This is a genomic window from Nocardioides halotolerans DSM 19273 (assembly GCF_000422805.1).
Taxonomy (GTDB): Bacteria; Actinomycetota; Actinomycetes; order Propionibacteriales; family Nocardioidaceae; genus Nocardioides; species Nocardioides halotolerans.
This window is the reverse complement of sequence record NZ_AUGT01000009.1, coordinates 529,395-583,101: the sequence shown is the minus strand read 5'-3', so window position 1 is coordinate 583,101 and position 53,707 is coordinate 529,395. Positions and strand designations below refer to the sequence as shown.

At 71.8% G+C, this 53,707-nt stretch carries 68 protein-coding genes (2 of these 68 only partly in view); 19 read left to right on the top strand and 49 right to left on the bottom strand.

The features are described 5' to 3' along the window. Both G514_RS0102725 and truA read right to left on the bottom strand, forming a co-directional pair. Positions 1-584, bottom strand: partial view of a class I SAM-dependent methyltransferase gene (locus tag G514_RS0102725; protein ID WP_028650512.1) — the 5' portion only. It extends 28 nt beyond the left edge of the window; 584 of the gene's 612 nt are visible here — the first part of the coding sequence; it begins with the start codon at positions 582-584; its stop codon lies off the left edge, out of view. Further along, positions 577-1,380: a tRNA pseudouridine(38-40) synthase TruA gene (gene truA, locus G514_RS0102720; RefSeq protein WP_028650511.1), complete on the bottom strand. Its 804-nt coding sequence runs from the start codon at positions 1,378-1,380 to the stop codon at positions 577-579. The genes G514_RS0102725 and truA overlap by 8 nt, the downstream gene beginning before the upstream one ends. 67 nt (positions 1,381-1,447) lie before the next feature. On the opposite strand from truA, the gene G514_RS0102715 reads away from it, so the two are divergent. Further along, positions 1,448-3,154 (top strand): NAD(P)/FAD-dependent oxidoreductase, encoded by a 1,707-nt coding sequence (locus tag G514_RS0102715; RefSeq protein WP_028650510.1) that lies wholly within the window; start codon positions 1,448-1,450, stop codon positions 3,152-3,154. Positions 3,155-3,171: 17 nt separating this feature from the next. Here the strand turns inward: G514_RS0102715 and G514_RS0102710 are convergent, their stop codons facing one another. Beyond that, on the bottom strand, positions 3,172-4,080 hold the full coding sequence (locus G514_RS0102710) for a carbohydrate kinase family protein (protein WP_028650509.1): 909 nt from the start codon (positions 4,078-4,080) through the stop codon (positions 3,172-3,174). Between the two features lie 35 nt (positions 4,081-4,115). Between G514_RS0102710 and G514_RS30580 the strand changes: the two genes are divergently transcribed. Together G514_RS30580 and G514_RS24475 are read left to right on the top strand one after the other, a co-directional pair. Then, positions 4,116-4,325 carry a hypothetical protein gene (locus G514_RS30580; protein WP_028650508.1) on the top strand — a complete coding sequence of 70 codons (210 nt, stop codon included), beginning with the start codon at positions 4,116-4,118 and terminating at the stop codon, positions 4,323-4,325. Further along, entirely contained in the window at positions 4,322-5,212 is an 891-nt protein-coding gene (locus G514_RS24475) for a ketopantoate reductase family protein (protein WP_051246542.1), read from the top strand. Before G514_RS30580 ends, G514_RS24475 begins: the two co-directional genes overlap by 4 nt. Before the next feature lie 48 nt (positions 5,213-5,260). Here the strand turns inward: G514_RS24475 and rplQ are convergent, their stop codons facing one another. The 33 genes from rplQ to rpsJ all read right to left on the bottom strand — a co-directional run bounded on the left by rplQ (position 5,261) and on the right by rpsJ (position 25,311). Next, positions 5,261-5,902 carry a 50S ribosomal protein L17 gene (rplQ, locus tag G514_RS0102695; RefSeq protein ID WP_028650507.1) on the bottom strand — a complete coding sequence of 214 codons (642 nt, stop codon included), beginning with the start codon at positions 5,900-5,902 and terminating at the stop codon, positions 5,261-5,263. Positions 5,903-6,035: 133 nt separating this feature from the next. Next, complete coding sequence (locus G514_RS0102690) at positions 6,036-7,055, bottom strand: DNA-directed RNA polymerase subunit alpha (protein WP_028650506.1); 1,020 nt, start codon at positions 7,053-7,055, stop codon at positions 6,036-6,038. Positions 7,056-7,140: 85 nt separating this feature from the next. Continuing rightward, entirely contained in the window at positions 7,141-7,749 is a 609-nt protein-coding gene (gene rpsD, locus G514_RS0102685; protein WP_028650505.1) for a 30S ribosomal protein S4, read from the bottom strand. A 24-nt stretch (positions 7,750-7,773) separates the two neighbouring features. After that, a complete protein-coding gene (gene rpsK, locus G514_RS0102680) occupies positions 7,774-8,175 on the bottom strand; it encodes a 30S ribosomal protein S11 (protein ID WP_028650504.1) in 402 nt (133 codons plus the stop codon). A gap of 7 nt (positions 8,176-8,182) precedes the next feature. Next, positions 8,183-8,557, bottom strand: a complete 375-nt coding sequence (gene rpsM / locus G514_RS0102675) for a 30S ribosomal protein S13 (RefSeq protein WP_028650503.1) — start codon at positions 8,555-8,557, stop codon at positions 8,183-8,185. 266 nt (positions 8,558-8,823) lie between these two features. Further along, complete coding sequence (rpmJ, locus tag G514_RS0102670) at positions 8,824-8,937, bottom strand: 50S ribosomal protein L36 (protein WP_004008316.1); 114 nt, start codon at positions 8,935-8,937, stop codon at positions 8,824-8,826. 29 nt (positions 8,938-8,966) lie between these two features. Further along, positions 8,967-9,188, bottom strand: coding sequence for a translation initiation factor IF-1 (infA, locus tag G514_RS0102665; RefSeq protein WP_011757309.1), 222 nt, complete (start codon positions 9,186-9,188; stop codon positions 8,967-8,969). 244 nt (positions 9,189-9,432) lie between these two features. Next, positions 9,433-10,473, bottom strand: coding sequence for an LLM class flavin-dependent oxidoreductase (locus tag G514_RS0102660; protein WP_028650502.1), 1,041 nt, complete (start codon positions 10,471-10,473; stop codon positions 9,433-9,435). Between the two features lie 33 nt (positions 10,474-10,506). Continuing rightward, complete coding sequence (locus G514_RS0102655) at positions 10,507-11,496, bottom strand: TerC family protein (protein WP_028650501.1); 990 nt, start codon at positions 11,494-11,496, stop codon at positions 10,507-10,509. A gap of 775 nt (positions 11,497-12,271) precedes the next feature. Further along, positions 12,272-13,087 (bottom strand): type I methionyl aminopeptidase, encoded by an 816-nt coding sequence (gene map / locus G514_RS0102645; protein ID WP_028650500.1) that lies wholly within the window; start codon positions 13,085-13,087, stop codon positions 12,272-12,274. A gap of 19 nt (positions 13,088-13,106) precedes the next feature. Beyond that, positions 13,107-13,682: an adenylate kinase gene (locus G514_RS0102640; RefSeq protein ID WP_028650499.1), complete on the bottom strand. Its 576-nt coding sequence runs from the start codon at positions 13,680-13,682 to the stop codon at positions 13,107-13,109. A gap of 16 nt (positions 13,683-13,698) precedes the next feature. Next, positions 13,699-14,994, bottom strand: a complete 1,296-nt coding sequence (secY, locus tag G514_RS0102635) for a preprotein translocase subunit SecY (protein WP_028650498.1) — start codon at positions 14,992-14,994, stop codon at positions 13,699-13,701. Positions 14,995-15,267: 273 nt separating this feature from the next. Continuing rightward, complete coding sequence (rplO, locus tag G514_RS0102630; RefSeq protein ID WP_028650497.1) at positions 15,268-15,708, bottom strand: 50S ribosomal protein L15; 441 nt, start codon at positions 15,706-15,708, stop codon at positions 15,268-15,270. A gap of 1 nt (position 15,709) precedes the next feature. Further along, positions 15,710-15,892 (bottom strand): 50S ribosomal protein L30, encoded by a 183-nt coding sequence (gene rpmD, locus G514_RS0102625; protein WP_028650496.1) that lies wholly within the window; start codon positions 15,890-15,892, stop codon positions 15,710-15,712. Next, positions 15,892-16,515 (bottom strand): 30S ribosomal protein S5, encoded by a 624-nt coding sequence (gene rpsE, locus G514_RS0102620; RefSeq protein ID WP_028650495.1) that lies wholly within the window; start codon positions 16,513-16,515, stop codon positions 15,892-15,894. The genes rpmD and rpsE overlap by 1 nt, the downstream gene beginning before the upstream one ends. A gap of 61 nt (positions 16,516-16,576) precedes the next feature. After that, positions 16,577-16,960 (bottom strand): 50S ribosomal protein L18, encoded by a 384-nt coding sequence (gene rplR / locus G514_RS0102615; RefSeq protein WP_028650494.1) that lies wholly within the window; start codon positions 16,958-16,960, stop codon positions 16,577-16,579. Positions 16,961-16,962: 2 nt separating this feature from the next. Beyond that, entirely contained in the window at positions 16,963-17,505 is a 543-nt protein-coding gene (gene rplF / locus G514_RS0102610; protein ID WP_028650493.1) for a 50S ribosomal protein L6, read from the bottom strand. A gap of 24 nt (positions 17,506-17,529) precedes the next feature. Then, positions 17,530-17,937 (bottom strand): 30S ribosomal protein S8, encoded by a 408-nt coding sequence (gene rpsH / locus G514_RS0102605; protein ID WP_028650492.1) that lies wholly within the window; start codon positions 17,935-17,937, stop codon positions 17,530-17,532. 76 nt (positions 17,938-18,013) lie between these two features. Then, entirely contained in the window at positions 18,014-18,199 is a 186-nt protein-coding gene (locus tag G514_RS0102600; RefSeq protein ID WP_011757321.1) for a type Z 30S ribosomal protein S14, read from the bottom strand. Between the two features lie 15 nt (positions 18,200-18,214). Beyond that, a complete protein-coding gene (gene rplE / locus G514_RS0102595) occupies positions 18,215-18,838 on the bottom strand; it encodes a 50S ribosomal protein L5 (RefSeq protein WP_084151712.1) in 624 nt (207 codons plus the stop codon). Further along, positions 18,838-19,239, bottom strand: a complete 402-nt coding sequence (gene rplX / locus G514_RS0102590; RefSeq protein ID WP_051246539.1) for a 50S ribosomal protein L24 — start codon at positions 19,237-19,239, stop codon at positions 18,838-18,840. Before rplX ends, rplE begins: the two co-directional genes overlap by 1 nt. Continuing rightward, positions 19,239-19,607 carry a 50S ribosomal protein L14 gene (rplN, locus tag G514_RS0102585; protein ID WP_028650489.1) on the bottom strand — a complete coding sequence of 123 codons (369 nt, stop codon included), beginning with the start codon at positions 19,605-19,607 and terminating at the stop codon, positions 19,239-19,241. Before rplN ends, rplX begins: the two co-directional genes overlap by 1 nt. Continuing rightward, on the bottom strand, positions 19,607-19,903 hold the full coding sequence (rpsQ, locus tag G514_RS0102580) for a 30S ribosomal protein S17 (protein ID WP_051246536.1): 297 nt from the start codon (positions 19,901-19,903) through the stop codon (positions 19,607-19,609). Before rpsQ ends, rplN begins: the two co-directional genes overlap by 1 nt. Continuing rightward, positions 19,900-20,145, bottom strand: a complete 246-nt coding sequence (rpmC, locus tag G514_RS0102575) for a 50S ribosomal protein L29 (protein ID WP_028650487.1) — start codon at positions 20,143-20,145, stop codon at positions 19,900-19,902. Before rpmC ends, rpsQ begins: the two co-directional genes overlap by 4 nt. Then, on the bottom strand, positions 20,145-20,564 hold the full coding sequence (gene rplP / locus G514_RS0102570; protein ID WP_028650486.1) for a 50S ribosomal protein L16: 420 nt from the start codon (positions 20,562-20,564) through the stop codon (positions 20,145-20,147). Before rplP ends, rpmC begins: the two co-directional genes overlap by 1 nt. Before the next feature lie 3 nt (positions 20,565-20,567). After that, positions 20,568-21,416 carry a 30S ribosomal protein S3 gene (rpsC, locus tag G514_RS0102565; RefSeq protein WP_028650485.1) on the bottom strand — a complete coding sequence of 283 codons (849 nt, stop codon included), beginning with the start codon at positions 21,414-21,416 and terminating at the stop codon, positions 20,568-20,570. Further along, positions 21,416-21,988 carry a 50S ribosomal protein L22 gene (rplV, locus tag G514_RS0102560; protein WP_051246533.1) on the bottom strand — a complete coding sequence of 191 codons (573 nt, stop codon included), beginning with the start codon at positions 21,986-21,988 and terminating at the stop codon, positions 21,416-21,418. The genes rpsC and rplV overlap by 1 nt, the downstream gene beginning before the upstream one ends. Then, a complete protein-coding gene (gene rpsS / locus G514_RS0102555; RefSeq protein WP_028650483.1) occupies positions 21,985-22,266 on the bottom strand; it encodes a 30S ribosomal protein S19 in 282 nt (93 codons plus the stop codon). The genes rplV and rpsS overlap by 4 nt, the downstream gene beginning before the upstream one ends. Positions 22,267-22,271: 5 nt before the next feature. Next, complete coding sequence (rplB, locus tag G514_RS0102550; protein WP_028650482.1) at positions 22,272-23,108, bottom strand: 50S ribosomal protein L2; 837 nt, start codon at positions 23,106-23,108, stop codon at positions 22,272-22,274. A gap of 73 nt (positions 23,109-23,181) precedes the next feature. Further along, entirely contained in the window at positions 23,182-23,487 is a 306-nt protein-coding gene (gene rplW, locus G514_RS0102545; protein WP_028650481.1) for a 50S ribosomal protein L23, read from the bottom strand. Beyond that, complete coding sequence (gene rplD, locus G514_RS24470) at positions 23,484-24,326, bottom strand: 50S ribosomal protein L4 (protein ID WP_084151711.1); 843 nt, start codon at positions 24,324-24,326, stop codon at positions 23,484-23,486. Before rplD ends, rplW begins: the two co-directional genes overlap by 4 nt. A gap of 2 nt (positions 24,327-24,328) precedes the next feature. After that, the gene (gene rplC / locus G514_RS0102535) at positions 24,329-24,991 is read right to left on the bottom strand and encodes a 50S ribosomal protein L3 (protein ID WP_028650480.1); all 663 of its coding nucleotides are present in this window, start codon (positions 24,989-24,991) and stop codon (positions 24,329-24,331) included. A gap of 11 nt (positions 24,992-25,002) precedes the next feature. Continuing rightward, on the bottom strand, positions 25,003-25,311 hold the full coding sequence (gene rpsJ, locus G514_RS0102530; RefSeq protein ID WP_028650479.1) for a 30S ribosomal protein S10: 309 nt from the start codon (positions 25,309-25,311) through the stop codon (positions 25,003-25,005). A 373-nt stretch (positions 25,312-25,684) separates the two neighbouring features. Here rpsJ and G514_RS0102525 point away from each other — a divergent pair, with 373 nt between their 5' ends. From G514_RS0102525 to G514_RS24455, 8 genes are all read left to right on the top strand, one after another. Then, positions 25,685-26,338 carry a hypothetical protein gene (locus G514_RS0102525; RefSeq protein WP_028650478.1) on the top strand — a complete coding sequence of 218 codons (654 nt, stop codon included), beginning with the start codon at positions 25,685-25,687 and terminating at the stop codon, positions 26,336-26,338. A 46-nt stretch (positions 26,339-26,384) separates the two neighbouring features. Then, positions 26,385-26,897 carry a carboxymuconolactone decarboxylase family protein gene (locus G514_RS0102520; RefSeq protein WP_245582075.1) on the top strand — a complete coding sequence of 171 codons (513 nt, stop codon included), beginning with the start codon at positions 26,385-26,387 and terminating at the stop codon, positions 26,895-26,897. 636 nt (positions 26,898-27,533) lie between these two features. After that, entirely contained in the window at positions 27,534-28,652 is a 1,119-nt protein-coding gene (locus tag G514_RS31260; RefSeq protein WP_036563202.1) for a glycerophosphoryl diester phosphodiesterase membrane domain-containing protein, read from the top strand. Further along, positions 28,649-29,278, top strand: a complete 630-nt coding sequence (locus G514_RS28885; RefSeq protein ID WP_051246530.1) for a DUF4129 domain-containing protein — start codon at positions 28,649-28,651, stop codon at positions 29,276-29,278. Before G514_RS31260 ends, G514_RS28885 begins: the two co-directional genes overlap by 4 nt. Beyond that, positions 29,275-30,438, top strand: a complete 1,164-nt coding sequence (locus tag G514_RS24460; RefSeq protein ID WP_051246527.1) for a DUF4350 domain-containing protein — start codon at positions 29,275-29,277, stop codon at positions 30,436-30,438. Before G514_RS28885 ends, G514_RS24460 begins: the two co-directional genes overlap by 4 nt. Then, the gene (locus G514_RS0102500; RefSeq protein ID WP_036563201.1) at positions 30,435-31,418 is read left to right on the top strand and encodes an AAA family ATPase; all 984 of its coding nucleotides are present in this window, start codon (positions 30,435-30,437) and stop codon (positions 31,416-31,418) included. The genes G514_RS24460 and G514_RS0102500 overlap by 4 nt, the downstream gene beginning before the upstream one ends. A 7-nt stretch (positions 31,419-31,425) precedes the next feature. Beyond that, entirely contained in the window at positions 31,426-32,718 is a 1,293-nt protein-coding gene (locus G514_RS0102495) for a DUF58 domain-containing protein (RefSeq protein WP_028650474.1), read from the top strand. A gap of 11 nt (positions 32,719-32,729) precedes the next feature. Next, positions 32,730-33,143, top strand: coding sequence for a hypothetical protein (locus G514_RS24455; protein WP_051246524.1), 414 nt, complete (start codon positions 32,730-32,732; stop codon positions 33,141-33,143). A 1-nt stretch (position 33,144) separates the two neighbouring features. Here the strand turns inward: G514_RS24455 and G514_RS0102485 are convergent, their stop codons facing one another. Beyond that, positions 33,145-35,217 carry a hypothetical protein gene (locus G514_RS0102485; protein ID WP_028650473.1) on the bottom strand — a complete coding sequence of 691 codons (2,073 nt, stop codon included), beginning with the start codon at positions 35,215-35,217 and terminating at the stop codon, positions 33,145-33,147. Positions 35,218-35,289: 72 nt separating this feature from the next. Next, a complete protein-coding gene (locus G514_RS24450) occupies positions 35,290-36,285 on the bottom strand; it encodes a stage II sporulation protein M (RefSeq protein WP_036563200.1) in 996 nt (331 codons plus the stop codon). A 22-nt stretch (positions 36,286-36,307) separates the two neighbouring features. Here G514_RS24450 and G514_RS0102475 point away from each other — a divergent pair, with 22 nt between their 5' ends. From G514_RS0102475 to G514_RS0102460, 4 genes are read left to right on the top strand one after another with little or no spacing between them, the layout of a single operon-like run. After that, positions 36,308-37,138, top strand: a complete 831-nt coding sequence (locus G514_RS0102475; RefSeq protein ID WP_028650472.1) for an alpha/beta fold hydrolase — start codon at positions 36,308-36,310, stop codon at positions 37,136-37,138. Then, the gene (locus G514_RS24445; RefSeq protein ID WP_036563199.1) at positions 37,135-37,941 is read left to right on the top strand and encodes an RDD family protein; all 807 of its coding nucleotides are present in this window, start codon (positions 37,135-37,137) and stop codon (positions 37,939-37,941) included. The genes G514_RS0102475 and G514_RS24445 overlap by 4 nt, the downstream gene beginning before the upstream one ends. Further along, a complete protein-coding gene (locus tag G514_RS0102465; RefSeq protein WP_028650471.1) occupies positions 37,938-38,384 on the top strand; it encodes a helix-turn-helix domain-containing protein in 447 nt (148 codons plus the stop codon). The genes G514_RS24445 and G514_RS0102465 overlap by 4 nt, the downstream gene beginning before the upstream one ends. A 9-nt stretch (positions 38,385-38,393) precedes the next feature. After that, entirely contained in the window at positions 38,394-38,828 is a 435-nt protein-coding gene (locus G514_RS0102460; RefSeq protein WP_028650470.1) for a VOC family protein, read from the top strand. An 8-nt stretch (positions 38,829-38,836) separates the two neighbouring features. Here G514_RS0102460 and G514_RS0102455 read toward each other — a convergent pair whose 3' ends face one another. Continuing rightward, positions 38,837-39,844 (bottom strand): hypothetical protein, encoded by a 1,008-nt coding sequence (locus G514_RS0102455; RefSeq protein ID WP_028650469.1) that lies wholly within the window; start codon positions 39,842-39,844, stop codon positions 38,837-38,839. After that, positions 39,841-40,335, bottom strand: a complete 495-nt coding sequence (locus G514_RS0102450) for a SigE family RNA polymerase sigma factor (RefSeq protein ID WP_028650468.1) — start codon at positions 40,333-40,335, stop codon at positions 39,841-39,843. Before G514_RS0102450 ends, G514_RS0102455 begins: the two co-directional genes overlap by 4 nt. Positions 40,336-40,401: 66 nt before the next feature. On the opposite strand from G514_RS0102450, the gene G514_RS24440 reads away from it, so the two are divergent. The 3 genes from G514_RS24440 to G514_RS24430 all read left to right on the top strand — a co-directional run bounded on the left by G514_RS24440 (position 40,402) and on the right by G514_RS24430 (position 42,954). After that, positions 40,402-41,112, top strand: a complete 711-nt coding sequence (locus tag G514_RS24440; RefSeq protein ID WP_051246519.1) for a tetratricopeptide repeat protein — start codon at positions 40,402-40,404, stop codon at positions 41,110-41,112. A gap of 31 nt (positions 41,113-41,143) precedes the next feature. Next, on the top strand, positions 41,144-41,440 hold the full coding sequence (locus G514_RS24435; protein WP_157544563.1) for a hypothetical protein: 297 nt from the start codon (positions 41,144-41,146) through the stop codon (positions 41,438-41,440). 194 nt (positions 41,441-41,634) lie between these two features. Next, the gene (locus G514_RS24430) at positions 41,635-42,954 is read left to right on the top strand and encodes an HNH endonuclease signature motif containing protein (RefSeq protein ID WP_051246513.1); all 1,320 of its coding nucleotides are present in this window, start codon (positions 41,635-41,637) and stop codon (positions 42,952-42,954) included. 33 nt (positions 42,955-42,987) lie between these two features. Here G514_RS24430 and trmB read toward each other — a convergent pair whose 3' ends face one another. Together trmB and G514_RS0102425 are read right to left on the bottom strand one after the other, a co-directional pair. Beyond that, the gene (trmB, locus tag G514_RS0102430; RefSeq protein WP_245582074.1) at positions 42,988-43,725 is read right to left on the bottom strand and encodes a tRNA (guanine(46)-N(7))-methyltransferase TrmB; all 738 of its coding nucleotides are present in this window, start codon (positions 43,723-43,725) and stop codon (positions 42,988-42,990) included. A 17-nt stretch (positions 43,726-43,742) separates the two neighbouring features. Then, positions 43,743-45,074 carry a transaminase gene (locus tag G514_RS0102425; protein WP_028650466.1) on the bottom strand — a complete coding sequence of 444 codons (1,332 nt, stop codon included), beginning with the start codon at positions 45,072-45,074 and terminating at the stop codon, positions 43,743-43,745. Here G514_RS0102425 and G514_RS24425 point away from each other — a divergent pair. After that, on the top strand, positions 45,024-45,209 hold the full coding sequence (locus tag G514_RS24425; protein ID WP_036563198.1) for a hypothetical protein: 186 nt from the start codon (positions 45,024-45,026) through the stop codon (positions 45,207-45,209). The genes G514_RS0102425 and G514_RS24425 overlap by 51 nt on opposite strands. On the opposite strand, the gene G514_RS24420 is transcribed toward G514_RS24425, so the two are convergent. From G514_RS24420 to G514_RS24410, 7 genes are all read right to left on the bottom strand, one after another. Next, positions 45,181-45,984, bottom strand: a complete 804-nt coding sequence (locus tag G514_RS24420; RefSeq protein WP_051246510.1) for a serine/threonine-protein kinase — start codon at positions 45,982-45,984, stop codon at positions 45,181-45,183. The two genes, G514_RS24425 and G514_RS24420, sit on opposite strands and share 29 nt — an antisense overlap. After that, entirely contained in the window at positions 45,981-47,789 is a 1,809-nt protein-coding gene (locus tag G514_RS24415; protein ID WP_157544562.1) for an ABC transporter ATP-binding protein, read from the bottom strand. The genes G514_RS24420 and G514_RS24415 overlap by 4 nt, the downstream gene beginning before the upstream one ends. Before the next feature lie 624 nt (positions 47,790-48,413). Then, complete coding sequence (tuf, locus tag G514_RS0102405; protein ID WP_028650465.1) at positions 48,414-49,607, bottom strand: elongation factor Tu; 1,194 nt, start codon at positions 49,605-49,607, stop codon at positions 48,414-48,416. A 72-nt stretch (positions 49,608-49,679) separates the two neighbouring features. Next, positions 49,680-51,740 (bottom strand): elongation factor G, encoded by a 2,061-nt coding sequence (gene fusA, locus G514_RS0102400; RefSeq protein WP_425411426.1) that lies wholly within the window; start codon positions 51,738-51,740, stop codon positions 49,680-49,682. Between the two features lie 183 nt (positions 51,741-51,923). Continuing rightward, positions 51,924-52,394 carry a 30S ribosomal protein S7 gene (gene rpsG / locus G514_RS0102395; protein WP_028650463.1) on the bottom strand — a complete coding sequence of 157 codons (471 nt, stop codon included), beginning with the start codon at positions 52,392-52,394 and terminating at the stop codon, positions 51,924-51,926. After that, the gene (gene rpsL / locus G514_RS0102390; protein ID WP_028650462.1) at positions 52,394-52,768 is read right to left on the bottom strand and encodes a 30S ribosomal protein S12; all 375 of its coding nucleotides are present in this window, start codon (positions 52,766-52,768) and stop codon (positions 52,394-52,396) included. Before rpsL ends, rpsG begins: the two co-directional genes overlap by 1 nt. A 168-nt stretch (positions 52,769-52,936) precedes the next feature. Then, positions 52,937-53,707, bottom strand: partial view of an MFS transporter gene (locus G514_RS24410; RefSeq protein WP_036563197.1) — the 3' portion only. It continues 504 nt past the right edge of the window; only the last 771 of its 1,275 coding nucleotides appear in the window; its start codon lies off the right edge, out of view; its stop codon occupies positions 52,937-52,939.

Sequence of the window (53,707 nt, the reverse complement as noted above, 5' to 3'; positions counted from 1 at the left end):
AAGCCCTTCGCACTCGCAATTCGCCGGGTCGGGAACCCCTGCTCGCCGAGCCAGCGCTGCAACGAGTCCGCGCCGAGGTTCTTGCCCACCACCATCGTCGCCGAGCCGCCCGGCACCAGCCGTGGGAGCCACGTGAGCAGGAGGTCGTGCAGCGCCGCCTTGCCGATCCGGATGGGCGGGTTCGACCACAGCTCGTCGTACGCCGCGTCCGCCGCCACCCCGGCGGGGTCCGTGGCCCTGAACCGGTCGGTCACGCCGAGGGAGGCGGCGTTCTCGTTGGCGAGCAGCACCGCCCGCTGGTTGACGTCGATGCCGGTGACGACCGCACCCGGCACGGCGCGGGCGATCGCCAGCCCGATCACGCCGTAGCCGCAGCCGAGGTCGACGATGCGGCCGGGAGCGGGCGGCGCCGTCTCCCGGAACAGCACCGCGGTCCCGGAGTCGAGCCGGCCCTGGGCGAAGACCCCGGAGCCGCTCGTCAGGGCGAGCTCGTGGCCCCACATCGAAGCCGTGACGGGCAGACGCCTGAAGGGCACCGACGGGTCGGCGGAGAAGTAGTGGTCCTCGGAGGTCGGCTCAGCCACGGCGCGCCCTGGTGACCTCGACGCGCGCCGCGAGCTCGGCGACCGGCGGGTAGCCGACCTCCTCGAGCGTGAGCCCGTGCGCGGGTGCGACGGCCACCGCGGAGTCGCGGCGCTCGGCGGCCAGCACCTCGGCGGCCCACTCGGCCGGACGGCGCCCCTCACCGACGGCGAGCAGGCAGCCCACCAGCGAGCGCACCATGCTGTGGCAGAACGCGTCGGCCCGCACGTGCGCCACGAGCAACCCGTCCGGCTCGCGCTCCCAGCGCAGGTCGACCAGCGTGCGGATCGTCGTCGCGCCCTCGCGCTGCTTGCAGAACGCCGCGAAGTCGTGCTCCCCCACCAGCGCCGGCGCCGCGGCGTTCATCGCCACCTCGTCGACCGGGCGCGGCCAGGCCAGCACGTGCGCGCGGCGCAGCGGGTCGACGGCTGCGGGCCGGTCGGCGACGCGATAGGCGTAGCGACGCCACAGCGCCGAGAACCGCGCGTCGAAGCCCGCGGGCGCCTCGCGCGCGCGCAGCACCCGCACGTCGGCGTCGAGGACGCCGTTCAGCCGGCGCGCGAGGCGCTCCATCGAGCCGTCGCCCTCGGGCAGCGAGTCGAGGTCGGCGTGGACGACCTGCCCGCGCGCGTGCACCCCCGCGTCGGTGCGCCCGGCGCACGTGAGCGCGACCTCCGGCACCCGCAGGACCGTGGCCAGCGCCGCGGAGAGCTCGCCCTCGACCGTCCGCAGCCCGGGCTGCGCGGCCCAGCCGTGGAAGGCCGTGCCGTCGTAGGCGACATCGAGGCGGATCCGCACCCGGGCATCCTCTCAGGGCCGGATCTCGCCAGCGGCGCCGTCACCCGCGGAGTCATAGGGTTGGCCCGTGGCAGATCCCGCGATCATCCTCGTCTCCGAGCACCACGCCGACACCCTGCTCGAGGTGTTCTACCGCCGGTACGGACACGACTACACCCTGCGGTCCGCCCGCTCCTGTGCGGAGGCGGAGAAGCTCGCCCAGGAGCTCAAGGACGCCGGCGAGGCCGTGGCCCTGTTCGTGAGCGACTCGCGGCTGCCCGACGTCCAGCAGATGTTCGAGGCGGTGCACCGGTTCCGTCTCGTCGTCCCGACCGCGCGGCGCGTGATCGCCGCGCACTGGGACCACTTCCTCGCCGACGCCGAGGAGCTCCGTCCGGGGCTCGCCCGCGGCAAGTACGACGCCTACCTGCTGATGCCGCGCGGCAACCGTGACGAGGAGTTCCACAACGCGATCACCGAGCTGCTCTCGGACTGGACCTCGACGGTCCCGCAGCCCGAGGTGGTCAGCGCCAAGGTCATCTCCCCCGTCCACGACGGCCTCACCATGGCCATCCGCGACTTCCTCGACCGGATGGGCATGCAGAACGCCGTCTACGACCCGGACGACCCGCACCTGAGCGACTTCATGCCGCAGATGTTCGAGCAGCTCGGCACCGACCGGCCGCGGTACCCGGTGGTGTGGTCGCCCGCGCGTGGCCCGATCCAGGCGACGTCGGTGCGCGACGTGGCTCGCTCCATCTACCCGCGCACCGAGGAGCAGGCCGACGAGGTCGTCGACCTGGCGGTCGTCGGGGCCGGTCCGGCGGGGCTGGCCGCGGCGGTCTACGCCGCCTCGGAGGGCCTGAGCGTCCGCGTGCTCGAGGCCGAGGCCGTGGGCGGCCAGGCCGGCACGAGCTCGATGATCCGCAACTACCTCGGCTTCCCGCGCGGCATCTCCGGGATGCGACTGGCCCTGCGTGCCCGCAACCAGGCCATCCGCTTCGGCACCCGCTTCCTCACCGGCTGGGAGGTCACCGGCCTCGCCCCCGGCGGCGACGGCGACCCGCACGTGCTCCACTGCGACGACGACCGCGTGCGCGCGCGGGCGGTGCTGATCTCCAGCGGCGTCGCCTACCGCAAGCTGGGCGTGCCGGCGCTGGAGGAGCTGGTCGGCAACGGCGTCAACTACGGCGCCGCGATGACCGCGGGCCGCGAGATGGAGGGCTACGACGTCGTCGTGGTCGGCGGTGGCAACTCGGCCGGTCAGGCCGCGCTCCACCTGTGCAGGTTCGCGCGGTCGGTGACGATCGTCGTGCGGCGACCCGGTCTCGAGGAGACCATGTCGGACTACCTCATCCAGGAGATCGGCTACCAGGAGCGGATCGAGGTGCTGCCCTGCACGCGCGTGGTCGACGGCGGCGGCGAGGGCGCCCTCGAGTGGCTGACCCTGGAGGACCTCAACACCGGAGAGCGGACCCGCAAAATCGCCCGGGGGCTCTTCCTGCTGCTCGGCGCCGAGCCGCGCTGCGACTGGCTGCCGCCGGAGCTGGCCCGCGACAAGCACAGCTTCATCCTGACCGGGCGCGACGTCCCGCGCGAGCAGTGGGTCGACGGCCTGCCACCGGCCAACCTGGCCACCACCGTGCCCGGCATCTTCGCGGCCGGCGACATCCGCGCGGGGTCGATGAAGCGGGTGGCGGCGGCCAGCGGCGAGGGCGCGTCCGTCGTACCCCTCGTGCACGCCTACCTCGCGCCCGCCCCCGAGGAGTCGGTGGCGGCCGCCCCGGTGTCGTAGGGCGCACGCCGCGAGCGCTACAGCTCGTGGCGGTACGGCGGGTCCGCGCCCGCCCGCGACACGGTGACGGCCGCCGCGCGGGCGGCGTGCTCGAGGACCGCACGGACCTCGGCCCGCGGCAGCGCCGCGAGGCCGGCCCGGTGCTCGGCGCCGAGCCGGCCCCGCTCCCACAGTGCGTCGAGGAGTGCGGCACCGAAGGTGTCGCCGGCGCCGATCGTGTCAGCGACCACCACGGGGCGGGAGGCGATCTCGACGGTGCCGACCCGGTCCAGCCACAGCGCGCCGTCGCCGCCCCGGGTCACGACGACCGCGGCCGGCCCGAGCCTGAGCAGCCTGGCGACCGCCTCGGCGAGGGTCCGCCCGGGGTAGAGCACCTCGAGGTCCTCGTCGCTCGCCTTGACCAGGTCGGCCACCGCAGCCACGCGCTCGACCCGCGCCACGACCTCGGCACCGGCGCCCGTCACCGAGGGCCGGGCGTTGACGTCGTAGCTGATGGTCGAGCGGTCCCGCAGCCGTGCGAGCAGCGCGACCACCTCGTCCGCTCCCGGCGGGAGCACCGCCCCGAGCGAGCAGGTGTGCGCGACCAGCGGGTCCTCGGACGGGTCGACCGGCGAGAGCCGCCAGTCGAGGTCGAAGGTGTAGTCGGCGGCACCGGACCCGTCGAGCGACGCCCGCGCGGTCGAGGTCCGCGGCACGGCGCCCGGTTCACTCGCCAGGACCACCCCCGCGCGCTCGAGGAACTCGCTGACCAGCCGGCCGTGGCGGTCGTCGGCGAAGCACGTCGCGATGCGCGTCGGGCGGCCCAGCCTGGCCAGCGCCACCGCGACGTTCGCGCCGCTGCCGCCTGCGTGCTCGCGCTCCTCGCCGGTCGGCGTACGCACGATGTCGACCAGCGCCTCGCCGACCACCAGCACGCCGCGCACCATGGAGCGTGTCTACCAGCCGGTGACAGAATCGCCCCGTGACCGCGTCGGAGAGCCTGCCCGCCCAGACCGCCAAGATCCTCGGCCTGACGGCCCTGGTCGACCTGCTCGCGGGCCTCGTGCTCGCGGTCATCGGCCTGGTCCAGGACCAGCAGACCCTCGCCATCGTCGGCGTGGTCCTGCTGCTCTCGGGCGGCGGCCTGCTCGCCTGGGTCACGATGATGCGCAACAAGCCCGAGGTGATGTGAGCTCCTACGTCGTCCACGGCGCCGGCGCCGTCGGTGGGGGCATCGGCGCTCGCCTGCACCTCGCCGGGCACGACGTCACGCTGGTCGCCCGCGGCGAGCACCTCGCCCGGATCCGCGAGGACGGGCTGGTGCTCGACACCGCCGACGGGCGGCACACCGTCCGGGTCGCTGCCACCGACTCGGCGGCGGGCGTGGAGTGGCGTGACGACACCGTGGTCGTCCTCGCCGTGAAGTCCCACCAGACCGAGGCGGCGCTGGCCGACCTCGCCCGGCACGCGCCGGAGGACGTGCCGGTGGTCTGCGCGCAGAACGGCGTCAGCAACGAGCCGGCGACGCTGCGCCGGTTCGCCCGCACCTACGCGATCACCGCGATGCTGCCCGCCCAGCACCTCGAGCCGGGCCTGGTGGTCCAGGAGTGCCACCCGGTGCCGGGGATCCTCGACATCGGCCGCTACCCCTCCGGCACCGACGAGGTCGCCGAGCGGATCTCGGCGGACCTGCGCACGGCCGGCTTCGAGTCGGTGCCCCGGCCCGACATCATGGCGTGGAAGCACCGCAAGCTGGTCACCAACGCCGTGGGTGACGTCCGCACGGTCCTGCCTGAGGAGGGCGACCGGCTCAAGCCGCTGGTCCGCGCCGAGGCCGAGGCCGTCCTCGCCGCCGCCGGCATCCCGGTGGTGAGCCACGAGGACGACCAGGAGCGTCGCGGCGACCTGCTGCAGGCCCGACCCGGCATCGACGGGCCGAACTCGCTGGGCCAGAGCCTGGCCCGCGGCCTCGACACGGAGGTCGACTTCCGGGCCGGCGAGATCGTGCTGCTCGGCCGGCTGCACGGCGTACCGACCCCGGCGAACGAGCGGGTCCAGCGCGCAGCCCGCCGGAAATGACGTCGACCCGGCGCGAAGTTCGCGCCGGGTCAACGATCAGGTGGGAGCTCAGGCCTTGTCGGCGTCCTCGTCGGACTCCTCGGAGCCAGCGGACTCCTCGGCGGGAGTCTCGTCGGCGGCCTCGTCGGCCGCCTCGTCGGCCGGAGCCTCGTCAGCCGCGGTCTCGTCCTCGGCCACCTCGGCCTCGGCGATCACGCTCTCCTCGGGCGAGGCCTCCTCGGCAAGCTCGGTCGGGGCGTCGACGGTCTCGTCGACCTCCTCGGCCGCGGGGGCCGGGGCGGTCTTCGGGGCGGGCTCGGCCTTCTTCTTGCCGCGGGCCGGCTTGGGGTCGTACTTCTCGGTCACCAGCTCGATGACCGCCATCGGGGCGTTGTCGCCCTTGCGCGGACCGATCTTGGTGATCCGGGTGTAGCCCCCGGGACGCTCCTCGAAGGTGGGCGCGATCTCGGTGAACAGCGTGTGCACGACCGACTTGTCGCGGATGGTCTTGAGGACCTCGCGCCGGTTGTGCAGGTCGCCCCGCTTGGCCTTGGTGATCAGCTTCTCCGCGACCGGCCGCAGCACGCGGGCGCGCGCCTCGGTGGTCGTGATCCGGCCGTGCTCGAACAGCGCCGTGGCGAGGTTCGAGACGATCAGCCTCTGGTGCGAGGGGCTGCCGCCGAGGCGGGCACCCTTCTTGGGAGTGGGCATCGTCCTTCTCTCATCTCTCCGGCCGTGTCAGGTACCGGGGTAGACGGCCGACCGTGCGGTCAGCCGATTTCACTTGTGTGACTGGTGCGAGGTGCCGACCACAGCGCTCGGCCGGCACGCTCGCGCAATCCAGTCAGAGCTGCTCGTCCTCGACGTAGGCGTCGTCGTAGTCGTCGTCGCCGTACGCCGCGAGGGCGGCGTGCGGGTCGAAGCCCGGCGCGCTGTCCTTGAGCGAGAGGCCCATCTCGTGCAGCTTCGCCTTGACCTCGTCGATGGACTTGGCGCCGAAGTTGCGGATGTCGAGCAGGTCCTGCTCCGAGCGGCTGATGAGCTCACCCACGGTGTGGATGCCCTCGCGCTTGAGGCAGTTGTAGGACCGGACGGTCAGCTGCAGGTCCTCGACCGGGAGGGCGAGGTCGGCAGCGAGCTGCTCGTCGACCGGCGACGGGCCGATGTCGATGCCCTCCGCCTCGACGTTGAGCTCGCGGGCCAGGCCGAAGAGCTCGACCAGGGTCTTGCCGGCCGAGGCGATCGCGTCGCGGGGACGGATCGACGGCTTGGTCTCGACGTCGATGACGAGCTTGTCGAAGTCGGTGCGCTGCTCGACACGGGTGGCCTCGACCTTGTAGGTCACCTTGAGCACCGGGCTGTAGATCGAGTCGACCGGCATCCGGCCGATCTCGTTGTCGGCGCCCTTGTTCTGGACGGCCGAGACGTAGCCGCGGCCACGCTCGACGACCAGCTCCATCTCCAGCTTGCCCTTGTCGGACAGCGTGGCGATCTTGAGGTCGGGGTTGTGCACCTCGACACCCGCCGGGGGCGTGATGTCGGCGGCGGTGACGTCACCGGCACCCGACTTGCGGAGGTACATGGTGACCGGCTCGTCGTGCTCGGAGGAGACGACGAGACCCTTCAGGTTGAGGATGACCTCGGTGACGTCCTCCTTGACGCCCTCGATGGTCGAGAACTCGTGGAGGACGGAGTCGATCCGGATGCTCGTGACCGAGGCACCCGGGATCGACGAGAGCAGCGTGCGGCGCAGGGAGTTGCCGAGGGTGTACCCGAAGCCGGGCTCCAGCGGCTCGATGACGAACCGCGAGCGGAACTCGTCGACGGACTCCTCCGACAGGGTGGGGCGCTGTGCGATGAGCACTGGTTCTTCCTTCCCGGACCCACCCGCTATATGACGGGCCCGAATGTTGCGGTGGCGGCGATGTGAAGTTGGAAGGCGTCGACTACTACTTCTTGGAGTAGTACTCGACGATGAGCTGCTCCTGGACCGGGATGTCGATCTGGGCGCGGACCGGGACCGAGTGCACGAGGATGCGCATCCGGGCCGGCAGTGCCTCGAGCCACGCCGGGACGTGGCGCTCGCCGTGGGTCTCGCGAGCCACGATGAACGGCGTCATCTCCAGCGACTTCTCGCGGACGTCGATGACGTCGTGCGCGGAGACCTGGTACGACGGGATGTCGACCTTCTTGCCGTTGACCTTGAAGTGGCCGTGCGACACCAGCTGGCGCGCGTGGCGACGGGTGCGGGCGAAGCCCGCGCGGTAGACGACGTTGTCGAGGCGGCACTCGAGCAGCTGCAGCAGGTTGTCGCCGGTCTTGCCGGCACGACGCGACGCCTCGGTGTAGTAGTTGTGGAACTGCTTCTCCAGGACGCCGTAGGTGTAGCGCGCCTTCTGCTTCTCGCGAAGCTGGAGGAGGTACTCGCTCTCCTTGATGCGCCCGCGGCCGTGCTGGCCGGGCGGGTAGGGGCGGCGCTCGTACGCGGCGTCGCCACCGACGAGGTCGACACCGAGACGGCGCGACTTCTTGGTCATGGGTCCGGTGTAACGGGCCATGTCAGTCTCTCCTTCTGTCTCGGGTCAGACGCGCCGGCGCTTGGGCGGGCGGCAACCGTTGTGGGGGGTGGGCGTGACGTCCTGGATGGTGCCGACCTCGAGGCCGATGGCACCCAGCGAGCGGATCGCGGTCTCGCGGCCCGAGCCCGGGCCCTTGACGAAGACGTCGATCTTCTTCATGCCGTGGTCCATCGCCCGGCGCCCGGCGGCCTCGGCGGCCATCTGCGCGGCGAACGGCGTGGACTTGCGCGAGCCCTTGAAGCCGACGGTGCCGGCCGAGGCCCACGAGATCACCGCGCCGGTCGGGTCGGTGATGGTGACGATCGTGTTGTTGAACGTGCTCTTGATGTGGGCCTCGCCCTGAGCGATGTTCTTCTTCTCCTTGCGGCGGACCTTCTTGGCCGTCGCGCGAGTCTTGGGGGGCATCTCTAGATCACTTCGCCTTCTTCTTGCCGGCAACGGTGCGCTTCGGGCCCTTGCGGGTGCGAGCGTTGGTCTTGGTGCGCTGACCGCGGACCGGCAGGCCCTGGCGGTGGCGACGGCCCTGGTAGGAGCCGATCTCGATCTTGCGGCGGATGTCGGCCTGGACCTCGCGACGGAGGTCACCCTCGATCTTGTACTGGGACTCGATCGCGTCGCGGAGGCTGACGAGCTCGGTGTCGCCCAGCTCGTGGACCCGAGCGTTGGGGTCGACGCCGGTCGCGGCGAGGAGCTGCTGGGCGCGGGTACGGCCGATGCCGTAGATGTAGGTGAGTGCGACCTCGATGCGCTTGTCGCGCGGGAGGTCCACACCAACGAGGCGTGCCATGTGTGGTGTTTCCTTACGTGGTTCGCAGCGGTGTCGGTCGTGTCGCGTCCCGGTCGTTGCTGACCCGGGCTCCGGCCGTCTGCTCCGGAGGTGGCTTCATCCGTCGGGAGGACGGACTAGCGATCACGATGTGAGGTGTTCAGTTGTGTGGTGCGGCGTCTTCGATCCTTCTGGATCTCGACGCCCGTTCCGGCCTCGCAGGCTCGGCCGGAGGGCCTTCTCGGTCTGCGGCTGAGACGCCCCGCGCTCCTTCGTCGCGCGTGGCTTCAGCCTTGCCGCTGCTTGTGACGCGGGTTCTCGCAGATCACCATGACGCGGCCGTGGCGACGGATCACCTTGCACTTGTCACAGATCGGCTTGACGCTCGGGTTGACCTTCACGGTCAGTCCTTCTTTCGGCTGGAGAGGCGTTACTTGTACCGGTAGACGATCCGACCGCGGGTCAGGTCGTAGGGAGAGAGCTCCACCACCACGCGGTCCTCGGGGAGGATCCGGATGTAGTGCTGGCGCATCTTGCCGCTGATGTGGGCGAGAACCTTGTGCCCGTTGCTGAGCTCCACGCGGAACATCGCGTTGGGGAGGGCCTCCACGACGGTGCCCTCGATCTCGATCACGCCTTCTTTCTTCGGCATGTCTCCCTTTGGTGGTACGTGGTTGGAATCGTTGTCTACCGTTCGGCCCGGGAACCTCCCGGCGTGCTGCTCGTGCCGGGTGGACCTCATGCAGCCATCCGGAGGGCCTCATCCCCGGACACAGGTCAGAGCCCGCTCGTGCGAGGCTGTGAGCCTGGAGTCCGGGCAGCCGCGAGGCACCACAGGACGGACCCATGTTGGGCCGACTCGTCAGTCTAGTGCGGGCCCGCGTGAAACCCCAACTTCACGTCAGCAGGCGCAGCGTCTCCTCGCGGGCCGGGCTGCGGGCGGGGTCGGTGCCCTCGTGGGCGGCGGCGACCGGGTGCACCATCACCTCGTCGACGGCGTACGTCGCGGCGAGGTCCTCGAGCTGGGCGCGGGCGCTCGCGGGGTCGCCCACCACCCAGCGCGACCGCATGGCCTCCATCGGCGGGCGGTGCGCGTCGGGGACGTCGACCTTCTCGGCCTCCTCCACCAGCAGCTGCGGGCCGAGCGGCGAGCCGGTGCGCAGCGCGACCATCATGAGCAGGTTGGGCAGCGCGCGGCGCTCGGCCTCCTCCGCGGTCTCCGCCACCACGGCGTTGACGGTGAGGAAGGTGCGCGGCTCGGCCAGCGCCTCCGAGGGCCGGAAGCCGGAGCGGTAGAGCTCCAACGCCTCGGCGGTGCCGGAGCCGGAGAAGTGGTGGGCGAAGACGTAGGGCATCCCCTTCTCCGCGGCCAGCCGGGCTGAGTAGTCGGAGGAGCCGAGCAGCCAGATCGTCGGCACCGACCGGGCCTCGGGGGTGGCCCGCAGCGCGTGGGTGCGGCCGGCCACGCTCAGCCCGACGCCCTCGGGCTCCATCATCGCGAGGACGTTGTCGACGTACTCCGGGAACCGCGTGACGGCCTCGTCGCTGACCCCGCCGGCGCCGTGGCGCAGGGCGAACGACGTCACCGGGTCGGTGCCGGGTGCCCGGCCGATCCCGAGGTCGATCCGCCCGGGGTGCGCGGCCTCGAGCAGCGCGAACTGCTCGGCGACCACCAGCGGCGCGTGGTTGGGCAGCATCACGCCGCCGGAACCCACGCGGATCTGGGACGTCGCCGAGGCGACCATGCTGATGAGCACCGGCGGGTTGGTGGCCGCGACCGCCGGCATGTTGTGGTGCTCGGCCAGCCAGTAGCGGTGGTAGCCGAGCTCGTCGGCAGCGCGGGCCAACGACAGCGTCGCCGACAAGGCGTCCGACGTCGACTGGTCGGTGCGGACCGGGACGAGGTCGAGCACGGACAGCTGGAGGCCACTCACCACGACACAACCCCGGCGGGGTCCCGCACTATTCCGTCACTCCGCTGCCGCGGCACGCCGGTCGCGCGCGTCCTTCATCAGGCTCAGGACGGTGGTCACGCCGAGGATCCCGACGATCGCGACCAACGAGAGCCAGATGGGGATCTCGGGCGCCCAGCCGACGTGGTGGCCGCCGTTGATGAAGGGCAGCTCGTTCTCGTGCATCGCGTGCAGGATCAGCTTCACGCCGATGAACGCGAGGAGCACGGCGAGCCCGTAGGACAGGTAGACCAGCCGCTGGAGCAGGTCGCCGATGAGGAAGTAGAGCTGGCGCAACCCCATCAGCGCGAAGATGTTGGCGGTGAAGACCAGGTAGGGCTCCTTGGTGAGCCCGTAGATCGCCGGGATCGAGTCCAGCGCGAACAGCAGGTCGGTCACGCCGAGCGACAGCACGACGACGAACATCGGCGTCGCCAGCCGCTTGCCGTTCTCGTGCAGGAAGAGCTTGACGCCGTTCCACTCGTCGGTGGCCCGCAGGTGCGTGCGGGCGAAGCGGACGATGCGGGGCTCGTCGTACTGGGTCTCGTCGAGGTCGTCGTCCTTGGCGAGCTTGTAGGCCGTCCAGACGAGGAAGAGGCCGAAGATGTAGAAGACCCAGCTGAACTGGTTGATCGCCGCCGCGCCGACCGCGATGAAGATCCCGCGCATGACCAGGGCGATGACGATCCCGATGAGGAGCGCGGTCTGCTGGTACTGCCGCGGCACCTGCAGCTTGGTCATGATGATGATGAAGATGAACAGGTTGTCGATCGAGAGCGAGTACTCCGTCAGCCAGCCCGCGAAGAACTCGCCGCCGTACTGGCCTCCGGCGAGCACCCACACCCCGATGCCGAACACCACCGCGAGCGAGATGAAGAAGATGAGGTGCCGGGTGACCTCCGGCGTGGAGGGCTCGTGCGGGCGCCGCCCGACGATGAACACGTCGACCAGCAGCAGGCCGGTGGTGATCCCGATCGTGAGGATCCAGACGAGGGGTGAGACGTCCAAGGGTCAGCTCCAGGGGTGTCAGGGGACGGCAGACCTTCAGAGGTCTCTTCCGCCACCTGTGGGGTGACCCGCGAGCCCGGAGGCAAGCCCGGGGGCTGGCGCTCGTGCTGACGATCTCGCGGCGAAGGAGTACTCCCCTCTTCGCGCCGACCCTACCGGTCGTGGCCGATGAGGACGTAGTCGCCGTTCGCGGCAGCGAGACACTCACGCGTCGTGAGCGCCCCGAACTCCATGGGAGCGGTGGGAGCGCAGCGACCCGGTAGTTCCGAGCGCAGCGAGGCGCCCCGCGATCGGCCTCCGGGCCGTGGCGCCCGCGCCGCAGCGAGCGCAGCGAGCAAGGCGCCGCGAGCGAAGCGAGCAGTCGCCGCGGATTGGGGGCCGAAGCTCGCGGGGGTATCCAGCATGGGAGCGTGGGAGCGCAGCGACCCGGCCTTTCCGAGCGCAGCGAGGCGCCCCGCGATCGGCCTCCGGGCCGTGGCGCCTGCGCCGCAGCGAGCGCCAGCGAGCCAGGCGCCGCGAAGCTGGCGCCACGGACTGGGGGCCGAAGCTCGCGGGGGTAACAAGTCAGCCAATGGGAGCGTGGGAGCGCAGCGACCCGGCCTTTCCGAGCGCAGCGAGGCGCCCCGCGATCGGCCTCCGGGCCGTGGCGCCTGCGCCGCAGCGAGCGCCAGCGAGCCAGGCGCCGCGAAGCTGGCGCCACGGACTGGGGGCCGAAGCTCGCGGGGGTAACAAGTCAGCCCGCGGATTGGGGGCCGGAGCTCGCGGGGGTATCCAGTCAGCCCCCGAACGGGACCCCGAGGGCGGTCAGCTCGGCCTCGCCGCCGTCCCGGGCCGTGAGCACCCAGGCGCCCCGCTCGGTGAGCGCGAAGGTGTGCTCGGCGTGCGCCGCCCACGAGCCGTCGGTCGTCACGACGGTCCACCCGTCGTCGAGCTCGTCGGTGTCGGGGCCGCCGAGCGTCACCATCGGCTCGACGGCGAGCGCGATGCCCGGCACCAGGCGGGCGCCGCGGCCGGCGCGGCCGGTGTTGGGTACGTCGGGAGGCTGGTGCATCGCGGTGCCGATGCCGTGGCCGGTGTAGTCCTCGACGATGCCGTAGCCGCCCCGGGCGCGGAGCAGCGCCTCGACCGCCGCGGAGATGTCACCGACCCGGCGGCCGGCCCGCGCCGCCGCGATCCCGGCCCACATGGCTGCCTCGGTGTCGGCGACCAGGGCGAGCAGCTCGGGCGCCACCTGCCCGACGGGCACCGTGATCGCCGCGTCGCCGTGCCAGCCGTCGACGATCGCGCCGCAGTCGAGCGAGACCAGGTCGCCCTCCGCCAGGCGCAGGTCGCCCGGGATGCCGTGCACGACCTGCTCGTTGACCGAGGCGCAGATGGAGGCCGGGAAGCCCTGGTAGCCCTTGAACGACGGCGTGGCGCTGGCCGAGCGGATCACGTCGTCGGCGATCGCGTCGAGCTCGGCGGTGCTCACCCCCGGGCGGACCGCGGCCCGCAGCGCCTCGAGGGCGTCACAGACGACCAGCCCGGCACGGCGCATCGAGGCGATCTGCTCAGGGGTCTTGATCTCGACCCCGCGGTCGCGCCAGCTCATCACGGGAGGTGGGGAGCGGTCAGGACTCGGGGAGCCCGTCGAGCGCCTCGAAGATCCGCTGGGTGACCTCGGAGACCTCGCCCATGCCGTCGACCTCGATCAGGATCCCCCGGTCGCGGTAGATCTCGATGAGCGGCTCGGTCTCCTCGGCGTAGACCTCCTGCCGGCGCCGGATGACGTCCTCGGTGTCGTCGGCGCGGCCCTCGACCTCGGCCCGCTGGAGCAGGCGGGTGACGATCTCGTCGCGGTCGGCGGTCAGCACCACCACGGCGTCGAGGCGGTGACCGGTGAAGGCGATCATGCCGTCGAGCTCGTCGACCTGCGCCTGGGTGCGCGGGTAGCCGTCGAGCAGGAACCCGGACACCGCGTCGGGGTCGTCGATCCGGTTGCGGACCATGAGGTTGGTGACCTCGTCGGGGACGTACTCGCCCTGGTCCATGTAGCGCTTCGCCTCGATCCCGAGCGGGGTGCCCTGGGAGACGTTGGCGCGGAAGATGTCGCCGGTCGAGATGGCCGGGATCTTGAAGTGCTCGGCGATGAACTTCGCCTGGGTCCCCTTGCCCGCCCCCGGCGGGCCCATGATCAGCAGACGCACTGGGTGCTCGGTGTCATCAGCGCAGGAATCCTTCGTAGTTGCGCTGCTGGAGCTGGCTCTCGATCTGCTTCACCGTGTCGAGTGCGACGCCCACCATGATGAGGATCGACGTGCCACCGAAGGGGAAGTTCTGGTTCGCGTTGACGAGCACGAGCGCGATCAACGGGATCAGGGCGATCAACCCGAGGTACAGCGAGCCCGGCAGCGTGATGCGGGACAGGACGTAGGACAGGTAGTCCTCGGTCGGCTTGCCCGCCCGGATCCCGGGGATGAAGCCGCCGTACTTCTTCATGTTGTCCGCCACCTCTTGGGGGTTGAAGGTGATCGAGACGTAGAAATACGTGAAGAAGACGATGAGCAGGAAGAACGTGAGCATGTAGAGCGGGTGGTTGCCCCGCACGAGGTAGTTGTTGATGAACCGCACCCAGGCCGAGTTGTTGGTCTGGTTGAACTGGGCGGCCATCGCCGGCAGGTAGAGCAGCGACGAGGCGAAGATGACCGGGATGACGCCGGCCTGGTTCACCTTCAGCGGGATGTAGGTCGAACTGCCGCCGAACATCTTGCGGCCGACCATCCGCCGGGCGTACTGGACGGGGATGCGGCGCTGGGCCTGCTCGATGAAGATGACGGCGGCGACGATCACGAGGCCGATCGCCAGCACCATGCTGAAGATCCACCAGCCCTTGTCCTGGCCGACCGCCCACAGCGTCGTCGGGAAGGTCGCGATGACCTGGGTGAAGATCATGATCGACATGCCGTTGCCGACGCCGCGCTCGGTGATGAGCTCGCCGAGCCACATGATGACCGCGGTGCCGGCGGTCATCGTGATCACCATGACCAGGAAGGTCTGGGTGCCGTTGTCGTGCAGCAGGCTCTTGTCGCAGCCCTGGAGGAGGTTGCCCGAGCGGGCGAGCGCCACGATGCCGGTCGCCTGGAGGAGCGCGAGGCCGAGGGTCAGGTAGCGGGTGTACTGGGTGATCTTGGTCTGGCCGGACTGGCCCTCCTTCTTGAGGGCCTCCAGCCGCGGGATCACCACGACCAGCAGCTGCAGGATGATGCTCGCCGTGATGTAAGGCATGATCCCGAGCGCGAAGATGGTCAGCTGGAGCAGCGCACCACCGGAGAACAGGTTGATCAGGCTGTAGAGGCCGGTGTTGTCCACGTCGCTGATGCACGACTGGACGTTGCCGACGTCGACGCCGGGTGCCGGGATCTGCGAGCCGGCCCGGAAGACCACGATGATCATCAGGACGAACAGCAGCTTGCGCCGCAGATCCGGAGTCCGGAATGCGTTCGCGAACGCGGTCAGCACAGAGATCCTCTATTCGTGTTCAGCCCGGTAGGTCCGGACGCGATCACACGCGTCCGGAGCACCACGGCAGCCTAACCCAGCGGGGCCGGAGGCCCGACAGAGCCAACGGTCGGTCATGCCCCCCGGTTCCCGTCCTCGCTACGCGTCGCATCCACGGGATGCTCCGCAAGGCGCCGGCTCGAAGGCATACCCGGGGTCGTCTACCGAGAGTCGGCAACGCCGCGGAGCGCCCGTGGGGCGGCGCGTAGCTGGGCGGGGATCGGGGGTCATGGCCTATGAGACGGTGACGGTTCCGCCGGCGGCCTCGATCTTCTCCTTGGCGGAGGCGGAGAACGCCTGGGCGGTGACGTCGACCTTGACCGAGATGTCGCCCTGGCCGAGCACCTTGACCGGGTGGCCGTCGCGGACGGCGCCCTTCGCGACGAGCGCGTCGACGGTGACCTCGCCACCCTCGGGGAAGAGCTCGCCGAGGCGGTCGAGGTTGACGACCTGGAACTCGACCTTGAAGGGGTTCTTGAAGCCCTTCAGCTTGGGCAGCCGCATGTGGATCGGCATCTGGCCGCCCTCGAAGGCGGACGGGACCTGGTAACGGGCCTTCGTGCCCTTGGTGCCACGGCCGGCCGTCTTGCCCTTGGAGGCCTCACCGCGACCCACCCGGGTCTTCGCGGTCCTGGCACCGGGCGCGGGGCGCAGGTGATGGAGCTTGAGCGTCATGTCAGTCGACCTCCTCGACCGTCACGAGGTGACGGACGGTGTGGACCATGCCCCGGATCTCGGGACGGTCCTCCTTGACGACCACGTCGCCGATGCGCTTGAGACCGAGCGTGCGCAGGGTCTCGCGCTGGTTGGCCTTGCAGCCGATCGTCGAGCGCTTCTGCTGGACCTTGAGCTGAGCCATCAGGACGACACCTCCGCCGCCGGCACGGCGGCAGGCTGCTCGGCCCGGGCCTTGAGGAGCGCCGCCGGGGCGACGTCCTCGACTGGCAGGCCGCGACGGGCGGCGACGGCCTCGGGCTGCTCGAGCATGCGCAGCGCCTCGACGGTCGCGTGGACGATGTTGATCTGGTTGGACGACCCGAGCGACTTGCTCAGGATGTCGTGGATGCCGGCGCACTCCAGCACGGCGCGCACCGGGCCACCGGCGATGACGCCGGTACCGGGAGCGGCGGGGCGGAGCATGACGACGCCCGCGGCCTTCTCGCCCTGGACGGGGTGCGGGATGGTGCCCTGGATGCGGGGCACGCGGAAGAAGTGCTTCTTGGCCTCCTCCACGCCCTTGGCGATGGCGGCCGGCACCTCCTTGGCCTTGCCGTAGCCGACGCCGACCATGCCGTCGCCGTCACCGACGACCACGAGGGCGGTGAAGCTGAACCGGCGACCGCCCTTGACGACCTTGGCGACGCGGTTGATCGCGACGACGCGCTCGACGTAGGCGGTCTTGTCGGCGCCCTGTCCGCGTCGGTCGTCGCGGCCACCGCGCCGGTCGCCGCCGCGGTTTCCGCCGCGCTGGGGTCCGCTCATGACTGGTTCTCCATCTCGTACGTCGTCTGGTTCTGCGTGACAGTGCACATCGCAGTGGGCATCAGAAGGTCAGCCCGCCCTCGCGGGCGCCGTCGGCCAGGGCGGCCACGCGACCGTGGTACTTGTTGCCGGCCCGGTCGAAGACGACGCCCTCGACACCGGCTGCCTTGGCGCGCTCGGCGACGAGGCCGCCGACCAGCTTGGCCTTCTCGGTCTTGTCACCCGACTGCGAGCGCAGGTCGCCCTCCATGGTGGAGGCGAAGGCGATCGTCTTGCCGACGGCGTCGTCGACCACCTGGGCGGTGATGTGCTTGGACGACCGGGTGACGACCAGACGCGGGCGCTCGGCCGTGCCGGCGACCTTCTTGCGGCCCCGCGCCTGGCGGCGCAGGCGCGAGCGGACGCGCGACGCGGTGTGCTTGTGCTGCTTGAGAGAGATCGCCATGGTCACTTACCAGCCTTTCCGACCTTGCGGCGGACGTGCTCGCCGGCGTAGCGAACGCCCTTGCCCTTGTAGGGCTCGGGCTTGCGAAGCTTGCGGATGTTGGCGGCGACCTCGCCCACGAGCTGCTTGTCGATGCCCTGCACGCCGAGGCGGGTGGGGTTCTCGACCGCGAACGTGATGCCGTCGGGAGCGTTGAAGACGATCGGGTGGCTGTAGCCGAGCTGGAACTCGAGCTGCGTGGGGCCCTTGGACAGCACGCGGTAGCCGACGCCGACGATCTCGAGGCGCTTCTCGTAGCCGTCGGTCACGCCGACGACCATGTTGTTGACCAGGGTCCGGGTCAGCCCGTGCAGGGACCTGCTGACCCGCTCGTCGTCGGGACGCTTGACGTCGAGGACGCCGTCCTCGCCCTTCTCGACGACGATCGGGGCAGCCACGGTGTGGCTCAGGGTGCCCTTGGGCCCCTTGACCGTCACCACGGGTCCGTCGATCGTGACGTCCACGCCCGCGGGGACCGGGACGGGGAGCTTGCCGATGCGCGACATTTCTCTACCTCTCTCGGTCTCTCGTCACCAGACGTAGGCGAGGACTTCCCCACCCACGCCCTTCTGGTTGGCCTGACGGTCGGTCAGCAGGCCCTGGCTCGTCGAGATGATCGCGACGCCGAGCCCACCGAGTACCTTGGGGAGGCCGGTGTGCTTGGCGTAGACGCGGAGGCCGGGCTTGCTGATCCGGCGGACGCCGGCGAGCGAGCGCTCGCGGTTGCGGCCGTACTTGAGGGTGATGGTCAGCGTCTTGCTGACCTCGCCCTCCTCGGGCTCCGCGACCGCGAAGGAGGCGATGTAGCCCTCCTGCTGCAGGATCTCGGCGACGCCCTCCTTGATCTTGCTGTGGGGCATCGACACGGTGTCGTGGAACGCCTGGTTGGCGTTGCGCAGACGGGTGAGCATGTCTGCGATCGGGTCGGTCATCGTCATGGTTCGGTGTTCCTTCTCGTCTGGTTTCCGCCCCGAAGTGGCTCAGGGGGACCTGTGACGTGTTGTAGGTCTGGGGCTACCAGCTCGACTTGGTGACGCCGGGCAGCTCTCCGCGGTGCGCCATCTCGCGCAGGCAGATGCGGCACAGGCCGAACTTGCGGTAGACGGCCTTGGGCCGGCCGCAGCGCTGGCAACGGGTGTAGCCGCGGACCGCGAACTTGGGCTTGCGGGCCGCCTTGACCTTGAGTGCAGTCTTCGCCATGTCTCTCTCCTGACCTCAGCGGTCCTGGAACGGGAACCCGAGCTGCTTCAGCAGCGCGCGGCCCTGGTCGTCGTCGGTGGCCGTGGTCACGATGGTGATGTCCATGCCGCGGCTGCGGTCGATGCGGTCCTGGTCGATCTCGTGGAACATGACCTGCTCGGTGAGACCGAAGGTGTAGTTGCCCTTGCCGTCGAACTGCCGCGGCGAGAGGCCGCGGAAGTCGCGGATGCGGGGCAGCGCCAGCGACAGGAGCCGGTCGAGGAACTCCCACATCCGGTCGCCGCGCAAGGTGACGTGCGCGCCGATCGGCATGCCCTCGCGCAGCTTGAACTGCGCGATCGACTTGCGGGCCTCGGTGACGCGCGGCTTCTGGCCGGTGATCGCGGTGAGGTCCTTGATGGCGCCCTCGATCAGCTTGGAGTCGCGAGCGGCCTCGCCCACGCCCATGTTGACCACGATCTTGACCAGGCCGGGGACCTGCATGACGTTGGCGATCTCGAACTCCGACCGCAGCGCAGGGAGGATCTCCTCGCGGTAGCGGGTCTTGAGTCGCGGGGTCACCGGTGCGGACGACGAGGGGCGCGCGGGCTTGGCCGGCGTCTCGTCGGTCTCGGGGGCCGCGGTGGCGGTGTCGCTCATCAGATGTCCTTGCCGGTCTTGCGGGAGATGCGCACGCTGCGCTCGGCGGTGTAGGTCGAGCCGTCGGGGCGACGCTTGGTGACGGTGTCGCGACGGAAGCCCACGCGGGTCACGCCCTTGCCGTCGACCAGGACCACGTTGGAGACGTGGATCGGCGCCTCGGCGGTGATGATCCCGCCGGTGTTGCCGGCGCGACCGCCCTGGTTGACGACCTTGGTGTGCCGCTTGACGCGGTTGACGCCCTCGACGATCACCCGGTGCTCCTCGCGGAGCACCTGGATGACCTTGCCCTCGGCGCCCTTGTCACGACCGGCGACGACCTTGACGGTGTCGCCCTTCTTGATGTTGAGGCTCTTGGGCTGGGCCTTCTTGGGGCTCTGGCTCTTGGGGCTCTGGGCCATCACAGCACCTCCGGTGCCAGCGAGATGATCTTCATGAACCGCTTGTCGCGCAGCTCGCGGCCCACCGGGCCGAAGATGCGGGTGCCGCGCGGCTCGCCGTCCTGGCGGAGGATCACCGCGGCGTTCTCGTCGAACTTGATGTAGGACCCGTCGGGGCGGCGACGCTCCTTGACGGTGCGGACCACGACCGCCTTGACGACGTCGCCCTTCTTGACGTTGCCGCCGGGGATGGCGTCCTTGACCGTGGCCACGATGGTGTCACCGATGCCGGCGTAGCGCCGGCCCGAGCCACCGAGGACACGGATGCACAGAATCTCCTTGGCGCCGGTGTTGTCGGCGACCTTGAGACGGCTCTCCTGCTGGATCATTACTTCGCCTTTTCCAGAACCTGAACGACGCGCCAGCGCTTCGTGGCGGACAGCGGGCGGGTCTCCATGATCAGGACCCGGTCACCGGTGCCGCACTCGTTCTGCTCGTCATGGGCCTTCAGGCGCGAGGTCTGGCGCAGCACCTTGCCGTAGAGCGCGTGCTTGACGCGGTCCTCGACGGCCACGACGACGGTCTTGTCCATCTTGTCGCTGACCACCAGGCCCTCGCGGACCTTGCGGCTGCGGCGGTCGTGCGCGGCGGCGCCGGTCACGGTGTCGTTCGCGGATTCAGTCACTGGTCGGTGTCCTCGTCGTTGGAGCCCGGCGCGACCCGGATGCCGAGCTCACGCTCGCGCACCACGGTGTAGATCCGGGCGATGTCCTTCTTGACCGTGCGGAGCCGGCCGTGGCTCTCCAGCTGGCCGGTGGCCGCCTGGAAGCGGAGGTTGAAGAGCTCCTCCTTGGCCTCGCGCAGCCTGGTCTCGAGGTCGACGTCGTTCATCTCGTCGAGCTCGTGGGCCTTGGTACCGGACGCCATCAGAACTCACCAGCCTCTCGGGTGATGAAGCGGCACTTCATCGGCAGCTTGTGCATCGCGCGACGCATCGCCTCGCGGGCGACGCTTTCGTCGACGCCGGAGAGCTCGAACATCACTCGGCCGGCCTTGACGTTGGCGATCCACCACTCGGGCGAGCCCTTGCCGGAGCCCATCCGGGTCTCGGCGGGCTTCTTGGTCAGCGGGCGGTCGGGGTAGATGTTGATCCACACCTTGCCGCCGCGCTTGATGTGGCGCGTCATGGCGATACGAGCGGACTCGATCTGCCGGTTGGTGACGTAGTGCCCCTCGACCGCCTGGATGCCGAACTCACCGAAGGCGAGGCGGGTGCCACCCTTGGCGGCACCGCCGCGCGTGGGGTGGTGCTGCTTGCGGTGCTTGATCCGTCGTGGCATCAACATCGCTCAGCCCTCCGTTCCGGGCGTGGTCGAGTCGGTAGTGGCCTGGGCGGTGTCGCCACCGGCCGGAGCCTCGGACGCGGCGGGAGCGCCGCCACCGTCGCGGTCGGACCGCGTCGGGCGGGTGCCCCGGCTGGGCCGGTCACCTGCGCCACCGCGAGCCGGGCGGTTGCCGCCACGGCCCGGGACGCCGGCGCGAGCCGCGGCCTGGGCCTGGCGCTCGGCACGGGTGCCGGCGACCTCGCCCTTGTAGATCCAGACCTTCACGCCGATCCTGCCGAAGGTGGTCTTGGCCTCGTAGAAGCCGTAGTCGATGTCGGCGCGCAGGGTGTGCAGGGGCACGCGGCCCTCGCGGTAGAACTCGGTGCGCGACATCTCGGCGCCGTTGAGGCGACCCGAGCACTGGATGCGGATGCCCTTGGCGCCCGAGCGCATCGTGGTCTGCATCGCCTTGCGCATCGCCCGGCGGAACTGCACGCGGCCCGACAGCTGCTCGGCCACGCCCTGGGCGACCAGCTGGCCGTCCATCTCGGGGTTCTTGACCTCGAGGATGTTGAGCTGGACCTGCTTGCCGGTGAGCTTCTCGAGCTCGCCGCGGATGCGGTCGGCCTCGGTGCCGCGGCGACCGATCACGATGCCCGGACGCGCGGTGTGGATGTCGACCCGCACGCGGTCGCGGGTGCGCTCGATCTCGACCTTGGCGATGCCGGCGCGCTCCATGCCCTTGGACAGCAGCTTGCGGATCGCGACGTCCTCGCCGACGTAGCTCTTGTAGAGCTTGTCGGCGTACCAGCGGGACTTGTGGTCGGTGGAGATGCCGAGCCGGAACCCGTTCGGGTTGATCTTCTGGCCCATCAGGCATCCTCTCCAGTCGTCTCGGCGGCCTTCTCGGGGGCCGCCTTCGTGGTGGTCTTCTTGGCGGTGGTCTTCTTGGCGGTCGTCTTCTTCGCCGCGGACTTCTTCGCCGCCGGCTCCGCGGTCTTGGCCGCGGCCTTCTTCGCCGGCTTGGGCTCGGGCACCGCAGGTGCCAGCGCGGACGCCGGCTGGACGGCCAGGGTGATGTGGCTGGTCCGCTTGTTGATGCGGGTGGCCCGGCCCTGGGCACGCGGGCGCCAGCGCTTCATCGTCGGGCCCTCGTCGACGTGGGCGACCGACACCACGAGGTCGTGGGTATCGAGGCCCTCGGTCGTCTCGGCGTTGGCCACGGCGCTGCGCAGCACCTTGTGCACGGTCTCGGCGGCCGCCTGCGGGGCGAACTCGAGGATCGAGAGGGCCTGGTCGACGGGAACGCCGCGGACCAGGTCGACGACCCGGCGCGCCTTGAGGGGCGTGATCCGCACGAAGCGGGCGCTCGCGAAGGCGCCGGGCTGGTCGCCCAGCAGCGACTCGCGGCGGGCGCTGGTGCGCTGACGCTCGGTGGTGCTCATCGACGACGCCCCTTCCGGTCGTCCTTGACGTGGCCGCGGTAGGTGCGCGTGGGCGCGAACTCGCCGAGCTTGTGCCCGACCATCGCGTCGGTGATGAACACCGGCACGTGCTTGCGGCCGTCGTGGACGGCGATCGTGTGGCCGATCATCGCGGGGATGATCATCGACCGGCGCGACCACGTCTTGATGACGTTGTGGCTGCCCTTGTCGTTCTCCGCGTCCACCTTCTTCTCGAGGTGGCCGTCGACGAAGGGGCCCTTCTTCAGGCTGCGAGGCATGTCAGCTACTTCCTACCCTTGCCGGTCTTGCGGCGACGGATGATCTGGGCGTCGGAGGCCTTGCGACGGCGCGTGCGGCCCTCCGGCTTGCCCCAGGGCGAGACCGGGTGGCGACCACCGGACGTCTTGCCCTCACCACCGCCGTGGGGGTGGTCGACGGGGTTCATGACGACACCGCGGACGGTCGGGCGCTTGCCCTTCCAGCGCATCCGGCCGGCCTTGCCCCAGTTGATGTTCGACTGCTCGGCGTTGCCGACCTCGCCGACCGTGGCGCGGCAGCGGACGTCGACGAACCGCATCTCGCCGGACGGCATGCGCAGCGTCGCGCGCGAGCCCTCGCGGGCCACGAGCTGGGCGCTGTTGCCGGCCGAGCGGGCGATCTTGGCACCGCCACCGGGCCGGAGCTCGATGCAGTGGATCGTGGTGCCGACGGGGATGTTGCGCAGCGGCAGGTTGTTGCCGGTCTTGATGTCGGCGTTGGCACCCGACTCCACCACCGTGCCCTGGCGCAGGTCCTTCGGCGCGATGATGTAGCGCTTCTCGCCGTCGACGTAGTGCAGCAGCGCGATGCGGGCGGTGCGGTTGGGGTCGTACTCGATGTGAGCGACCTTGGCCGGGATGCCGTCCTTGTCGTAGCGCCGGAAGTCGATGATGCGGTAGGCGCGCTTGTGCCCGCCGCCCTGGTGCCGCGTGGTGATCCGACCCTGGTTGTTGCGGCCGCCCTTCTTGGGCAGCGGCTTGGTCAGGGACTTCTCCGGCGTGGTCCGGGTGATCTCGACGAAGTCGGCGACCGACGAGCCGCGACGGCCCGGGGTGGTCGGCTTGTACTTGCGAATCGCCATCAGGAAACCCGTCCTCCACCATTCTGGATGTCTTCGGGGCGACCTACGCCGCCATCGATCAGGAGTGCTGTCGTCATGAGACCGGCCCCCCGAAGATGTCGATGCGGTGGCCCTCGGCGAGGCTGACGATCGCGCGCTTGGTGTCCTTGCGCTTGCCCAGCCCCTGCCGGGTCCGCCGGGTCTTGCCCGGGCGGTTGAGGGTGTTGACCGCGGTCACCTTGACGTTGAACACCTTTTCGACCGCGATCTTGATCTCGGTCTTGTTGGCGTCGGGGCGCACCAGGAAGGTGTACTTGTTGGCGTCGAGGAGGCCGTAGCTCTTCTCGGACACCACCGGCGCGATCAGGATGTCGCGGTGGTCCTTGTGCAGGGTGCTCACTCGGACTCCTCCTCAGCGGCGTCGTCGGTCTCGGCCGTCTTCTTGGCAGCGGTCTTCTTGGTCGCGGCCTTCTTCGCCGGCTTGTCCTCGGCCACCTCGGTGGCCTCGGTGTCGGCCTCGGTGGTGTCGGCCTCAGTGGCGTCGTCGGCCTCGACCGTCTTCTTGGCAGCGGCCTTCTTGGCCGGCTTCTCCTCGACGACGGGCTCGGCGTCCGCCGAGGCCGTGGTGCGCTCGCCGGAGGAGCCCCCGACGAAGGTGTCGAAGGCGCCGCGGGTGAAGACCACGTCGTCGGAGGCGACCACGTCGTAGGTGTTGAGCTGGTCGACGGCCACGATGTGGGCCTCGGGCGCGTTGCGCAGCGAGAGCCAGGTGACGGCGTCGGTGCGCTCGAGCACGACGAGGAAGCGGCGACGGTCGCTGATCGCGGCGAGCGAGGCCAGCGCGGTCTTGGTCGACGGCGCGTCGCCCAGGCCGAAGTCGTCGACGACGTGGATGCGGCCGTCGCGGGCTCGGTCGGAGAGGGCGCTGCGCAGGGCGGCGGCCTTCATCTTCTTGGGCGTGCGCTGGTCGTAGCTGCGCGGCTGCGGGCCGTGGACCGTGCCACCGCCGGCGAACTGCGGGGCGCGGGTCGAGCCCTGGCGGGCACGGCCGGTGCCCTTCTGCTTGTAGGGCTTGCGACCACCGCCGCGGACCTCGCCGCGGGTCTTGGTGGCGTGGGTGCCCTGGCGCGCGGCGGCCTGCTGGGCCACGACGACCTGGTGGATCAGCGGGATGTTGACCGCCACGTCGAAGATCTCCGCGGGCAGCTCGGGGCTGCTGGTCTTGGACTTCGTAGCCATGCTCAGGCCTCCCCAACGTTCTTCTTGGCGGCCGACCGCAGGACGACGAGGCCGCCCTTGGGGCCGGGGATCGCGCCCTTGACGAGGATCAGGCCCTTGTCGGCGTCGACCGCGTGCACCGTGAGGTTCTGCGTGGTGACGGTGTCGGAGCCCATCCGGCCGGCCATGCGGGTGCCCTTGAAGACGCGACCGGGGGTCGCGCAGGCGCCGATCGAGCCGGGCTTGCGGTGGTTGCGGTGGGCACCGTGCGAGGACGAGACGCCGGAGAAGCCGTGGCGCTTCATGCCACCCGCGAAGCCCTTGCCCTTGCTGGTGCCGGTGACGTCGATCTCGTCGCCCGCGGCGAAGGTGTCGACCGGGAGCTCCTGGCCGACGGTGAACTCACCGGCGGTGGTGGTGCGGATCTCGACGAGGTGGCGGCGCGGCGTGGTGCCGGCGCTCTGGAAGTGGCCGGCCTTCGGCTTGGTCACCTTGCGGCCGTCGATCTCGCCGAACCCGACCTGGATGGCGTTGTAGCCGTCCTTCTCGGGGGTGCGGACCTGGGTCACGACGTTGGTGCCGGCCGCGATCACGGTGACCGGGACGATGCGGTTGTTGTCGTCCCAGAGCTGGGTCATGCCGAGCTTGGTGCCCAGCAGGCCCTTCACGTTGCGTTCGATGGTCATGTCTCGAAACCTCAGAGCTTGATCTCGATGTCGACGCCCGCCGGGAGGTCGAGACGCATGAGCGAGTCGACGGTCTTCGGAGTGGGGTCGAGGATGTCGATGAGCCGCTTGTGGGTGCGCATCTCGAAGTGCTCGCGCGAGTCCTTGTACTTGTGGGGCGAGCGGATGACGCAGTAGACGTTCTTCTCGGTCGGCAGCGGCACGGGGCCGGCGACGCGAGCACCCGTACGGGTGACGGTGTCCACGATCTTGCGCGCCGAGGTGTCGATCACCTCGTGGTCATAGGCCTTGAGCCTGATGCGGATCTTCTGTCCCGCCATAGGTCTCTCTCGTCCTTACGTCTGCGTGCCGCGCTGGGCTCTGTTTGTCTGGCTCGGTGGTCGTGCGGGTCCTGCTGCGTCGCTCTCCGCCACCTTCGTGACCGACCCCCGCGGTCGGGCGTGTCGCACAGCTTTCGTGCTCCACGGACCTGGATCCGGGTGCTTGTCGTGTGGCGCCCGGCGCAACGTCCGGGCTGATCGGGTCTCCTGGTTCGGTGCGGACGCACGCCACCACCTCAAACACGCAGGAAACGCGATTCAGGAGTCAAGCAGTGCGATGCACCCCGGCAACCCGCCAGAGCAACCGGACTATCTTGTCAGAGACCGGCGGCCGAGACCAAATCAGGCCGATGCCACCGACACGGGGAGCCCGATGCGCCACCTGAAGCCTACGTCCGTACCCGCGAGCCTCGCCCTTCTCCTCCTCGCCCTGCTGGTCGCCGGGTGCGGGGGCGACGGCGACGATGGGGGCGACGACCTCCCCGGCACGAGCGCGACGTCCTCGGTGTCCGCGGACGCCACCGCCTCGGAGTCCGCCTCGGGATCGGCTTCGGAGCCCGCCTCCGAGCCGCCCTCGGACTCCGGGAGCACCGCGCCCTCCGGTGAGGACCCGTCCGCGCTCGCGTGCACGCCTCCGGACGCCGACCTCGACCTGACCGCCGGCACCGCCGTCCTGGACATCACCGACGGCCCCGGCCTCGGGAGCCACCCGCTCTCGCTCGACACCGGCGCCGACCACGCCTACGAGGCCGACGACGGCGAGCTCGAGGCGACGTTCTCCGACCCGGCCGGCCACGTGCTGGCGCTCGACATCGAGGGGCTCGAGGCGTGCGCGCCCGACGCGTTCGTGAGCATCGCGACCGGCACCGGCCAGACCTTCATCGACCCCTCGCACACCCAGTGCGTCGTGGCCGTCACCCGCTTCGACGCCACCGGGATCGAGGGCACCGTCACGTGCACCGGCCTCTCCGGGGGCGGCGAGGGCGTCCGGATCGACGCGTCGGGGACCTTCTCGGCGACCTCCTGACCGCCCTACGATCGCCGGAAGCGAGAACACGTTCTACTTTCCGGCTGTGGAGGACCGCATGATCGTCGACGTCCCCGAGGGCCAGGACCCGATCATCCACGTCTGGGGCGTCATGGTGCCCGGCATCGGGCCCGCCGCGGCCGCCTTCTCCCAGGCTGTCTACGACCACACGACGCTCGGGTTGCGCGAGTTCGAGGCGGCCCGGCTGCGGATCGCGCAGATCAACGGCTGCCTGTTCTGCCAGGACTGGCGCACCGAGCGCGGCGGTGTGCAGGTCGAGGACTCCTTCCCCGGAGCGGTCACCGACTGGCGGACCACCGATGACCTCGACGTGCGCTCGCGGCTTGCAGCGGAGTACGCCGAGCGCTACGCGCTCGACCACCACGGCCTCGACGACGGCTTCTGGTCGCGCATGAAGCAGCACTACTCCGACGCCGAGATCGTCGAGCTGTCGATGTGCCTCGGGTCGTGGCTCGCGTTCGGCCGGCTCAACCGGGTGCTCGGCCTCGACACCGCCTGCGAGCTGCCGTCCCACTACGTCCGGCGCGCTGGCGCCTGAGTCCCGCGGGTGCCTTCCCTACGGTGATCTCGACAAGCTCGATCAGCGGTGGTCCAGCGGGTGCCTTGCTCGCGGAGGCAGCCTGCGCTGGGAGCTACTCCGCTCGGTTGCCTTGGCTGCGGTGATCTCGACAAGCTCGATCAGCGGTGGTCGACCGGGTGCCTTCCTTGCGGTGGCTCTCCCACGGTGGCTGAGGTGCGAAGGCGTGCTGCGCCTGAGCCTCGAAGCCCTGCAGCCGGCGCTGGGAGCCGCTCCGCTCGGTTGCCTTGGCTGCGGTGATCTCGACACGTTCGATCGGCGGTGGTCAACCGGGTGCCGTTGCTGCGGTGATCTCGACAGGCTCGATCAGCGGTGGTCGACCGGGTGCCTTCCTTGCGGTGGCTGTCCTACGGTGGCTGAGGTGCGAAGGCGGCTGCGCCTGAGCCTCGAAGCCTCCGCAGCCTGCGCTGGGAGCCACTCCGCTCGGTTGCCTTGGCTGCGGTGATCTCGACAAGCTCGATCAGCGGTGGGCGAGCGGGTGCCCACCTGGCGGAGGACTCAGCCCGCCGTGATCGCGCTCACGACGTCGAGGTCAAGCCCGTCCGGGCGCTTCGGCGGCTTCGAGACGGCTCGCTTCGGACCTGACAGGATTGCCGCATGTCGGACCCGGGGACTGGCGCGCCCTCGCCGCCGCCACCGCCCGGCTGGCAGCCGCCCCCGCCGCCCGCGCCGTCCTACCTGGGCACGCAGCCGGCGTACCCGCCCCCGCCCGCGGCGTACCCGCCGCCGGCCCAGCCGGGTGCCTGGGCGCCGGCGCCGGGGATGCTGGGCGCGGCGCACAAGCCCGGGGCCATGCCCCTGCGGCCGCTCGGCCTCGGCGACATGTACGACGCGGCGTTCCGCATCATCAGGTTCAACCCCAAGGCCACCGTGGGGTCGGCCGTCCTGGTCGCGACGGTCGCCTGGCTGGTGCCGGTGGTCGTGACGGCGCTGCTGAGCTTCAGCCTCGACCTCTCGCTCGACGCGACCGACACCGCGTCCGACGCCGACCTCGTCGGCCTGGTCGGCTCGCTCGGCTCACTCGGGATCGGTCTGGTGCTCGTCGGCTTCGGCAGCATCCTGGTGACCGGGCTGATCGCCCACGTCGCCGCCGCCGCGGCGGTCGGGCGCCGGCTCACGCTGGGCGAGGCCTGGGCCGCGACCCGGGGCAAGCGCTGGCGGCTCGTCGGTCTCTCGCTGCTGGTGGGGGTCGCGGCGCTCGTGCTGCTCGGCGTCTACGCGCTGCTGTGGGTGGCGGTCGTGGTGGCCGCCGACGGCAGCGCGCTGCCCGTGGTGCTCTGGGGCCTGTTCAGCGTGCCGGCGTTCATCTGCCTGATGGTGTGGTTCTGGGTGCGGGTGCTCTACCTGCCGGTGCCCGCGCTGATGCTCGAGCCGGTCGGCGTCTTCGGCGCGATGGCCCGCGGCTGGGCGCTGACCCGCAAGCAGTTCTGGCGCACGTTCGGCATCGCACTCCTGACCCTTGTGGTGGTGAACGTCGCGAGCAGCTTCCTCGGGTTCCCGATCGGCATCATCGGGCAGGTCGCCGGCGCGGCGGTCGGCCCGCGCTACGCGCTGCTCGTGCTGGTGGTGACCCAGGCGCTCAGCCAGGTCGTGGCGGCTGCCTTCGTCACGCCGTTCACCGCGGCGGTGACGTCGTTGCAGTACCTCGACCAGCGGATGCGCAAGGAGGCCTACGACGTCGAGCTGATGCAGCAGGCCGGGATCACGGCCTCGTGACGACGATCGCCCACCTCGTCGGCCGGCTGCCCGACCCGCCGCTGGACCCCTCCGGATCCGAGGCGCGCGCCAAGCTGCGGCGCGAGCTGCTGCACAGCGAGTACCACGAACAGAACCTCTTCCAGCGGGTCCTGAGCTGGCTGGCCCGCAAGGTCGGCAACGGCCTGGGCGCGGCGTCCGACGCGCCGCCGCTCTCGACGCTGATGGCGATGCTGGTCTTCGTCGGGCTGGTGCTGGTCCTGGCCTGGCTCGTCTCGCGCGCGCGGCGCACCGCCCGCGGGCCCGGCGAGGACGGCGCCGTCCTCACCCAGGAGGCCGTCACCGCCGACGAGCTCCGAGCCCGCGCCGAGGCGGCCCTCGAGGCCGGCCGGTTCGAGGAGGCGGTGGTCGACGCGTTCCGCGCCGTCGCGGTCCGCCAGGTCGAGCGGGGCCGGCTCGCCAACAACCCGGGCGCCACCGCCCACGAGGTCGCCGACGCGCTGGCCCGCGAGCACGTCGCGTTCGCCGACCGCGTGCACCGGAGCGCCCGGCTCTTCGACGAGGTGCTGTACGGCGACCGGCCGGCCACCCGCGAGCAGGCCGCCTCCGTGCTGGCGCTCGACGACGACCTGGTGGTCCGGCGGTGACCACGACCACGGCCACGACCCCCGACCGGCCGGTCGCGCCGGCCGCGCAGCCGGGGCTGCTGCGGCGGCACCGCTCCACCGTGCTGATCGGCCTCGCCCTGGTCGCCGCGGTCGCGGTCGCGATCGTGCTGGGCACCGGTACCCAGACCTCGACGCCGATGGACCCCGACAACCCCGGGCCGGCCGGCACCCGCGCGCTGGCCCGGGTCCTCGGCGACGAGGGCGTCGACGTGCAGGTGGTCCGCGACGCCGACGCCCTGGCGGACGCCGGGGTCGACGCCGCCACGTCGGTTGTCGTCGTACTGCCGGAGTACCTCGGCACCAGCACCATCGAGCGCCTGCGCGACGACACCGCGGGGGCGCACACGGTGGTCGTCGTCGGCGCCGGGCCGGGCGTGGCCGACGCGCTGGGCGCACCGGGCGGAGGAGCGTCGATCCAGCTCGGCGACGGGCGCGCCGCTCGCTGCGACGACCCGCGCTTCGACGACCTCTCCCTCGAGGTCGACTGGACCCTCACCTACCCCGACGGCGAGTGCTACGGCGGCAAGGGCGGCGCGGTCGTCGACCAGCAGGACGACGGGCTGCTGCTCTTCGGCGCCGACCAGGCGCTCACCAACGAGCAGGTCCTGCGGGCCGACAACGCGGCCGTGGCCCTGCGGCTCCTCGGCCAGGACGAGCGGCTGGTCTGGTACGTCCCGAGCCTCGACGACCTCACCGGCGACGACGGGGTGAGCCTCCAGAGCCTGCTCCCCCGCTGGGTCCGCCCGGGCCTGGCGCTGCTCGCCGTCGTCATGGTCACCGTGATCCTCTGGCGCGGCCGGCGGCTCGGGGCGCTGGCCACCGAGCCGCTGCCCGTGGTCGTCCGCGCCGTGGAGACGACCCGGAGCCTCGGGCGGCTCTACCGACGCTCCGGCGACCGCGAGCACGCCGCGGAGGCGCTGCGCAGGGCCGCCCGCGCGCGCCTCGCCGAGCGGCTCCGGCTCGGCTCGACCACCCCGCCCGACGTGCTGGCCCGCGAGGTGGCCCGGCGCAGCGGGCGCACCGAGGCGGACGTCGTGGCCGTGCTCGGCCCGGCCGGCGTCGTACCGTCGTCCGACCGCGACCTGATCACCCTGGCCAGGGAGCTGGCCGAGCTCGACAGAGAGGTACGCCGCGCATGATCGACACCCCTGCACCCGAGGGCGGCTCGGGGGCCGCCCGCGAGCGGCTCGCCGCCGTGCGCACCGAGGTCGGGAAGGCCGTGGTCGGGCAGGACGCCGCCGTCTCCGGCCTGCTCGTCGCGCTGCTGTGCGGCGGCCACGTGCTCATGGAGGGTGTCCCCGGCACCGCCAAGACGCTCCTCGTGCGCACCCTGGCGAGCGCGCTCACCGTCGACACCCGCCGGGTGCAGTTCACCCCCGACCTGATGCCCGGCGACATCACCGGCTCGATGGTCATCGACAGCCGGCAGGCCGGCGAGCTCACGTTCCGCGAGGGCCCGGTGTTCACCAACCTCCTGCTGGCCGACGAGATCAACCGGACGCCGCCCAAGACCCAGTCGGCGCTGCTCGAGGCGATGGAGGAGGGCCAGGTCTCGGTCGACGGCGTGTCCCGCAAGGTGCCCGCGCCGTTCCTCGTGGCCGCCACCCAGAACCCCGTCGAGTACGAAGGCACCTATCCCCTGCCCGAGGCGCAGCTGGACCGGTTCCTCCTCAAGGTCGTGCTGCCGATCCCCGAGCGCGACCAGGAGCTGGAGATCCTGCGCCGCCACGCCGCCGGCTTCGACCCGCGCGACGTGCGCGCCGCGGGTGTGACCGCGGTGGCAGGACCGGCCGACATCGCCGCCGGCCAGGCGGCGGTCAAGACCGTCCAGGTCAGCCAGGAGGTGGTCGGCTACATCGTCGACATCGCCCGGGCCACCCGCCAGTCGCCCTCGCTGAGCCTCGGGGTCAGCCCGCGCGGCGCGACCGCGCTGCTCCGGTCGGCGCGGGCCTGGGCGTGGCTGACCGGCCGCGACTTCGTCACCCCCGACGACGTCAAGGCACTCGCGCACGCCTCGCTCGTGCACCGGCTCGGGCTGCGCCCCGAGGCCGAGCTCGAGGGCGTCGACGTGGCCGAGGTGCTGGCCTCGGCGCTCAGCTCGGTGCCGGTCCCCCGCTAGTGCCGCCATGGTGATCACCGGTCGCGTCCCGCTGCTCCTCCTCCTCGGTCTGCTCCCGGTCGTGCTGCGGCCCGAGGCCAGCACCGTGCGGCTGTGGCTGCTGGTGGTGGCGGTGCTCGTCGCGGCCGACCTGCTGCTCGCACCGACGGTGCGGAGCCTGGCCGTCCAGCGTCGCCCGATCGGGGCGGTCCGGATGGGCTACGACACCGAGTCGGTGCTCGTCCTCGAGAACGCCGGTCGCCGTCACCTGCGCGGAGTCGTGCGCGACGCGTGGCAGCCCACCGCCGGCGCGACCGGCAACCGGCACCGCGTCTCCCTCTCGCCCGGCGACCGGGTGCTGCTGCGCACCCCGCTGCGCCCGCGCCGCCGTGGTGACCTCCGCGCCGTCGGCGTGACCGCGCGGTTGCGCGGCCCGCTCGGCCTGTGCGCGCGCCAGAAGACCCTCGACGTCGCCGGCACCGTGCGGTCCCTGCCGCCGTTCGAGTCCCGCAAGCACCTGCCCAGCCGCCTGGCGCGGCTCCGCGAGCTCGACGGCCGCGCGGCCGTCCGGGTCCGCGGCCAGGGCACGGAGTTCGACTCGCTGCGCGAGTACGTCCGCGGCGACGACGTCCGCTCGATCGACTGGCGGGCGAGCGCCCGCAACCGCAACGTCGTCGTCCGCACGTGGCAGCCCGAGCGCGACCGCCGGGTGGTGCTCGTGCTCGACACGTCCCGCACCTCGGCCGGACGGGTCGAGGACGTGCCGCGGCTCGACTCCGCGATGGACGCCGCCCTCCTGCTCGCCGCCCTCGCGGCGCGCGCCGGTGACCGCATCGACTTCGTCGCGGGCGATCGCCGGGTGCGGGCCCGGCTGCGTTCCCGGGGCGCCCGCGACGTGGCGGCGAGCCTCCAGGACACGATGGCCGACCTCGAGCCGGTGATCGCCGAGGCGGACTGGTCGGCGCTGGCCGGGGCGGTGACGCAGTTCGGCCGGCAGCGGGCGCTCGTCGTCCTGCTGACGCCGCTGGAGCCGTCCGCCGTCGAGGAGGGCCTGCTGCCGGTGCTCCCGTCGCTCACCCGGCACCACCGCGTGGTGCTGGCCTCGGTGCGCGACCCCGAGCTGGAGCGCCTGGCGGCGACCAGGGGGACCATCGACGAGGTCTACGACGCCGCGGCGGCCGAGCAGGCGATGGTGCGGCGCCGGCGCACCGCCGAGCTGCTGCGGGCGGTCGGTCTCGACGTGGTCGACGCCGACGCCGAGCGGCTGCCGCCGGCGCTGGCCGACCACTACCTCACGCTCAAGGCCAACGGATTGCTCTAAGGTCCGTCGTCATGAGCGACGTGGCGGCGACCGCGTTCCTCGCCTCGGCCGCGGCCCACGCGGGCTTCCAGGCGACGGTGACGCTGGTGGTGTACCCGACCCTCTCCCACGTGCGGGCCGCGCACTGGCGGCAGGCGCACGACCGCCACGTGGCCGCCATCCGGCCCTTGGTCGCGGCGGCGTACCTCGCGCTCGTGGCGACCGGTGCCTGGTGGCTGGTCACGGACTGGTCGGCGCTGGCGGTGGTCGCCGTGGGGCTGGCCGCGCTGTCGATGGTCACGACCCTGGTGCTGGCCGCGCCGCTGCACCGGCGGCTCGTGCGCCGCGACGAGGCGGCCCTGGCCCGGCTGCTGGGCGTCGACAAGGCCCGCACCCTGCTCGCCATCACCGCCGTCGCCGTGGCGATCGTGGCTCTCGTGCGCTGACTCAGTCGGCGAGCGGCTGCACGCGAGCGCGGCCGACACGGCGCTTGAGCTGCAGCATCCCGTCGGGTGCGAGGGCGACGAGCATCGCCGCGAAGCCGCCCAGCGCGAGCACGGCGGGCAGCGCGGCGGGCATGCCCCCGGGCCGGACGATCGTGAGCAGCACGCCCCACAGCAGGCCCAGCGTCCCCAGCGTCATGCCACCGAGCCCGACCGCGTTGCGCAGAGTGCGCACCGTCGGGTGCGAGTGCATCCACACCGTCTCGACCCGCTCACCGAGCCACTCCTTGACCTCGGCCTCCTCCTCGAGCCCGTCGCCCCGGCCGCGCAGCACCACGGTGCCGTCGGCGCAGCTGAGCGTGAGCCGCCACCACAGGCCGCCGATCGCCGGGCCGAGGCGCGCCCGGCGCACGTCGTCGGCAGCGAGGGTGAGCACCTGGTCGGTAGTGTCGCCCTGCCAGACCGTGAGCATCCGCCGGCGCAGCTCGACGGAGGCGTCGCGCGGCGCAGCGGGTCGGTGCGGGTCGAGCGCGCGCGAGGGCTGCGCGTCACGGAACACGTGGAGCGCCCGGTCGGTGACGACCACGGCGCGGGCGCCGAGCCCCTGCCGGGCCGCGAAGGACCCGACGGGCCGCTCGGGCTGGACGCTGGTGTCGTGGTCGAGCCAGAGCGGTTCGTGCTGGTCGATCTCGAGCTCGTCGAGCGCCTCGCGCAGCTCGGCGTAGGCCTTGTCGAGGCCCACGCCGTCGCGCACCATGCCGAGCACCTCCGCGACGATCGAGTCCAGCGGCAGCAGCCACCCGTCGTGCCCCTCCAGCCGGGTGCCCTCGGGCCACGACCAGCGCGGCCGGAACTGCTCCGAGTCGACCGACGCGATCCCGATGGCCGCGGTGAGGGTGCGGGAGACGAACCGCTCCGACCACTCGCCGTACGCCGCCGTCTCGCCCCAGGTGAGTCCCCGGTCGGCCGCCGTGGTGTCGGCGAGCGCCCGGCCCTCGCCCGACTCCATGAGCAGCAGCACCGACTCGAGGGTGACCGCAGGGTCGTAGGTCGTGCGGCGCGCGGCGTCGAGCACCTCGGTGACCAGCGCGCGCCAGTGCGGCACCGTGACCTCGAGCGGGTGCTGCTCCCAGGTGATCGGCTTCAGCCGGGTGCCCCGCTCGTCGAGCGCGAGGGCCACCGCCTCCTCGTGCGCCGCGACGATCTCCGCGACGGGTCCGGTGGTCGGCCACCACGGCCGCGGGCTCTTCAGCCAGCCGGCGGCGTCGGCGCCCTCGACGAACTGCCGCAGCCCGGTGAACGGCGCGACGTGCCGGCGTCCGCGGGCGAACGCCGGCTCGAGCCACTCGCTGCGCACCAGCGCCCAGGCCTCGGCGAGCTGGTCGCGGGTGGCGAGCACGTCGGCGCCGGGACGGGAGGCGGCGAGGGTGGCCCGCTCGCACGCGCCGGCCCAGTTGCCTAGGTCCGCGTCGAGCTGCGCCGCGCGCGCCCGGAGCTCCTCGGTGAGTCGCATCGTGGGCCAGGTCAGGCGTGGCCGCCGGCCGACCAGCGGCCGGCCGATGTCGCCGTGCGCGACGCGCAGCGCCCACCGGACGGCTCGCTCGTCCTCGACGGAGGTCTGCAGCGCCGCCGTCACCAGCAGCTGGCGCAGTTCCTCCGGGTCGAGGCACGCGAGCAGGGGCATCCCGAGCACCAGCTCGCCCTCACCGAGCTCGAGCTCGGCCCGCGGGACCAGGCGCACGACGTCGGGCCAGGCCAGCCGGCCGTCGGGGTCGACCGCGGCCCGCAGCGCGGCGGCCTCGTGCGCCGCCAGCCGGTGGCCCGGGCGCGCGCGCCGGCGCGGCCAGAAGCGGGTGACGTTGTAGCCCGTCGCGGCCAGCAGCACCGACCAGATGACGACGTAGACCGGTCGCATGGTCACGGCGACCAGCAGGAGCACCACGCTCGCGACGGTGAGGAGGACCATCGAGCAGAAGGCAGCGGCCCACGCCCCGTTGAGGGCCCGGGCTGTCTTCAGCAGCCGGGTCCGTGCCTCGTCCAGCGAGTCGGACACGTCGACCGTGGTCGACATCGTCACGGAAGAATGATCGTTGCTTTTGCGCTGCGGCGAGGCCGATTCGGCGAACCTGGGTCGCGGCTGGGCCATGGCCTAGGAGGCGGTCGCCACCCGGTCCTCGAGGTAGCGCGCGTCGATGTCGCCGGTGGCGCCCCGCAGGTGCGCCTGTCGGCCGACCACGAAGACGTAGGCGAAGAAGGCCAGCTCAGCGGTGATCCCGATCCCGACCCGCGCCCAGGTCGGCAGCCCGGACGGGGTCACGAACGCCTCGATGACGCCGCTCACCATCAGCACGCACGCGAGCCCGAGGGTGACCGTGCCCGCGGTCCGGCCCTCCCGGGCGATCGACTGGGTGCGCGTCAGCTCGCCGGGCTCGATCCACGACCAGAAGAGCCGCAGGCCGATGCCGCCGGCGACGAAGACCGCGGTGAGCTCGAGCAGCCCGTGCGGGAGGATCAGCCCCCAGAACTGCTGGCCGTGCCCGTGTCGGTGCATGATCGAGCCGATCACGGCGAGGTTCTCGATGTTGCCGAACAGCAGCCAGATCACCGGCAGGCCGAGGATCCCGAAGGCGATGCAGAGCGCCGAGACCCACGCGTTGTTGATCCAGACCTGCAGCGCGAAGTGGCTCGCGGCGTACGTCGAGTAGTAGTCCTCGAAGTCGTGGTTGACGAGCTGGTCGACCTCGTCGGGCGAGAGGAGGGTCTGCTCGACGTTCGGGTGGTCGAGCAGCCACAGCATCATCACCGCGGTGACGACGACGTTGCCGGCCAGCGTGCCGAGCCACCACCAGCGCAGGCGGTAGAGCGCGGCCGGGAACCGCTCGGTGAAGAACGACGCGAACCCCCGCCACGAGCTCACCCGCGTGCCGACGGCCTTGTTGCGGGCCTTCGCCAGCAGGCTCGACAGGTGCGCGACCAGCGACGGGTCCGGCGCGGACGTGCGCACGACCGAGAGGTGGGTGGCGACCTGGGCGTAGAGGTCGACCAGCTCGTCGCTCTCGGCACCCTGCAGCCGGCCGCGGTGGACCAGCTGCTCGAGCCGCTGCCACTCGTGCGCGTGCGCGAGCACGTACGCGTCGAGGTCCACGCGTGCACTCTAGGTTGGTTCGATGGAGGAGATCGCACTTCCCGGTGGCCGCACCGTCCAGCTGTGGGCCGGCGGCGCCGCCTCGGAGCGCACCGTGCTGGTCTGCCACGGGACGCCGGACACGCGCTGGGTCGCCCGGACCGGCGCGAGCGCCGCGACCGCCGCCGGGGTGCGGCTCGTCGGCCTCAACCGCCCGGGCTACGGGACGTCCACCCCGTCCGACTCGACGATGCCGTCGGTCGCCGACGACGCGGCCGCGGTGCTCGACCTGCTCGGCATCGACCGGGTCGCCGTGGTCGGCATGTCGGTCGGCGGTGCGTACGCCGCCGCCCTCGCCGCCCGCCATCCCGGCCGCGTCACCGCGCTGGCGGTCGTCGCGGCTCCCCGAGAGACCCGCACCACGACGGGCCCGGTGGTGGCCGGGATGGAGCGGGCGCGCCCCGAGCTCGAGGAGTGGGCCGCAGGGGTGCACGTGGCGGACCCGGACGACGCGGCCCTGGCCGACCGGTGGCTGGGCGCGCTGCCGCCGGAGGACGCCGCGCTCCTGCGCGCGTCGTGCTCGACCGCCGAGGTCGCCGCCTCCGCCCGGGAGGCGCTGGCCTGCCACGACGGCTACCTCCGAGACGCCGCGCTGCTCCTCTCCGACTGGGGCTTCGCGCTCTCCGACGTCCGGTGCCCCACCCGCCTCTGGTACGGCGCGCACGACGACCGCAACCCTCCCGAGACCGGGCGGTGGTGGGCGGACCGGATCGCCGGCGCCGAGCTCACGGTCACGCCGACCACCCACCTGGCCACCCTGATCCAGAACTGGCCGGCGATCCTCGCCGCGCTGTCTACGATGCCGACACCATGACGCACGAGTTCGCGACCCTCACCACCGACGACCTGGTCACCGGTGAGGCCGTCGCGCTCGACCTGCCCGCGGCGAGCCTCGGCTCGCGGATCGTGTCGGGCCTCATCGACGTCGTCATCACGATGATCGCGTTCGTCGCGGCGATCTTCGTGTTCGTCGTGGCCGCGCTGCAGGCCGACGGCGCGCTGATCTGGGCGTCGTTCGTGGCGACGATGATCGTGGTCTTCCTGCTCCTCCCGGCGACGCTCGAGACGCTCACACGCGGCAAGTCGCTCGGCAAGCTGGTGTGCGGCCTGCGCACGGTCCGCGACGACGCGGGGCCGATCACGTTCCAGCACGCGTTCGTGCGCGCCCTGGTGGGCTTCATGGAGATCTTCGCCTTCACCGGCGTGCCGGCGTTCTTCTCGGCCCTGATGAGCTCGCGCGGCAAGCGGCTCGGCGACTACGCCGCCGGCACCTACGTCGTCCGCGACCGGGTCCGGCTCCGGCTCGCCCCGCCGACCCTGATGCCTCCGCCGCTGGCGGCGTGGGCCCGCTCGGCCGACATCACGAGCCTCCCCACCGGGCTGGCCCTGGCGGTGCGCCAGTTCCTCGGCCGGCTGCCCACCCTCGACCCGCAGTCGCGGGCCTCGGTCGGCACCCGTCTCGCCGACCAGGTCAGCGAGCACGTCGCCCCGCCGCCTCCCCCAGGCACGCCGCCCGAGGCCTACCTCGCCGCCGTGATCGCCTCGCGCCGCGAGCGTGACCAGGCCCGCCTGCACCGCGAGGCCGAGCTCCGCCGGCGGCTGACCGCGCGCCGATGAGCGAGGTCCGGGTGCCGGGCGACGTCTTCGTCCACCTGCGCCGGGCCCGCGACCACGCGGACCAGCACTACGCCGAGCCGCTCGACCTCGAGACGCTCGCCGCGGTCGCGGGGATGAGCAAGTACCACTTCCAGCGGCTGTTCACCGCGACGTACGGCCGCTCCCCCGCGACCCACCTGACCGAGCGCCGGGTGGAGCGGGCCCAGGACCTCCTGCGGGCGACCAACCTGACGGTGACCGAGGTCTGCCACGCGGTCGGCTTCTCGAGCCTGGGCTCGTTCAGCAGCAGGTTCCGGCAGCTGGTCGGCGAGCCGCCGAGCGCGTTCCAGCGGCGCTACGCCGCCGACGGCGCACCACGGATCCCCGGCTGCTTCGTCTTCATGTGGGGGCTGGCCGAGAGGTCCGCAAGCCAGGAGAAGGCACCGGACCAGGCGGCGTCCTAGCGTCGCCGCATGATCACCAACATCTCGCTCACCTCGGTCTTCGTGAAGGACGTCGACGCCTCGAAGGCCTTCTACGTCGACGTCCTCGGCTTCGTGGAGCACACCGACATCACCCTCGGCGACGGCTACCGCTGGTGCACGGTCAGCCACCCCAGCCAGCCCGAGCTGCAGGTCCACCTCACGCTGCCCGGGCCGCCGCACTCCCCCGAGATGGTCGCCTCGATCGAGCGGGCGCTCGACGAGGGCGGCATGCACGGGCTGGGCTTGGCCGTCGACGACTGCCACCGGACCCACGAGGAGCTCAGGGCCAAGGGCGTGGAGTTCCTCCAGGAGCCGTCCGACCGGCCCTACGGCGTCGAGGCGGTCTGCCGCGACAACTCCGGCAACTGGATGGTGCTCGTGGAGCAGCGTGACTACACCGCCGGGGACTTCCCGCACGCCTAGGCGCCCGCTCAGTCCAGCCGCACCGGGGCGGGCGCATCGCTGACGAGGACCGAGCAGTCGGACCCGCCGGCGCAGCGCCACAGGCTGCGCCCGTCGACGACGACGAGCAGGTCGGCGCCCCACCAGCGCAGGTCGGTCACCTGGCCGGCCGGCCCCGCCACCGGCGTCGCGGCGAGGCTGACCGGGTCGAGGAGCTCGACACCCCGGCGGTCGGCGGTCGGTTGCGCGTAGATGGAGCCGTCCGGGGCGAGCTGTCCCGGCAGCGAGGTGGGGATGCTCCCGCTGTGCAGGCCGTCGGCGTCGAAGATCGTGAGCCTGCTCTCGGTGCGCACCGCGATCCGGTCGCCACCGACGTCGATCCCCCGGACCACCGCCGTCCGGTCGTCGAGGTCGAGGCGGTGCGCTCCGTCGAGGTCGTGGGCCACGACGCCGCGCTCGCCGGCGACGACGTAGCGCGACGGGCCGGCCGCCATCAGGCGGGCGCCCTCGACCTGGGTGATCTCGCGGCCGGTCCACCGGATGTGGCCGTCGTAGTCCTCGTAGACGACCTGGTCGCCGCCCTGGAGGTACGCCGTGCGCACCGGCACGTCGACCAGTCGGCGCACCGAGCCGCCCTCGACCCGCACGAGGTCGCCGTTCGCGCGGAACGCGACCAGGCCGGCGGGCGTGGGGCCGACCAGGTGGGCCATCGGCAGCCCCGTGTCCTCGATCTTCCCGTCGTCGCTCACCCACGCGAGCCGCCCGGCCACGACGACCGGGTAGCGGGACGCGCGCCCGTCGTTGCGGTCGGTGCGGTGGGAGGGCACGACCGGGTCGTCGGCACGGTCGCCAGGCTGCAGGGCGACGGCGCCTCCGAGGACCGCCGCGACCGCGGCAGCGGCGCCGATCACGCAGGCCGCCGCGCGCCTGCGCCGGACGCGGGCCACGTGGCGCTGGAAGGCGACGGCGTCCGGGGCCGGCACCGGCACGGCGTCGGAGACGGCGGACAGGGTCTCGCGCAGCTCGGTGAGGGTCATGGCTGGAGCTCCAGGTCGGGCAGGGCGGCGCGGAGCCGCTTGAGGGCGTGGTGGGTCTGGCTCTTGACCGAGCCGACCGAGACCCCGAGCTCGCGCGCGGTGGCCTCCTCGGTGAGGTCCTCGAGGTAGCGCAGCACGAGGGTGGCGCGCATGCGTGGCGGGAGCCGGCGGATCTCCTCCCACAGGGCGAGGTGGTCGGCCCGCACGTCCAGACCCCCGGCATGGCCGCGGTCGGGCAGCTCGTCCGTCGCGACCTCACGGATCGGCCTGCGCCACCGGCCGGCGAGCTGGTGGACCATCGTGCGGCGTACGTAGGCGTCGGCAGCGGCCTTCTCCCGGATCGACGCCCACTTCACGCAGGTCTTGGCCAGCGCCGACTGCAGGAGCTCCTCGGCCTCGTGCTGGTCGCCGGTCAGCAGGTAGGCCGTGCGGAAGAGCGGCGCCCACCGTGCGGCCATGAACTCGCTGAAGCCCAGCTCGGTCCCGGTCACGACAGTCAATGACACCCCAGGGACCCGAAAGGTTGAAACCCGCGCACGGTCCGGCAGCATGGCGCCATGACCGACGTCAGCGCGCTGTGGGACTTCGACGACCCGGCCGGCTCCGAGCTGCGCTTCCGCACGGCTGCCGAGACCGCCGAGGGACCCGACCGGCTGGTGCTGCTGACCCAGGTGGCGCGAGCGCTCGGCCTGCAGGAGCGGTACGACGAGGGGCACGCCGTCCTCGACGGGCTCGCGGTGACCCACGACGAGGTGGCGGTCCGGGCCTCGCTCGAGCGCGGCCGGCTGCTGCGCTCGGCCGGCGACCCGGACGCCGCCAGGCCGCACCTCGAGTCCGCCGCGCTCGCTGCGCGGGAGAGCGGGCTCGACGCGCTGCACGTCGACGCCCTGCACATGGTGGCGCTGGTCGCGCCGCCCGAGGACCAGCAGCGCCTGCACGAGGAGGCGCTGGCCGTCGCCCGCGGCTCCTCCGACCAGGCTGCCCGCGACTGGGACGCCTCGCTGCTCAACAACCTCGGGATGGTCCACGCCGACGCCGGTGACTGGGCGGCGGCGCTGGCGGCGTTCGAGGAGGCCCTGGCCGCCCGTGAGCGCATCGGCGACGCCGGCCGCACCCGCGTGGCGCGGTGGATGGTCGGCTGGGCGCTGCGCAACCTCGGCCGCACCGACGAGGCACGCGTTGTCCAGAGCGCCCTCAAGGCCGAGCTCGACGCCGCCGGCGAGGAGGACCCGTACGTCGACGAGGAGCTCGCGCTGTTACAGGGGTGACGCGCGACCGTCCTGGTCGTACCGTCGGGTGATGGCGAGGTTCCGTCGCCGACCGGTGCTCGCGCCCGAGGGCCGGCCGATCGAGGCGATCGCCGCCGACCTGCGTCGGCTCGGCGGTCGCTTCCACGCGCTCGACTCGCGCACGTCGTTCGCCAAGGCGGAGGCCGTTCGCTGCGCCTACGACCACAAGCTCGCCGAGTGCTGCGCCGCGCTCGGGCTGGCCCACCTGCTCGGCGTGCTGGACGCCGGGCCCGAGCTCGACCACGAGCGCGAGCGGGTGGAGGACCGCCTGGTCGACTGCGGCGTGCGCCTGCCGCACGCGGCCTGATCACGACAACTCTTGACTCTCATTCGAATGTGTGTTCGAATGAGAGGAGCGCGCGGCTCCCGAGTCGCACAGATGCAGTAGCCCCCCGGTCCGTGCTCCCGGGGCTCGCCACTCGGTGGCGCGCTGGCATCGAGGTCATCACAGTCCCGGTGGGTCGGTCCCCGGGCAGAGCCGCCGATCTCGGAGTCCTGCTCATGGATGCAGTCGCCTCGCCGACCGCGGTGCTCGCGGACGCCCGCGTCCGGCTGCAGGTCCTCGACGGGCGTGTGGCTGCCGGGTTCTCGGACGACGAGCTGCTCGACGGTCTCGCTGCGATCCAGACCCTGAAGGGCGCTCTCGCGGCGCTCGAGGCACGCCTGCTCGTGGAGACCGACGCGCGCGACCTCGCCCGCAAGCGGCTGCACTGGGGCTCGACGTCCGACTGGTTCACCCACCTTGCGGGCCTGACCCGTCGCGAGGGGCGCCGCGCGGTGGTCCACGCGCTCCAGCTGGTGACCGAGCGACCCGAGACCCTGTCCGCCCTGCACAGCGGCCACGTGTCGGACACCCAGGCCGCCATCATCTGCGACGCGGTCGACGTGCTGCCGTCGAGCCCAGCGCTCCGGGCGCGGGGCGAGCAGGTCCTCCTCGACGAGGCCCGCCGGCTCAACGCCACCGACCTCGCGCGCACGGCGCGCCACCTGGCCGACGTCGTCGATCCCGATCGTACCGAGCGCCGCGACGAGGCCGCCCTCGCTCGCGAGGAGCGAGCCGCGCACGCCGGCCGGTTCCTCTCGGTCACCGACGACGGCGCCGGCGGCGTTCGCATCAAGGGCCGCGGCAGCGCCGAGTCGGGCGCCGTGCTTCGTGCGGCGCTCCTGCCCCTGACCAGGCCGGCCCCGGCCGTCGATCCCGACGCACCGGGCTGCGACAGCCAGGCCGACCCGCGCGACCACGGTGCGCGCATGTTCGACGCATTGGTCCAGCTCGCCCAGCACGCCCTCGACACCGACCAAGCGCCGGCGTCGCACGGGGCGCGACCACGGGTCGCCGTGACCATCGACTACCGGCTGCTGGCCACGGGAGTGGGGCTGGATCCCCGTGGCGAGGCCTGCACGGACGACGGCCTGCGCCTGTCCGTGGCCGCCGTGCGTCGTCTCGCCTGCGACGCCGACGTGGTGCCGGTCTGCCTCGGCAGCGACGGCGAGGTGCTCGACGTCGGACGTTCCTCCCGGCTCGTCACCGCCGCGCTCTGGCGGGCTCTGGTGGCCCGCGACCGGCACTGCACCTTCCCCGGCTGCACGCGTCCGCCTGTCATGTGCCACGCGCACCACGTCGTGCACTGGGTCGACGGCGGCACCACCTGCCTCGACAACCTCGTGCTGGTCTGCGGCGCCCACCACTCGGTCCTGCACCACAGCCCGTGGCAGGTCCGCCTCAGCGAGGCGGACGGCCGTCCGGAGTTCCTCCCGCCCCGCCGTCTTGCCAGCCAGGACCCGCCCGCCTGGATCCGCCACCGGCCCCGGCGGGAGTGAGCCCACCGACTCGGCGGCGGCAGGGCGCCCGTGTCACACCCGTCGGTAGGCGAAGTCGGCGATCTCGCGGCCTGCCTCGAGGCCCTTGCGCTCGAAGCGCGTGACCGGCCGTTCCTCCCACCGCGGCACCGGTCCGCCCTCGAGCGTCGGCTCCGCGTCGAGCACCTCGCGCATCTGCACCGCGTAGTCGGACCAGTCGGTGGCCAGCCGCCAGGTGGCGCCCGGTGCCAGCCGGCCCGCCGCCAGCCGCGCGAACGGCGCGTCCACCAGGCGCCGCTTGCGGTGCCGGGTCTTGGGCCACGGGTCGGGGAAGAACGTCCAGAGCTCGGCGAGCCCGCCCGGCGCGACGAGGTGCTCGAGCGACCACACGGCGTCGACCCCCATCAGCCGCACGTTGGTGGCGCCGGCCTCGTGCAGCTTCCAGAGCGTGTCGGCGACCCCGGGGCGCCAGACCTCCAGGGCCAGCACGTCGCACTCCGGTCGGGCGGCGGCCAGGGCGGCGGTGGCCTCACCCACCCCCGAGCCGATCTCCACGACCAGCGGCGCCTCGCGGCCGAACCACTCCGCGAGGGAGAACCCCGGCCGGTCGGCCGCCTCGTCGGGGATCACCCAGTCCTCGTGGTGGGCCGCCCACGCCGCCGCCTGCTGCGGGGTGAACCGGTTGCCGCGGCGGGAGTAGCTCAGCACCTCCCGCATCCGGCGGCCGTCGGGCGTCAGCTTGTGGTGCGGGCGGGCGGGGGTGACGCGCTCGTCCATCCGTCCAGGCTCCATCCGACCAGTGTGGCGACTCATGAGGTCAGGGCGGCCAGCGCCTCCGCGAACACCTCGGTGTGCCGGTCGACGTCCGCCTCGGTGTGCGACGGGCAGAACAGCGCCATGTTGTGGAACGGCGTGAGGAGCACGCCGCGGTTCAGGCACCACAGGTGGAGGAAGCCCTCGAGGTCCTCGTCGACGGCGGCGGCCGCCGCGGCGCCGTCGCGAGGCGGCGGGCAGAACCAGTACTCCGCCCGGCAGCCCAGCCGCTGGACGTGCCACGGCAACCCGAGTTCCTCGATCACCCCGGCGACGCCGGCGGTGAACCGCTCGGCCAGCGGGACCGCGACCGCGAAGTCCTCCTCGCGCAGGGCGTGGGTCAGCGTCGACCTGATCGCGGCCAGCGCGAGCGCGCTGCCGGTCAGGGTGCCGCCGACGCCCGCGACGTCGATCTCGTGGCCGAGCATCGGCCCCGAGAGCCGCTCGGCCACCTCGGCGGAGAGGCCGTACGCCGCGCACGGGATGCCGCCGCCGATGGCCTTGCCGACCACGAGCAGGTCGGGTTCGAGACCCCAGGCCGCGGTGCACCCGCCGGGGCCGGCGCACATGGTGTGCGTCTCGTCGATGACCAGCAGCACGCCGTGCCGCCGGGTGATCTTGCGGACCTCCGCCGAGTAGCCCTCCTCCGGGAGGACGATGCCGATGTTGGTGAGCGCGGGCTCCATCAGCAGGCACGCCACGTCACCGCGCGCCAGCCGCCGGTCGAGCGCGTCGAGGTCGTTGAAGGGCACCACCGCCGTGGTGGCCGCGACGTCGGCCTGCGGTCCGAGCGCCCCGGGGCGGGCGACCACGTCGCCCGAGGGGTCGAGCACGGCGAGCGTCTCGTCGACGGTGCCGTGGTAGCACCAGTCCATCACTGCGACCCGCGGCCTGCCGGTCAGGTGCCGCGCGAAGCGGAGCACGAACCGGTTGGCGTCCGTCGCCGAGATCGCGAGCTGCCACAGGGGGAGCCCGAACCGCCGCCCCAGCTCGGCGCCGACCCAGGCCGCGTCGGTCGACGGGAGCATGGCGGTCGCACCGGTCGCGAGGCGGGCCGAGACCGCCTCCGTCACCGCGGGCAGCGCGTGGCCGGTCATCGCGCCGGTGTCGCCCAGGCACAGGTCGACGTACTCGCGCCCGTCGACGTCGACGAGCCGGCCGCCCTGCGCCTCGGCGACCGAGACCGGGAACGAGCCCGGCCACCTCGTCATCCACGGCATCGGCACGCCGGCCAGCAGGCTGCGGCGCTGGTCCTCGGCGAGCGCGGCCGAGCGCGGGTGGTCGGCGTCGAAGCGGGCCTCCTCGAGATCGACGCCAGCAACGGTCAGCTGGGCGGCCGTTCGGCGGCCAACGCGGGGCGCATCTGCGGGATCGTCGGCACCGCGCTCATCGGCGTCGCGCTGCTGCTCTGCGTGGCGGCCGTCGTCGTCCTCCTCATCGTCGCAGCCAGCTCGTCCAGCTGAGCCGCGGCGGCGCGGCGAGCAGGTCGTCGAGACGGGAGCGCACCTCGTCGAGGTGTGGTCGCCGACCGGGATCGAGTTGGAGGCAGTCGGCGAGCAGCGGTCGCAGGTCGGAGGCCACGCCCCGGAGGTCTGCCGCGCGACCGGGAGCGCGGCCGGTGAGGCACTCGACCAGGGTGGCGGCGAGCCCCCACACGTCGGTCGCCGGCGAGACCACGCCGCCGGCGTCCTGCTCGGGCGCGGCGTAGCCGTCGGTGCCCATCCCCCGCTCGATCCGCCCGGGACGGGTGGCCAGGCCGAGGTCGATGAGCACGGCCCTGCCCTCCTGCACGACGACGTTGTCCGGCTTCACGTCGAGGTGCACCCAGCCGTGCCGGTGCAGGTAGCCCACGACCGAGACGAGCTGGCGGCCGAGGAGGGCGGTGTCCGCGACGCCCAGCCGCCCGTCGTCGAGGAGAGCGGCCAGGGTCGCACCCGGGAGCGTCTCGAGCACCAGCGCGGGGCGGGGTACGGCGACGAACTCGTAGCCGCGGACCAGGTGCGGGTGGTCGAGCGTAGTCAGCAGCGCACCCTCGGTGAGCACGGCGGCACGCACGTGCTCGTCGCCGACCCGGTCGGGGCGCAGCACCTTGACCACGGCGCGGCAGTCGCGCTCGAGGCTGGTGACGTCGTAGGTGTCGACCCGGCCACCGCGGGCGAGCAGCGCCTCGACCCGGTAGCCCGTCAGCACCTCGCGGCCGACCGGCACCAGCCCCGGCTCGACGGTCGGGGGGATCACCGGCGGCCTCCCACTGCCACCGGTCGGGTGTCGTCCGGAGCGGCAGGGCCGGAGTCGTCGAGCGTGACCACCCGGTCGACGTACTCCAGGGCGACCGGGTCGTGCGTCGCGATGATCACCGTGCGACCGGCGCGGTGCCGCGCGACGGCGTCCAGCAGCCGCCGCGAGGTCGCGGCGTCCAGCCCGGTCGTGGGCTCGTCGAGGAAGAGGATGGGGGCGTCCCTGAGCAGCGCCCGGGCCACGGCGATCCGCTGCCGCTGCCCACCGCTGAGGCTGCGGCCGCGCTGGCCGACGCGGGTGTCGTAGCCGTCGGGCAGCAGCCTGACGAAGGCGTCCGCGTCGGCGCGGCGCGCGGCCTCCTCGATCGCCGCACGCCCGGCGGAGGGGCGGCCGAAGCCGACGTTGGCCGCGATCGTGGCATCCATGAGCGCCGTCTCCTGCGGCACCAGCGTGACCGCCTCGCGCACCGACCTGGCCGTCAGGTCGCGGAGGTCGTGTCCGTCGACGCGCACCACGCCCTCGGCGGCCTCGACGTGCCGGGTGAGCAGCCGGGCCACCGTCGACTTGCCGGCGCCGCTCGGCCCGACCAGCGCGACGAGCTCACCGGGCTCGACGCGCAACGACGCGCGCTGGAGGGCGTCGCGGGCGGCGCCGGGGTAGCGCACCCGCACTCCGGAGAGCTCGACGCCGCCGCGTACGTCGACGAGGTCGCGTGCGCCCGGGGCGTCCTGGGGCAGGGGCTCGTCGAGCAGCTCGACCATCCTCTCGACGCCGGCGGCGGCGGAGTAGAGGGCCGGGAGCAGGTTGCCGAGGGTGCGCAGCGGCGAGTAGCACTGCACCAGCAGCGCCAGGAACGCCATCAGCCCGCCGAGCGTCAGCCGGTCGGTCGCCAGCGCCCAGGTGCCGAGCGCGATGACTGCGAGGGTCCCGACCAGCTCGGCCAGGTCGGCCAGGGGCAGGAACGCCGCCCGGATCCGCGCGCCGACCAGCTCCGCCGACGCGATCGCCAGCGTCTGCTCGTGGTAGTCGGCGACCGCGTCGGCCTCGCGGTTGTAGGTCTGGACGAGCGCCGCGTTGGACAGCCGCTCCTCGGTGATCGCGCTGAGCGAGCCGGCGCGGCGGCGGCGCTCGCGGGAGACGTCCTTGACCAGGCGCGAGAAGTGGGTCGCGACCCACCAGAGCAGCGGGGCGGCGACCAGCGCGGCGAGCGCGAGCTGCCACTGGAGCCAGAACAGCGCTCCGGCGTAGATCGCCAGCCGGAGCACGGCGCCGGTCCCGCGCGCGAACTGGCCGATCATGAACGACTCGACCGCGGCCGTGTCGGAGGTGAGCCGCGACATCGTGTCGCCGAGCCGGTTGCGGTCGTGGACGTGGCTGGGGTGGGCCAGCACGTGGGCGAACACCTTCGTGCGCAGCCCGACCAGGAACCTCTGGGAGATCCAGGTCGAGAGGTAGTCGTCGACACCGGAGATGACGGCGCTGAGCAGGTTGAGCCCGACGAACAGCGCCGCGATCCACGCCAGCGGGCCCAGCGTGGCCGGGACCAGCACCTCGTCGACCAGCTCCTGGAACAGCAGGACCTCGAGCACCGCGATGAGCGGAGCGCCGGCCAGGAGCCCGACGAGCAGGGCCAGCCACCAGCGCAGCGGCCGCACGTCGGGCCAGAAGCGCCGCGCCACCTGGCCGACCGTCATCGGAGGTGCCGCGCCGACGAACGGCGTGGCGTCCGGCGCGGGCCGGAGCAGGTCCATGAGGCGACGGCCGCGAGGGCGGGCCGTGCGGCCCGCCCTCGTGGCGTCGTTCACGGTGCGGATCCTCCGCCCCGTCAGCCGCGCGTGCGGGTGCGGGTACGGGTGCCGGTGCCGGTCCCCGTGTTGGTGTTTGTGCCGGTGTGCGAGCGGCCGTGCCGACCGCCGTGCCGACGGCCGTGCCGACCGGTGACGCGGGCCGGGCGGAGCGCCTTGAGAAGGTGCGAGCGAGCCATGGTGGTGCCTCCGTGGTGATGGTGCGAGTGCTGCTTCTGACACCACGAACCGTGCCGTCGCACCGTGAGGTCACCGTGAGGCCGCGGTGAGAGGGCTCTCATTGAACGTTGCACCACTTGGGAGAGCCTCGCCCCGCTGGTTGAGGAGCGTGCGCATCAGCGTCTCGGAAGGGGGCGCGCTTGCGTCGCTGCCCCGGCGTACGAGGTTTCGAGACGGTCGCTGCGCGACCTCCTCAACCAGCGAGGACGCCGGTCGCTGCGCGACCTCCTCAACCAGCGAGGACGCCGGTCGCTGCGCGACCAACTCGACCAGCGAGGACGCGGGTCGCTGCGCGCGTGAAGCAGCAGTAGCGCCGACTCGGCTCGGTCCCGAGACGCTTCCGGACGCGACGAAGCCCCCTCGTCAGCCTTGCGGCTGACTCGGGGGCTTCGCTGCGTTCGGTGACTACTTCGTGATCTTGGTGACCCGGCCGGCACCGACGGTGCGGCCGCCCTCACGGATCGCGAAGCGCAGGCCGTCCTCCATGGCGATCGGCTGGATCAGCTCGACCGACATCTCGGTGTTGTCGCCCGGCATGACCATCTCGGTCCCCTCGGGCAGCGTGACGACGCCGGTGACGTCGGTGGTCCGGAAGTAGAACTGCGGACGGTAGTTGTTGAAGAACGGCGTGTGACGGCCGCCCTCCTCCTTCGAGAGGATGTAGACCGAGGCCTCGAAGTTGGTGTGCGGGGTGGTCGTGCCCGGCTTGATCACGACCATGCCGCGCTCGACGTCCTCGCGCTTGGTGCCGCGGAGCAGGAGACCGACGTTCTCGCCCGCCTGGCCCTCGTCGAGCAGCTTGCGGAACATCTCGACGCCGGTGACCGTGGTCTTCTGCGACGAGTCGCGGATGCCGATGATCTCGACCTCCTCGTTGACCTTCACGATGCCCCGCTCGATGCGGCCGGTGATGACCGTGCCGCGACCGGTGATCGTGAAGACGTCCTCGACGGGCATGAGGAACGGCTTGTCGGTGTCGCGCTCCGGGGTCGGGATGTAGTCGTCCACCGCGCTCATGAGCTCGAAGACCGACTCGCCCCACTTCTCGTCGCCGTTGAGCGCCGGGAAGGCGGCCACGCGCACCACGGGGATGTCGTCGCCGGGGAACTCGTACTCGGAGAGGAGCTCGCGCACCTCCATCTCGACGAGCTCGATGAGCTCCTCGTCGTCGACCATGTCGCACTTGTTGAGCGCGACGACCAGCGCGGGGACGCCGACCTGGCGGGCCAGGAGGACGTGCTCACGCGTCTGGGGCATCGGACCGTCGGTGGCGGCGACCACGAGGATCGCGCCGTCCATCTGGGCCGCGCCGGTGATCATGTTCTTGATGTAGTCCGCGTGGCCCGGGCAGTCGACGTGGGCGTAGTGACGCGCCTCGGTCTGGTACTCGACGTGCGCGATCGAGATCGTGATGCCGCGCTGACGCTCCTCGGGAGCCTTGTCGATCTCGTCGAAGGGCGTGAACGGGTTGATGTCCGGGTGCTTGTCGTGCAGGACCTTGGTGATCGCAGCGGTCAGCGTCGTCTTGCCGTGGTCGATGTGACCGATCGTGCCGATGTTGACGTGCGGCTTGGTCCGCTCGAACTTCGCCTTAGCCACTGTGGGCTCCTCCTGGTTGCGTAATCTAGGGACTCGTACTTGCGTGGGTGGTGCCGAGGGTCGTGCGCCGAATTACTCGCCGCGGACCTTCTTGATGATCTCGTCGGCGATGCCCTGCGGGACCTCGGCGTACGAGTCGAACTCCATCGAGTACGAAGCCTGACCCGAGGTCTTGGACCTCAAGTCGCCAACGTACCCGAACATCTCTGACAGCGGCACAAGGGCGTTGATGACCATGTCACCGTGCCGCTCCTCCTGGGCCTGGATCTGGCCGCGCCGGCTGTTGAGGTCGCCGATGACGGTGCCGAGGAACGACTCGGGGGTCGTCACCTCCACCTTGAACATCGGCTCCAGCAGGACCGGACGGGCCTTGCGCGCGGCCTCCTTGAAGGCCTGGTTGCCTGCGATCTTGAACGCCAGCTCCGAGGAGTCGACGTCGTGGTAGGCGCCGTCCTCGAGCGTCATCTTCACGTCGACCATCGGGTAGCCGGCGAGCACGCCGAACTCCATGGCCTCCTGGGCGCCCTGGTCCACCGACGGGATGTACTCGCGGGGGACGCGGCCACCGGACACGTTGTTGACGAACTCGTAGCCCGCACCGGTGCCGGTCTCGGGGTCGATGCTCGGCTCGATCGTGATGATGACCTTCGCGAACTGGCCCGAACCACCGGTCTGCTTCTTGTGCGTGTAGCTGTGGTTCTCGACCTTGTTGCGGATCGTCTCGCGGTAGGCCACCTGCGGCTTGCCGACGGTCGCCTCGACGCGGAACTCGCGCTTCATCCGGTCGACGAGGATCTCCAGGTGGAGCTCGCCCATGCCGGCGATGATCGTCTGGCCGGTCTCCTCGTCGGACTTGACGGTGAACGTCGGGTCCTCGTCGGAGAGCCGCTGGATCGCGGTGCCGAGCTTCTCCTGGTCGCCCTTGGTCTTGGGCTCGATCGCGACCTCGATCACCGGGGCCGGGAACGTCATCGACTCGAGCACGACCTGGTTGGCGGGGTCGCTCAGGGTGTGTCCGGTCTTGGTGTCCTTCAGGCCCATGACGGCCACGATCTGGCCGGCGCCGACCGACGAGATCTCCTCACGCTTGTTGGCGTGCATCTGGTAGACCTTGCCGATCCGCTCCTTCTTGCCGTTGACCGAGTTGACCACGGTCGAGCCGGCCTCGAGCTTGCCCGAGTAGACGCGGACGTAGATCAGCTTGCCGAGGTGCGGGTCGCTGGCGATCTTGTAGGCCAGGCCCGAGAACGGCTCGCTGTCGGAGGGCTTGCGCGAGATCTCGACGGACTCGTCGTTCGGCTTGTGGCCGACGATCGCGTCGATGTCGAGCGGCGACGGGAGGTACTTGACGACCGCGTCGAGCAGGGGCTGGACGCCCTTGTTCTTGAACGCCGTGCCGCACAGGACCGGGTTGAGCTTGTCGGCCAGGGTGGCGCGACGGATCGCGGCCTCGAGCTCCTCGACGGTGAGCTCCTCACCCTCGAGGTACTTCTCCATCACCGCGTCGTCGGCCTCGGCGAGCGTCTCGAGGAGCTTCTCGCGGTACTCCGCGGCCTGCGCCTCGAGCTCCGCCGGGATCTCCTCGACGTCGTAGTCCTCGCCGATCTTGGTCTCGCCGCGCCAGGTCAGCGCGCGCATGCCGACCAGGTCGACCACACCGAGGAAGTCGGACTCGGCGCCGATGGGCAGCTGCAGCACGAGCGGGGTGGAGTTGAGCCGGTCGACCATCATGTCGACGCAGTGGAAGAAGTCGGCACCGGTGCGGTCGAGCTTGTTGACGAAGCACATGCGCGGCACGGCGTACTTGTTGGCCTGGCGCCACACGGTCATCGTCTGCGGCTCGACACCGGCGACACCGTCGAAGACCGCGACGGCGCCGTCGAGGACGCGCAGCGAGCGCTCGACCTCGGCGGTGAAGTCGACGTGCCCGGGGGTGTCGATGATGTTGATCTGGTGGTCCTTCCACCAGCAGGTCGTCGCGGCGGACGTGATCGTGATGCCGCGCTCCTGCTCCTGCTCCATCCAGTCCATCGTGGCCGCGCCCTCGTGGACCTCACCGATCTTGTAGTTGATGCCGGTGTAGAAGAGGATGCGCTCGGTGGTGGTGGTCTTGCCGGCGTCGATGTGCGCCATGATGCCGATGTTGCGGACCTTGTTGAGGTCAGTGGTGATGTCGACAGCCACGTTGGTGTCTTCCGTCCCTTTGGTCTGAGGTGCACGTCACGTGCGTGAAGCCCGGGGAACCGAGTCCGGTCCGGGCCCCGGGAGAACGCCGACCAGGTGGTCGTTTGTTCCGTCAGGACCCGGCCCGCGCGGTCACCAGCGGTAGTGGGCGAAGGCCTTGTTGGACTCGGCCATCTTGTGGGTGTCCTCGCGCTTCTTCACCGCGGCACCGAGGCCGTTGGAGGCGTCGAGGATCTCGTTCATGAGGCGCTCGGCCATCGTCTTCTCGCGACGGTCCTGGGCGTAGCCGACCAGCCAGCGCAGCGCGAGCGTGGTGCCGCGCGTGCCCTTGACCTCGATCGGGACCTGGTAGGTCGCACCACCCACGCGGCGCGACTTGACCTCGATGGCCGGCTTGACGTTGTCCATCGCACGCTTGAGCGTGACGACGGGGTCGGTGCCGGTCTTCTCTCGGCAGCCCTCGAGGGCGCCGTAGACGATGCGCTGGGCGACCTGCTTCTTGCCGTCCTGGAGCACCTTGGAGACGAGCTGGGTGACCAGCTGCGACCCGTAGACCGGGTCGACGTCGAGCGGCCGCTTCGGGGCCGGACCCTTGCGAGGCATCAGCCCTTCTCCTTCTTCGCGCCGTAGCGGCTGCGAGCCTGCTTGCGGTTCTTGACGCCCTGGGTGTCGAGGGTGCCGCGGATGATCTTGTAGCGGACGCCGGGGAGGTCCTTCACCCGGCCGCCGCGGACGAGCACGATCGAGTGCTCCTGGAGGTTGTGGCCCACGCCCGGGATGTACGCCGTGACCTCGACGCCGCTGCTCAGGCGCACGCGGGCGACCTTGCGGAGGGCGGAGTTCGGCTTCTTCGGGGTGGTGGTGTAGACGCGCGTGCAGACGCCGCGTCGCTGGGGCGAACCCTTCAGGGCAGGCGTCTTGTTCTTCGACACCTTGTCCTGGCGGCCCTTGCGGACCAGCTGATTGATGGTGGGCACCTCGAGTGGTTCCCTTTCTGTTCTTCCCTCACGGCCCGGCACCTTGCCGGGCACGGGTGTAGTGCGTTGTTGCCTGTGCCTTGTCAGCCGCTTGCCGACCCGCCGTGAGAACCGGCAGGAGAGGGGCACGCCGACGTGCCTGGACGAGCCAGACACCGAGGATCGAGCCTACCGGGCGGCCGTGAGAGGGTCAAAAAGGCGGACGTCGGCCTGCGCGAGGGTCGCCACCCGGCGTTCGACGCGGTGCAGCACCAGCACCGCCAGCCCGACGCCGACCAGCACCAGCACGCCGCCGAGGATCAGCGTCCACCGGGCGCCCAGCTGCTCGCCGATGAGTCCGATCACGGGCGCGCCCAGGGGCGTGCCGCCCATGACGACGGTCATGTAGAGCGCCATCACCCGGCCCCGCAGCAGCGGGTCGGACGAGAGCTGCATCGTGGCGTTGGCGGAGTTGAGCAGGGTGATGGTGCAGAAGCCGATCACCGGCGCGAAGCAGGCGAAGGCCAGGTAGGAGGGCAGCAGCCCGGCGACGATCTCGGCGACGCCGAAGCCGGTCGCGGCGAAGAGCAGCAGCCGGAGGCGGATGGTGGGCCGCCGCGCGGCCAGCAGCGCTCCCGAGAGCGAGCCGATCGCGAGCGCCGAGCCGAGCACGCCGAACTCGCCGGCTCCCTTGTCGAAGACCTGGGTGGCCATCAGGGCGGAGGTGATCTGGAAGTTCATCCCGAAGGTCCCGGCGAAGAACACCAGCACCAGGATCATCATCATCTTCGGCTGGGAGCGCACGTAGCGCATCCCCTCCAGGAGCATGCCGGGCGCACGGCCGCGCGGCTCGGGGGTGTGGAGCAGGCGGGTGTCCATCCGCTGCAGCTGCCAGATGATCGCGAAGTACGACAGGCCGTTGACCAGGATCACCCACCCCGACGCGCGGGCTCCGCCGCC

Bases quoted from the DNA above. Each gene is read 5' to 3' on its own strand.
- G514_RS0102710 (WP_028650509.1), bottom strand. From the start codon at position 4,080: ATGGTGCGCGGCGTGCTGGTGGTCGGCGAGGCGCTGGTCGACATCGTG.
- rplQ (WP_028650507.1), bottom strand. From the start codon at position 5,902: ATGCCCACTCCCAAGAAGGGTGCCCGCCTCGGCGGCAGCCCCTCGCAC.
- rpsD (WP_028650505.1), bottom strand. From the start codon at position 7,749: ATGGCCCGTTACACCGGACCCATGACCAAGAAGTCGCGCCGTCTCGGT.
- rpsK (WP_028650504.1), bottom strand. From the start codon at position 8,175: ATGCCCCCCAAGACTCGCGCGACGGCCAAGAAGGTCCGCCGCAAGGAG.
- rpsM (WP_028650503.1), bottom strand. From the start codon at position 8,557: ATGGCACGCCTCGTTGGTGTGGACCTCCCGCGCGACAAGCGCATCGAG.
- infA (WP_011757309.1), bottom strand. From the start codon at position 9,188: ATGCCGAAGAAAGAAGGCGTGATCGAGATCGAGGGCACCGTCGTGGAG.
- map (WP_028650500.1), bottom strand. From the start codon at position 13,087: ATGAGCTGGCGCGACCGCGGGGTCGAGATCAAGACCCCTGAGCAGATC.
- rplO (WP_028650497.1), bottom strand. From the start codon at position 15,708: ATGACGCTCAAGCTCCATCACCTGCGCCCCGCGCCCGGTGCCAGGACC.
- rpmD (WP_028650496.1), bottom strand. From the start codon at position 15,892: ATGGCTCAGCTCAAGGTCCAGCAGAAGCGCTCGACGATCGGCTGCAAG.
- rpsE (WP_028650495.1), bottom strand. From the start codon at position 16,515: ATGAGCGGACCCCAGCGCGGCGGAAACCGCGGCGGCGACCGGCGCGGT.
- rplR (WP_028650494.1), bottom strand. From the start codon at position 16,960: ATGGCGATCTCTCTCAAGCAGCACAAGCACACCGCGTCGCGCGTCCGC.
- rplF (WP_028650493.1), bottom strand. From the start codon at position 17,505: ATGTCGCGCATCGGCAAGCTCCCCGTCCCGGTCCCCGCGGGCGTGGAC.
- rpsH (WP_028650492.1), bottom strand. From the start codon at position 17,937: ATGACGATGACCGACCCGATCGCAGACATGCTCACCCGTCTGCGCAAC.
- G514_RS0102600 (WP_011757321.1), bottom strand. From the start codon at position 18,199: ATGGCGAAGACTGCACTCAAGGTCAAGGCGGCCCGCAAGCCCAAGTTC.
- rplE (WP_084151712.1), bottom strand. From the start codon at position 18,838: ATGAGCGACACCGCCACCGCGGCCCCCGAGACCGACGAGACGCCGGCC.
- rplX (WP_051246539.1), bottom strand. From the start codon at position 19,239: ATGGCCCAGAGCCCCAAGAGCCAGAGCCCCAAGAAGGCCCAGCCCAAG.
- rplN (WP_028650489.1), bottom strand. From the start codon at position 19,607: ATGATCCAGCAGGAGAGCCGTCTCAAGGTCGCCGACAACACCGGCGCC.
- rpmC (WP_028650487.1), bottom strand. From the start codon at position 20,145: ATGGCGTCCGGTACCAAGGCCCACGAGCTCGACGAGATGAACGACGTC.
- rplP (WP_028650486.1), bottom strand. From the start codon at position 20,564: ATGTTGATGCCACGACGGATCAAGCACCGCAAGCAGCACCACCCCACG.
- rpsC (WP_028650485.1), bottom strand. From the start codon at position 21,416: ATGGGCCAGAAGATCAACCCGAACGGGTTCCGGCTCGGCATCTCCACC.
- rplV (WP_051246533.1), bottom strand. From the start codon at position 21,988: ATGAGCACCACCGAGCGTCAGCGCACCAGCGCCCGCCGCGAGTCGCTG.
- rpsS (WP_028650483.1), bottom strand. From the start codon at position 22,266: ATGCCTCGCAGCCTGAAGAAGGGCCCCTTCGTCGACGGCCACCTCGAG.
- rplB (WP_028650482.1), bottom strand. From the start codon at position 23,108: ATGGCGATTCGCAAGTACAAGCCGACCACCCCGGGCCGTCGCGGCTCG.
- rplD (WP_084151711.1), bottom strand. From the start codon at position 24,326: ATGGCTACGAAGTCCAAGACCAGCAGCCCCGAGCTGCCCGCGGAGATC.
- rplC (WP_028650480.1), bottom strand. From the start codon at position 24,991: ATGACCATCGAACGCAACGTGAAGGGCCTGCTGGGCACCAAGCTCGGC.
- rpsJ (WP_028650479.1), bottom strand. From the start codon at position 25,311: ATGGCGGGACAGAAGATCCGCATCAGGCTCAAGGCCTATGACCACGAG.
- G514_RS0102525 (WP_028650478.1), top strand. From the start codon at position 25,685: ATGCGCCACCTGAAGCCTACGTCCGTACCCGCGAGCCTCGCCCTTCTC.
- G514_RS31260 (WP_036563202.1), top strand. From the start codon at position 27,534: ATGTCGGACCCGGGGACTGGCGCGCCCTCGCCGCCGCCACCGCCCGGC.
- G514_RS0102500 (WP_036563201.1), top strand. From the start codon at position 30,435: ATGATCGACACCCCTGCACCCGAGGGCGGCTCGGGGGCCGCCCGCGAG.
- G514_RS0102495 (WP_028650474.1), top strand. From the start codon at position 31,426: ATGGTGATCACCGGTCGCGTCCCGCTGCTCCTCCTCCTCGGTCTGCTC.
- G514_RS24455 (WP_051246524.1), top strand. From the start codon at position 32,730: ATGAGCGACGTGGCGGCGACCGCGTTCCTCGCCTCGGCCGCGGCCCAC.
- G514_RS0102475 (WP_028650472.1), top strand. From the start codon at position 36,308: ATGGAGGAGATCGCACTTCCCGGTGGCCGCACCGTCCAGCTGTGGGCC.
- G514_RS24445 (WP_036563199.1), top strand. From the start codon at position 37,135: ATGACGCACGAGTTCGCGACCCTCACCACCGACGACCTGGTCACCGGT.
- G514_RS0102465 (WP_028650471.1), top strand. From the start codon at position 37,938: ATGAGCGAGGTCCGGGTGCCGGGCGACGTCTTCGTCCACCTGCGCCGG.
- G514_RS0102460 (WP_028650470.1), top strand. From the start codon at position 38,394: ATGATCACCAACATCTCGCTCACCTCGGTCTTCGTGAAGGACGTCGAC.
- G514_RS0102455 (WP_028650469.1), bottom strand. From the start codon at position 39,844: ATGACCCTCACCGAGCTGCGCGAGACCCTGTCCGCCGTCTCCGACGCC.
- G514_RS24440 (WP_051246519.1), top strand. From the start codon at position 40,402: ATGACCGACGTCAGCGCGCTGTGGGACTTCGACGACCCGGCCGGCTCC.
- G514_RS24435 (WP_157544563.1), top strand. From the start codon at position 41,144: ATGGCGAGGTTCCGTCGCCGACCGGTGCTCGCGCCCGAGGGCCGGCCG.
- G514_RS24430 (WP_051246513.1), top strand. From the start codon at position 41,635: ATGGATGCAGTCGCCTCGCCGACCGCGGTGCTCGCGGACGCCCGCGTC.
- trmB (WP_245582074.1), bottom strand. From the start codon at position 43,725: ATGGAGCCTGGACGGATGGACGAGCGCGTCACCCCCGCCCGCCCGCAC.
- fusA (WP_425411426.1), bottom strand. From the start codon at position 51,740: ATGGCGCACATCGACGCCGGCAAGACCACCACCACCGAGCGCATCCTC.
- rpsG (WP_028650463.1), bottom strand. From the start codon at position 52,394: ATGCCTCGCAAGGGTCCGGCCCCGAAGCGGCCGCTCGACGTCGACCCG.